Raw genomic sequence first — 57,671 nt, forward strand, 5'->3', positions numbered from 1 at the left:
TAAGCTAAAGGAATATGGGTAGTCACAAGCGCTACTCGTAATCCTTCAGTCGCCAGCATCATCACCACTAATGGGGTATTTGAACGCTCGGCAAAGAACTCGGTATGGCCGCTAAATGCAACGCCAGCACGGTTGATCACACCTTTATGAACAGGGCCTGTGACAATGGCATCAAATTCACCTGTCATACTACCTTGGCAAGCACGTTCTAAGGTTTGTAGAACATAATGCCCATTGGCTTCGTTGAGCTGGCCTGCTACAACCGGTTGAGAAATCGCAATATGCTCAACGTATAATTGGCCTTTTTGTTGCACTTGAGCGGGAAGGGCTGCGTCGTAGTCTAGGAGTTGTACTTCAACGCCAAGTTGCTCTGCACGCTCAGCGAGCATTTGTTTATCCGCGCAAACCACCAATTGATGTGGCCAATCATATTGAGATAGCGCTAAGACGAGATCAGGGCCAATACCGGCAGGCTCACCTGCAGTGATCGCAAGACGACGAATATTTACCATTTGTTCAATGCTCATTGGTCATCTTGCTCGTCTTGTTGGTCTAACATTTCAACATAGGCACTGGCGCGAATTTCTTGTAGCCATGCGCCAGCTTCTTCGTTGAATTTACGTTTGAATAAAATTTGATAAGCGCGGTTTTTCATCGCAGATTCCGTGCGATCAACCGTACGGCGATCAAGTACTTTAACGATATGCCAACCATGAACCGTTTTGAATGGTTCACTGATTTGATTGACCGGTAGAGTTTCGACTTGATGTTTAAACTCAGGCACGTAAGTATCTGGCGTTTGGTAACCTAAGATGCCGTCAGCTACCGCCGAACCGGTATCTTGGCTGTATTGTTGAGCGAGTTCACCAAAAGTACGTTTGCCAGTGTTGATTTCGTCAATTAAGCGATTGAGTTCTTCTTTTGCGCCTTCATCACTTAAAATGATCGACGGTTTAATCAATATGTGTTGTGCATTAACTTCGGTAACAGCCACCGTTTTTAAGCCTTTCACATCGTCAATTTTCATAATGTGAAAGCCAACACCACTGCGGAATGGGCCAATGATGGCGCCTTTACCTTGAGTGCTAATTTCATCGGCAAAGATGGTCGGCATTTCTTCTTTGCGCATCCATCCCCAATCGCCACCTTGTAGAGCTTTTGGGCCTTTTGAATAGGTGTAGGCGAGAGTAGAAAATTCTTCACCTTGATTTAATCGTTCAATTAATTCATGAGCTTGTTGTTCTGTTGCTTCTTTATCATCACCAAAGCGCAGTTGAATTTGAGAAACTTTATATTCAACATTTTGCGTGGTTTGTTCAGCCATCATCGATGCCAGAGTATCGACTTCAGATGGCGAAATATTCACTCGACGACGAACTTGAGCATTACGAGCTTCGCTGATTGCTATTTCTTTACGAATTTGCTCACGAAATACTGGGTAAGTGAGGCCTTGTTGTTGCAGCGAGGCTCTTAATTGTTCCAAGCTCTGATTGTTATCTTGAGCGATACCTTCAATTGCTTGATCTAGACGTTGGTCATCAATTTGAATGCCCATGCGTTTAGCTTCTTGTAATTGAATTTCGTCTAAAACCAATTTTTCAAGCACTTGCTCTTGTAGAGTGTCGCTATCAGGAAGCGATTGGCTTTTGTCTTGTGCGTTGGCTTGTACTGTTTTTATCGCGGTATCTACATCCGTTTGTAAAATAACGCCATCATTAACTATTGCCACCACATGGTTGAGAGGTTGAGGGGCAGACAGTGCTGTTGAGGCCGTAAACAGACTCATTATTCCAAGTAATGCGGGAATCCATGTCTTCATTTTTGATATCCAATAAGTACAACAAATTAAGTACAGTAAATGAGTAAGCCTGCCATATTATCATGGCAGGCTTACCGGTTCATTAGTCAGCAAGGCTAAATGGTCGGCCATAGCCCAATGCGTTGCCGCCATCGCTGTAGGTTAGGCCAGCACTTTGTCCTAAGCCTTTGATGCCAATATTTAGGCTAACTTTTGATTCGTATTCTGGGCCTGGTTCTGGGTAAACATTTCTAACATCACCTGAGTTCATGATATGACGAGAATAGGTTAAGCCTAAGAACCAGCAATCATCATTATAAGTCACACCCACTAAGCTTTCTAACATGGTCTGTTCAGTCAGATCATGGTAGTAGTTTGCTTGTACACTCCAACGTTGAGCGATAGTAAAACTATTTAATATACCGGCTTGAGATATACCATCACGAGTGTATTGGTCGACATTACTTAGGTTACTGGCGTTATCTTCGATATAACTCTTAGCGATATAACGATAATTTAATTGAGTGTAACCACCACCGGGTAATTTGTACTCAAGGGTGCTGTTTGCCAGTTGTAACTCCGACACATCACCATCGTATTGCACGCCACCTTTAAAGAGCCATTCATCGTTGATGTTCCACTCATTTTCTAGTGCCCAAGCGGATAAATTGGCTTCACCACTTTCAGGGTTGATGTAATAGATTTGCCCTAAAGAGACATTGAAGCGCTCTTTATAGTTTTCATCGTAGAAACGAGAAGTTGCACCATAGCTAAGTTGGTTGGCTGGTGCGATGTAATCGACACTGCTGTATTTCATATCACGGAATAAACCGTAATAATCCAATTGCATAAGAGTTGTATCATAACCTTGATAGATATCGTCTTGATCAACTTCAGGGATGTACAGGTATTGCAATCGAGGTTCTAGGGTTTGGGTATAGCCGCCGAGCCATTTTTGGCTGTTATCTAAAAATAGCGTGCCGGTCATGCGGTATTCAGGCACGGTGCGGCTGGCAGTTTCTTTTATATCTGAGTTATAAGTACTGACACTGCCATTTTTTAGATCTTGGTCATAATAGGTATACATCAACTTCGCTTCAGAAGTTAACTGTCCCCACGGTGCATAGAAAGGTACCACGACACCAGGCTCTAAATGGACACGGGTTGCATCTGGTAAGTCATCATCATCGGTTTCAAAGCGACTAATATGGCTATTCCATTCCATATCAATATGCGGCAGCACATCTGGTCGATTGTACTCATATTGCAGTTGTGGCATTAATCGATAAGGTTGCGAACTTGATAGAACTTGGAAGTCACGTACTTTTAATGTGGTATCTGAATAGTCGGTACGGTATGACACTTCACCCGCTTGCAATAATTGACCATCTTCACGGTTACCAATATTGGAATCAAGATCGGCAAAGTAATCATTATCACTGACGCGAGAGTAATCGACGGAGAACTTCCAATGGCGATCGTAAATACCATCGTGAGAGAAGTTTACCCCCCAACGAGAGCCTTTATCGCTGTATAAATCATCATCGTGCAAATATTCAAAATCGAGTGAACCAGCACCAAATCCATCAGTTAGGTATCTAAATTCATTCTCAAACTGTACCCCACGTCTTTGCATATAATTGACGGTAGTGGTCAAATCATATTGTGGTGCAATGTTGAAGTAGATTGGAACATTAATTTCCAAGCCATTTTTTGAATCATAGCCACCCGATGGATAAAGAAAACCGGTTTTACGTTTGTCACCAATCGGTACAGTAATGTACGGCCAGTAAAAGACTGGGAAATCTAAGATCTCAAAGCGAGTATTGTAAAAGGTGGCTTCTTCTTCTTCGTTATCGATATCAATATCGGTGGCTTTAACACGCCATGATTTATTGCCCTCAGGACAAGTGGTTAATGAACCATCTTCCATGGTGTAGATGCTTTGGCCATCTTTTAATATGTAGGTGGCTTCACCGCGGGCAGGTTGGCAAAGTAATTGATATTTGGTGTCATGTAGCTCAATGCGTTCGCCTTTAAAATCAGATTTGGCTTTGTTAGATGTAGACTTAATTTGCCCATCATTCATCGTCACATTACCATCAGCAACGACAGAACTTTCGCTCTGATTGAGTGTCACTTTATCAGCCGTGATTTTTTTATGACCTTGAGTAACAATAACGTCGCCTTGATATACCGCTTTATCTTTTCCTTCGGCATGAATACTATCGGCTTCGATATTAACGGTCTCTTGAGCTGGATCCGCTGAGTTTTCTTCTGGCGCAATACATTGATCTACTGGGACGATTTCCGGCACACTGTCGCTACTACTTTCATCAGCGAAAGCAGTAGGTAGGAAGGCTGCACTTATGAGCGTGGCAAGAAAAGTGCGAGAAATTGGTAGCATGAAATAAAGTTGTCCTGTGAAACTTAGTTGTGAATGTCGTTTTTGATAATACTTATGTATACACAAAGGTTATTTACAGAAATAAGACGAAATATACACAGATTTCTATATCATATAAGAAACTTGCAAGAATCGACACTATACAGACAATAGTTAACAATAAAAATTCATAGTTTGGGATTTGGAATCAACATATGTTAGGTAAATTACTGGGTATTTTGTTTGGCTCAATGATCGGGAATATTCCTGGTGCGATCATTGGCTGCTTAATTGGTCATCAATTTGATAAGGCACGTCGTCGCCAACAAGGATTCCAATCAGCGTTTGGATCTGGCCCTTCTCAAGCGGAAAGACAAACCGAATTTTTCCAAGCTGCTTATGCCGTCATGGGGCATGTCGCGAAAGCTAAAGGTCAAGTGACCAAAGAAGAAATTCAATTAGCTTCTGTGATGATGGATCGCATGAGCCTTACTGGCGAGCAGAAAAAAATTGCCCAAGAAGCATTTCGCCAAGGAAAAGAATCGAACTTTCCATTGGAAGAGACACTACGTAAAGTGCGCTTTTCTGCGGGACGTCGACGTGATTTGTTACAGTTCTTTTTAGAATTACAAATATCTGCCGCCTTTGCTGATGGATCTCTGCATCCAAGTGAAATTAATGTCCTGCAAATTGTGGCATCAGAATTAGGTTTTACTGCTCAATATTTGCAACAGCGTTTGCGTATGCAAGAAGCCGCATTCCGTTTTCAACAAGGTGGCGGCTTTGGTGGCTATCAACAACAAGGTCAGCAATCTGGTGGTCAGTGGCAACAAGGTCCAACCGCCTCGCAATTGGATGATGCCTATGAGTTATTAGGGGTAGATAAAAGTGCTGATGCTAAGACAATTAAGCGTGCTCACCGTAAATTAATGAATGAGCACCACCCTGATAAGTTAGTTGCTAAAGGCTTACCACCAGAGATGATGGAAGTAGCCAAGCAAAAAGCGCAAGAAATTCAATCTGCTTATGATTTGGTTAAGAAGAATAAAGGTTTTTAATCCAGCCTAGTTTCAATCTACTTTTCGTTGAGAGCCCAGTTATATTGATAGCTGGGCTTTTTGTTGGTCTGTCGTATCTCCGGCTTAAAGCGAGATAAATACTCCAACACGCCTTGCTCGCCGCCAAAATCTACCGCATACCAATCATAAATAGAAGAAAGCTCAAGTTTGCCATCCGTTATGTTGACGCCTTTCGAGCTGTTGATGAAATCTAATTCAGCTTGCTTGAGTAAGCTTTGAGTATTGTTTGCAGTGAAAGCTGTTGCTGATAAGTTAGGGCAGCCTAAACTGGCACAATTGACTGCGTAGTGGATGCGTTTGTCTTGCCAAATCGGGCGCAGAATTCGATGCTCAATATCGTTTAAACTCAATTCTTGGTCATTAACTGTGAGGATATCTTGATCCCAAGGGCCAAACGAAAATAATCCGCCGAGTTTAGTAATCGAGCTGATCGGGTAGTTATCCAAAATAAGTTGAACGGTTGCTGCATTGTATAAGTTAACCCAATAAGCAAATTGCTCATTTTTATTGAATTGGCGCGGATCGAGCTTGGTAAGTGTGTTGAGATAATGAAGCAAAGCTTGATGGTCCGTTGGGCTAATATGTGCGTAGTCAAATAAAGTATTAGTGCCTTGCTGATCGAGATTGTTATCTAATACCCGCTGCCATTCACTGTGATCAATGACTTGTGAGTTAGCGGTATTGCTTTGATTCCAATAAGGCCACAGATCGGCTTTGGGAGCCGCATGGGAAAAGAAACTTAAGCTGGCGAGCAGTATTAACCAAACGTATTTCATATTCATTTTTCAATCTCGTCATTACTATCAATAAAGAATTAGACCTGTAGATATACTTAGAACTTTCACTTTAGGTTTTAGCTATAAAAAAGCCCAAATACTTCTTGAGCATTTGGGCTAGTTTGCTTGCGTTTTTATCTAGTTCAAAGGAGGACTAGACAAAAAACTGACTACTTCAAAAAGCTAGGAATGTTATTTTCAAACTCAGTGATTTTATCAGCATGTTGTAGTGTTAAGCCGATATTATCTAAGCCATTAAGTAAACAATGGCGACGGAACTCGTCAATCTCAAAGCTATATTGCTTGCCGTTAGCCGACACTGTCATGGCTTCTAGGTCTACCGTGATTTGTGCGCCTTCGTTGCTATGAACAAATTCGAATAACTCATCGACTTCACTTTCGGTTAAACGTACCGGAACCATTTGGTTGTTGATGGAGTTGCCGTAGAAAATGTCAGCAAAGCTAGGTGCGATCATCACTTGAATGCCGTAGTCGGCAAGCGCCCAAGGAGCATGTTCACGAGACGAACCACAACCGAAGTTTTCACGGGCCAGTAAAATACTTGCGCCTTGATAACGTGGTGCATTCATTACAAACTCAGGATTAGGCTGCTTACCCGCGTCATCTAAAAAGCGCCAATCATGAAATAAATGCTGCCCAAAGCCTAAGCGAGTGACTTTTTGTAGAAACTGTTTAGGAATGATTGCATCCGTATCAATGTTAGCAATATCCAGTGGCACGACTAGGCCAGTATGTTGTTTAAAACCTGTCTGTTTGGCTTGAGACATAGCGTGCTCCTTATGCTTGTTCTAGTGAGCGGATATCGACAAAGTGACCGGCAATCGCTGCTGCCGCTGCCATTGCTGGACTAACGAGATGGGTACGACCATCACGCCCTTGGCGACCTTCAAAGTTACGGTTACTGGTAGATGCGCAGCGCTCTTGTGGACCTAGGCGATCGTTGTTCATCGCAAGACACATTGAGCAGCCCGGTAGACGCCATTCAAAACCGGCTTCAATAAAGATCTTGTCTAAGCCTTCTTGTTCCGCTTGAGCTTTGACTTGCTCAGAACCTGGAACGATCAACGCTTGAACATTGGCGGCCACTTTACGGCCTTTGGCAACGGCTGCTGCAGCGCGCATATCTTCAATGCGTGAGTTAGTACAAGAGCCAACAAACACTTTATCTACCGTGTAGTCAGACAGCTTTTTACCCGCTTCTAAGCCCATGTAAGCCAGAGCTTTTTGTGCCGATGCTTTTTCAACGGGATCAGTGAAGTCTTGTGGGTTAGGAATAATGCCATCTACTGACATTACTTGGCCTGGGTTGGTGCCCCAAGTAACTTGTGGTGTGATGTCTGCTGCATCTAGAGTAACCACCGCATCAAACTGAGCATCATCATCTGATTTAAGCGTTTTCCAGTATTCTACTGCCGCATCAAAATCGGCGCCTTTCGGAGCAAACTTTTTATCTTTGATGTAATCGAAGGTAGTTTGATCTGGTGCGATTAGACCCGCTTTTGCACCTAGTTCAATCGCCATGTTACAAACCGTCATGCGGCCTTCCATTGACAGGTCGGTAATGGCTTCACCGCAAAACTCTACCACATAACCGGTTCCGCCAGCCGCCGTGGTTTTACCGATGATTGCTAATACGATGTCTTTGGCGGTAATGCCTTCGGCGACTTTGCCTTTGACTTCGATTTTCATGGTCTTAGCTTTGGCTTGTTTTAGTGTTTGAGTCGCTAAAACATGCTCTACCTCAGAGGTACCAATACCAAAGGCAAGAGAGCCAAATGCGCCGTGAGTGGCAGTATGTGAGTCACCACAAACAATGGTCATTCCTGGTAAGGTAATGCCTAGCTCGGGGCCCATTACATGCACGATACCTTGATATTTGTGGTTTAGATCGTACAGCGTGACGCCGAAATCTAAGCAGTTTTTCATCAAGGTTTGCATTTGAATGCGCGCCATTTCACCAGAGGCATTAATATCTTTGGTGGTCGTTGAAACGTTGTGATCCATAGTGGCAAAGGTTTTGCTGACTTGGCGTACCTTACGGCCTTTTTCGCGTAAGCCATCAAACGCTTGCGGTGAAGTCACTTCGTGTACCAAATGACGGTCGATATATAAAATCGGGTTTTCACCTTGGGCGGCTACGACTACGTGAGCATCGTAGACTTTCTCATATAATGTTTTTGATGTTGAGTTTGACATTGCTAGCTACCTGCTCAAATTAATTATAATGACTGAATGTATTGCGCAATCTTGTCACCCATTTCTGAAGTCGAAAGGGCGGGGTTTTTACCAGCAAGATCGGCAGTCAGCTCTCCGGCTGCTAGTGCTTTTGATACCGCTTGTTCGATATCTTGCGCCGCTTGCTCTTCATTTAAGCTGTAACGAAGCATCAATGCCGCTGATAGAATTTGTGCCACTGGGTTGGCAATATACTTACCTGCGATATCTGGTGCACTTCCACCTGCTGGTTCGTATAGACCAAACTTGCTTTCATTTAAGCTAGCGGATGGCAACATGCCCATTGAGCCGGTGATCATGGCGCATTCATCAGAAATAATATCACCGAAAATATTCGAACAAAGCATCACGTCAAATTGAGAGGGATCTTTGATTAGCTGCATGGTCGCGTTATCAATGTAGATGTGCGATAGCTCGACATCAGGGTAGTCTTTGGCGATATCTTCAACCACTTCACGCCATAAAATCGAGCTTTGTAGTACGTTAGCTTTGTCTACTGAGCAGACTTTTTTGTTGCGTAGACGAGCAGATTCAAAAGCGATTTTGGCAATGCGCTCAATCTCATAACGATGATAAACTTCAGTATCAAAGGCTTTTTCTTGTGGGCCTTCACCTTCGCGACCTTTCGGCTGACCGAAGTAAATACCGCCAGTTAATTCACGAACCACCACAATATCAAAGCCGCGATCAGAAATATCCGCACGCAATGGTGAGAAGCTTTCTAAGCCAGTATGAATTTGCGCAGGACGCAGGTTACAGAAAAGTTGGAAGTGCTTACGTAGCGGAAGGAGCGCACCACGCTCAGGTTGGTCATTTGGTGGAAGATGCTCCCATTTCGGGCCGCCTACCGAGCCAAATAATACGGCATCGGCATCTTCACAGCCTTTGATGGTTGCTTCTGGTAGAGGCGTGCCGTGGTTATCAATCGCAATCCCGCCGACATCAAATTCTTGGCGCTCAAATGAAATGTCATGCTTTTGTTCAATTGCATCTAGCACTTTTTGCGCTTGTTGCATGACTTCTGGGCCAATGCCATCTCCGGGTAAAACAGCAATTTTATATGTACCTGCCATGGTTCTCTTTTCCTTAAATATTATCTAAATCATTTTATAAGTAGCTGAGCCAAGGCTTTCAATAAATTTGGTCAGCTACTTTTTGTTTTTCTCTTGAAAATCTACACAGTTTCAATTCGTTTTGATTGCTTGATCTCGGCAATTTGGTCAGCGCGCTGAATGCTATTAATAACATGTAATAGCGCTTGGCCTGAAGCTTCAACGATATCGGTCGCAAGTCCGGTGCCATGATATTTACGCCCTTTGTAGTTGGCGATGATATCCGCTTGACCTAGGCCATCTTCACCTTCACCTTTCGCGGTTAGGTCGAATTTATCTAACACGATTTCATAACCGGTTAGTTTATAGATGCATTGGTAAAGTGCATCTACTGGGCCATTACCGACTGCTGCTTCACATTTTTCTTCTTCGCCACATTGCAATTTAATGCTGGTGGTTGCCATTACGCTACCTGACTGCACGCTTAGGTAATTTAACTTAAAGAAATCATCTTCTTCGCGCAAGTTAGCAAAGTGCATTAATGACTCTAAATCGTAATCAAATACTTGGCCTTTACGGTCAGCTAGCTTCAAAAAGTCTTCATATAGAGTATCTAGGTTGTAGTCATCATCACTGTAACCCATGGTTTCCATGTGGCTCTTAACCGCTGCACGGCCTGAGCGACTGGTTAGGTTTAGCGCTTGATTTTTAAGGCCAATTGACTCTGGTGTCATAATTTCGTAGGTATTCTTATTCTTCAACATGCCGTCTTGATGAATACCTGATGAGTGACTAAACGCGTTAGCACCAACAATTGCTTTGTTCGATTGAATTGGCATGTTGCACAATTGGCTGACAAGTTTACTGGTGCGGTGAATTTCGTCGTATTTAAGACCAGTATGAACACCTAGCAATTCTGCACGGGTGCGGATAATCATGGCGATTTCTTCTAGCGCACAGTTACCAGCTCGTTCACCAATCCCATTAATGGTGCCTTCTACTTGACGAGCACCGGCTTGTACTGCGGCCATAGAAGTGGCAACCGACATACCTAGGTCATCATGACAGTGCACCGAAATGACTGCTTTATCAATGTTTGGTACGCGATTAAATAGCGTTTCGATGATGCCACCAAATTCACTTGGTAAGGTATAACCAACGGTGTCTGGAATATTGACGGTGGTTGCACCAGCATCGATAGCAGCTTCAACAATGCGGCATAGGTTGTCTATTGGCGTACGGCCAGCATCTTCACAAGAAAATTCTACGTCATCGGTATACTTACGTGCACGTTTAACCGCATTAACACCCATTTCTACGACGTCATCATAACTGCGGCGAAGTTTATCTTGTACATGGATAGTGGAAGTGGAGATAAAGGTATGAATACGAAAGGCTTCTGCGACTTTTAACGCTTCTGCGGCAACATCAATATCTTTTTCTACTGCGCGGGATAGGGCACAAATGCGGCTGTTTTTGATTTGTTTAGCGATGGTTTGAACGGATTCAAAATCACCGGGTGAGGAAACCGGAAAGCCAGCTTCGATAACATCAACGCCTAAACGTTCTAGGGCATAAGCGATCTGTAGTTTCTCTTTTACGGTTAGGCTGGCTGAAAGTGCTTGTTCGCCATCGCGTAGTGTGGTGTCGAATATAATGACTTGATCGTTCATGTTACCTTCCTTGTGATTAATGCTTTGCTATCCAATGCGGTTTATTCGGCTACTTATTTTTGAGTATTTGCGAATAAAAAAGCCCGCATCGGGATGCGGGCTTGTTTGAAATCGTATGTGGTTTTTCGTCCACTGCCTACCCGCGCGATTGAGTCACGATGAGGAGGAGGTTCAGTAGAGTTGAAAATTGTTGAGTCATGCTTGTTACCTTAGCAATGTCTGCGACCACGTAAAAACTGATTCAATTAGTACCGCACTCAAGGGGGATGCGTCAACCTTTTGGATGAAAAAATATCCAAATAACTTAGTGGTCTCTCATTTGCCAATTTATATCTGGAAATCACCTTTCATCATAAGAACAAAATATCGTCACTTTTTTGTCATTTATCTCCCTTAACTTAGCCAGTGTAGTGCTGATTAAGCATCGAACAAGGAGCATACGATGAAAACTATACAGCCGATAGCACGCTTTGATTTAGCGTTTTCTTTATTTTGCTTACAACACCGTTTTAATTTGCCAGTTGCTCGTATTAGCAAAGCCATCTCTCACACTGGTGATGGACATTTATATGCAGTCATGGGGCTATTAGCTTGGTGGTTTGAGCCTAGAACGGGTCAATATTTTTTACTGGCAGGATTGTTAGCATTTTTATTGGAACTGCCGATTTATTGGCTAGCAAAAAATTGTTTTAAACGTCGCAGGCCCGCACAAATATCTCATTTGTTAACTTCTTTTATTACTCCGTCAGATCAATATAGCTTGCCTTCCGGCCACACGGCTGCCGCTTTCTTAATGGCGGTACTACTACAAAACTACTACCCAGAATTTGGTTTATTGCCTTTTGTTTGGGCTGGGTTGATAGGGTTTTCTCGCATTTTGTTAGGGGTGCATTTTTTAACGGATATTGTACTAGGTGCAGCGTTGGGAATCAGTTGTGCTCTCGCGGCAATTAATATGTTGGCTGGTGGATAAAAAATGAAGATCTTATATGGTGTGCAAGGCACAGGAAATGGCCATATCGCTCGAGCACGGGCAATGGCGTCGGCTTTATCTAAACAATCGGATGTCTCGGTTGATTTCTTATTTTCAGGTCGAGATGACAAAGCCTATTTTTCGATGGAAGATTTTGGGGATTACCAAACTCGACGAGGACTGACGTTTACCACTGAAAAGGGCAAAGTCAGCCATATGAAAACCGCCTTGAATACCAACCCTAGTCAATTATGGAAAGAAGTCTCAGATATGGACTTAGAAGGCTATGATGTGGTGCTCAATGATTTTGAACCGATCACTGCCTGGGCGGCAAAAAAACAAAATGTGCCGAGTATTGGGATTAGCCATCAAAATGCCTTTCGTTATTCGGTACCAAAGAAGGGGGCGAGTTGGCTTGATCAAACCTTGATCCAACATTTTGCGCCGACTCAACATCATTTAGGCTTGCACTGGTATCATTTTCAGCAGCCCATTTTGCCGCCGATAGTTCATACACCCACGCAAATTGATAACCAGAAGCATGACTTCATTCTGGTTTATTTACCTTTCGAGGCACTACCGGCTATTAGTGATCTTTTGCAGCGCTTCTCCAATCGCCATTTCATTTGTTATCACCCTGAAGTAAAAGAAATGAGCCAACAAGAACATCTCACTTTTATGCCCCTGTCATATCAAAACTTCCAACGAGATTTGCATGCTTGTCATGGCGTAATTGCCAATGGCGGTTTTGAGTTGCCTTCAGAAGCGTTAACGCTGGGTAAGAAGTTACTATTAAAACCATTAGATGGACAATTTGAACAAATGAGTAATGTGGCGACACTTGAATCATTAGGACTCGCCAGTTCAATGCAATGGCTTGATCCTAGTATCGTGCGTACTTGGTTAGATGATGAGCCTGCGGAGCGAGTGATCTACCCCAATGTTGCTGAGTCAATTGCTGATTGGGTCGTGCAAGGTGAATGGGGGAATATCGCGCCCTTGTGGAGTCACTTATGGGAGCAAGTCGATTTCCCTCACTATGCTTTGATTAATGAGTGAACAACTTTTTAGTCATCAATTTAGTAGCTAAATACTTTTTAGATTAATTTATATATTTAGTTAACTTGTTGAAATTTTGGTTTTTTTAGTAATTATTAGTAAATAAAAATGATTTAATATCAATACAGTTGCTTCTGATATTTGCTTGGTGAATAGTAAGTGCAACCCGACATATTGGCGGGGCAAATACAATCATTATTCGATATCTTTTTGTAGTCGATAATCACGGTCGTTATGTGTGATTGAACTACAATTAAAAGAGGCGCAACACAACATGACACTTTCTACTGAACCAAAAAACATTGCCCTTAACTTAAGAACGGAATCAACTTTACGTGGCGTAGATCTTAACTTATTGACCGTTTTTGATGCAGTAATGCAAGAGCAAAATATTACTCGTGCGGCACAGTATTTAGGTATGTCACAACCTGCAGTAAGTAATGCGGTTGCTCGTTTAAAAGTAATGTTTAATGACGAATTGTTCATGCGTCATGGTCGTGGTATCCAACCGACTCAACGCGCTCGTCAATTATTTGGCCCGCTTCGTCAAGCACTACAATTAGTACGCAATGAATTACCGAACTCTATCTTTGTTCCTGAAACATCAGAGCGAGTATTTAAATTAGCAGTTTGTAGTCCTTCAGATTTACGTTTTGCACCAAGAATCATGCGTGGCATTGCTGAAAAATCGCCAAGCATTCAATTAAGCCTTGATGCTGATTTTGACCGTCATTTACCTGAAAAACTTCGTTACCAAGAAGTGGATTTCGTGATTGATTATGCGCGTTTTGAGCAACCAGGATACTCAAGTACTGAAATCTTTAGTGATGAGTTAGTGGTTGTAACTGCTGCAAATCACCCACGCATTGGCTCTCAAATTAGCCAAGCAGAATTCATGGCAGAAAAACATGCAACGTTATCGAAAGTAAACGGCGTGCGTAGTTTCTATGAGCGTGTTTATACTGGCGATTTTGAATTCCAAGCGTCTTACCAAGGTACAAGTTTAAGCAATATCTTGTACGTAGTCGGTCAATCTGAATTAGTAACAGTCGTTCCTCGTTGGTTGATTGATTCAGTGCCTAACCGTGCAAACTATAAAGTCATGGCTTACCCATACGCAGACAATAAAGTGTCGGGTTACTTAAGCTGGCATGAATCGAGTGAGAAAGATAAAGGTCACATCTGGATGAGAGATCAACTGATGCTAATTTGTGGCGAAACACTTGCTGCAAGCTTGTAACGGTAAACTCTTCTAGAAAGCGCAGTCTCTATTTGATTAGAGGCTGCGTTTTTTTATGCCTATTCCCAGCTACTTAAGAGCAAGTAAAAATGAGATTAATCTCTCATTGTTAGTTTTATTATCTACTGAATTTGTTCGGGATATTGGTTGGTATATTTAGGTTGATATTAGATATGTAGTCTTTATCACTGATTCTGTAGGTTATTTGTTAATTTTTATGATTTAAATGACTTTAGAGTAATAGACAAGTTTCTGCTAATGGCGGTAAAGTGTTCAAGTTCGAATGTGATTTTGAACTTATGCACCCTAGTTGCTTGTTATGACAACGCAAATAGGTACATAGCAAGGCTGCAGTGCTTTTATTGAAATCTAAAGCATAAGCAGCCTGAAGTTTCTTAGGCTAAAAATAAGCCCTAACTATGTAGCACTGAACTATCGCACTTTATAAAAGCCGGTGAGATTCAGTTAACAGGAGGCAACATGGAAATGTTATCTGGCGCGGATATGATCGTCCGTTCCCTAATAGATGAAGGTGTAGAGCACATCTTCGGTTATCCAGGCGGTTCGGTTTTGGATATTTACGATGCTCTGCATGAAAAGAGTGATATTGAACACGTACTGGTTCGCCATGAACAAGCTGCGGTTCACATGGCTGATGGCTATGCTCGCGGAACCGGTAAAGTTGGTGTCGTTCTCGTGACTTCCGGCCCTGGTGCCACCAATGCGATTACCGGCATTGCGACCGCTTATATGGACTCTGCGCCAATGGTCGTGTTGTCGGGCCAAGTACCAAGTAGCCTAATTGGTAACGATGCTTTCCAAGAATGTGACATGGTGGGGATCTCCCGCCCAGTGGTTAAACACAGTTTCCTCGTCACTAAAGCAGAAGATATTCCTGAAACCATCAAAAAAGCGTTTTACCTTGCATCTACTGGTCGCCCGGGCCCTGTAGTGGTTGATCTGCCGAAAAACGTGCTAAATCCATTAGAAAAATTCCCTTATCAGTACCCTGATGAAATTAAAATGCGCTCTTATAATCCGACAACTTCGGGTCATAAAGGGCAAATTAAGAAAGGGTTGAAAGCCTTACTAGCAGCGAAGAAACCAGTGCTTTATGTTGGCGGTGGAGCGATTATTGCCGAAGCTAGTGAGCAATTAATCAAACTTGCTGAAGCGCTTAACTTGCCAGTAGTGAGTACCTTAATGGGGCTTGGTGCCTTCCCTGCTACTCACCATAATTCGCTGGGCATGTTAGGTATGCACGGCACTTATGAAGCCAATATGGCGATGCATAATGCTGATCTTATTTTTGGTGTCGGGGTACGCTTTGATGATCGTACTACCAACAATGTCGAAAAATACTGTCCGAACGCCAAGATCATGCACATTGATATCGATCCATCTTCGATCTCTAAGACTATTCAAGCGGATTTACCTATCGTTGGTTCTGCCGATGAAGTATTAAATAGCATGTTAAAGCTGCTTGAAGATCAAGGCGCAGACCAAGATAGTGAAGCGATTGAAACCTGGTGGCAAGAACTGCAAAGCTGGCGCAATCGTAAGTGTTTAGAGTTTGATCGTACTTCGGATCGCATTAAACCTCAGCAGGTAGTCGAAACGCTTTACAAGCTAACTAAAGGTGAGGCTTACGTCGCATCTGATGTTGGTCAGCACCAAATGTTTGCTGCGTTATATTACCCATTTGATAAGCCACGTCGTTGGATTAACTCTGGCGGTTTAGGCACCATGGGCTTTGGCTTACCGGCGGCAATGGGGGTTAAGTTTGCTATGCCAAAAGAAGAAGTCGTGTGCATTACGGGTGATGGCAGTATTCAAATGAATATCCAAGAGCTATCAACTTGTATGCAGTATGATATTCCGGTGAAGATCATTAACTTGAATAACCGTTTCTTAGGCATGGTGAAGCAGTGGCAAGATATGATTTATCAAGGTCGCCATTCTCATTCTTATATGGATTCTGTGCCTGATTTCGCCGCAATTGCTGAAGCTTATGGCCACGTTGGTATTCGTATTAACAAGCCTGAAGAGCTAGAAGCGGGCCTACAAAAAGCCTTGGATATGAAAGATCGTTTAGTATTCGTTGATATTAATGTTGATGAAACTGAGCATGTTTATCCAATGCAAATTAAAGGCGAAGCGATGGATAAAATGTGGTTAAGCAAGACGGAGAGAACCTAATATGAGACATATCATTTCATTACTATTAGAAAACCAACCGGGTTCTTTATCACGTGTTGTTGGCCTGTTTTCACAGCGTGGTTATAACATTGAGTCATTAACGGTTTCTCCGACGGATGATGAAACCTTATCGCGTATCAATATCACTACCGCAACCGATGCGCTACAGCTTGAGCAGATTGAAAAAAACCTACATAAACTTGTCGATGTGCTTAAAGTTCAAGAGGTTACTGAGTACGACTATGTTGAACGTGAGTTGATGTTAGTCAAAGTGAAAGCCAGTGGTTTTTCTCGCGCCGAAGTGCATCGTTTATCCGATGTGTTCCGTGGGCAGATTGTCGATGTCACAGCGTCGTTGTTTACCATTCAATTGGCCGGCGATAGTGCGAAGTTAGATGCCTTTATCAAAGCGGTATCTGAAATGACTGATGTCATTGAAGTTGCACGTAGTGGGGTGGTGGGTATTGCCCGTGGAGAGCGTGCTTTAAAAGCATAGTATCTGCTATTTGATACATCATAACGCAATAATTGATAACGCAGCCTACGGGTTGCGTTTTTTTATGTTCCAATCTTTTATAAAGAAAAGATCTAAGACTTTAGTCTAATAAATCGGAAAAACTTCACTAAACTTATTGAATGGATATTTATCAATTTCGGTGAGTGGCTTATGTCTAATGTCGTGGTTGTGAGGGTAACGATTGCTAGTTTGTTAGTACTTGCTATCAATATTAGTGCTTTATATTTCTTATTGTTGGTGGTGTTGCTGAACACTCATCATCAAGAGTTCTTTGGTTGGTAATGGCGCAGGAAAGGTCGTATCTAATATAGGGAAGATTGTGATAGGGAAAATAACGCAGTGAGTTGTACAACTAAAGGTGGATGGTGTTTTGCAGGTGTAAGAAAAGTATAAAAAAGGAGGCCAATTGGCCTCCTTTTGGTATTTCTATCGGTTCGTTTTAATTAAAGAACGTGAACAGAAGAAGTGTTAGTTGTGCCTGATGGTACTAGAGCACCAGAAACCATAACAGTTACATCGCCTTTCTCGCCGTAGCCTGTTTCTAGCGCTAGAGCCATACCTTGACGGTAGAAGTCTTCAGTATCATTAATAGACTCAACAACGATTGGCGTTACACCTTTAGACAAGCAAAGTTGTGCTGCAGTCTTAGTGTTAGTCGTAACGGCAATGATTTTCGCTGTTGGGAAGTATTTACGAACTGAACGAGCAGATTTACCGGCTTCAGTTGCTACAACGATAACTGGAGCGGCAAGTTTCTCGGCAGTTTCTACTGCTGATTTACATACTGCTTCAGTGATACGTAGACGAGGGCTGTCTAAGCGAGAACCTAGTTCTGCTTTTAGAGCACGGTCTGTACGAGCACAGATTTGCGCCATGATAGTTACCGCTTCAACAGGGTATTTACCTTTCGCAGACTCACCAGAAAGCATTACTGCATCAGTACCATCCATGATTGCGTTCGCAACGTCACCCGCTTCTGCGCGAGTTGGACGTGGGTTTTTGATCATAGAATCAAGCATTTGAGTTGCAGTGATAACCACTTTACGTGCACGGTTACATTTCTCGATCATCATTTTCTGAGCGAAGATTACTTCTTCAACTGGGATTTCAACACCTAGGTCACCACGAGCAACCATGATGCCGTCAGACGCTTCTAAAATCTCATCGAAGTTATCAACACCTTCTTGGTTTTCGATTTTAGAGATGATTTGGATGTTTTCGCCGCCGTTTGCACATAGCAATTCACGGATTTCTTTTACGTCGTCTGCTTTACGGATGAAAGAAGCAGCAACGAAATCAACGCCTTGCTCACAACCAAATTTAAGGTCAGCTTTATCTTTTTCAGCTAGTGCTGGAAGTTTTACAGAAACGCCAGGAAGGTTAACACCTTTGTTTTCGCCTAAGTCACCGTTGTTTAATACTTTACATTTAACTTCTGTATCAGTAGTTGCAACAACTTCCATTTCGATAAGACCGTCGTCTACTAGGATGGTATCACCAGCGTTAAGGTCTTGAGCGAAACCAGGGTAAGTTACCGCTACTGTGTTTTTGTTACCCACAACAGAAGTGTCAGTTGTGAATGTGAAATCTTGACCAGCAACTAGAGCAACGTCATCGCCGTTTTCTAGTTTAATAGTGCGGATTTCAGGACCTTTAGTATCTAAAAGGATCGCAAGTTGTTTACCTGTGTTCTTCATTACTTGGCGAAGGTTAGCAATACGATTGCCATGTTCTTCGAAATCACCGTGTGAGAAGTTCAAACGCATTACGTTCATACCAGCGTTTGCTAGTTCAGTTAGTTTCTCAACAGATTCAGTTTTCGGGCCAATCGTACATACGATTTTGGTCTTTTTCATGAGTAGATACTCTCCGGTAAGTAATATTACATTTTTCAATTTTTATACGTTTTAACCGCAAGCAACGAGAAAGGTTGGATGCGCTAAAACAGAAATTCTTTACTGCATTTTTGTTGTCTGACCTACATTGTAGTCATTATTCCCATTCTCGCACGGCCACACTTCACTTTCGTTGCAGCCACCATTTCATTTTGCAGTCTGCGAGGGGCTGCGTTGTAATTTTGTTTCTTACATGGGGTAATAATTTTACCAGTCTTTGTGGGGAAGATCACGATACTTACTTGTCTTAGAACAAGGTTTCTTCAAAAAACATTTATTTTTTATAGTGAAAAAAATAGACAATTAAGTTTCGATTGTGTTTAATGTGTTTCGTTTCGAAACTTAATCGGTTTTATTTTATGTCAAAACGAAATACTCAACAGCGACGTCACCTGATTGTTCAACAAGTAAATGAATTGGGTGAAGTCAGTGTTGAAGCGCTGAATAAGCAATTTAATATCTCTGAAGTCACCATAAGGAAAGACTTATCAGCATTGGAATCCAGTGGTTTGCTATTGCGCCGTTACGGTGGAGCGATTGCGTTACCTAAAGAAATCATCAATGAAGCATTTTCGGAAGAAGTTTCGAAGCGAAAGATTGAGTTGGCGAAAGCCGCAGCATCACTGATTAAAGATCACCATAGAATCATTATTGATAGCGGCAGCACTACCGGTGCTTTGATTGAGCAACTCATTCATAAGCGTGGGTTAGTGGTAATGACTAACTCACTGAATGTCGCCAATGCACTGAATGCACTAGAAAGCGAACCAACCTTGTTAATGACCGGCGGCACTTGGGATACCCATTCGGAATCCTTCCAAGGCCAAGTTGCAGAACAAGTGCTTCGCTCTTACGATTTCGATCAGCTATTTATCGGCGCAGATGGCATCGACTTAGCCCGCGGAACCACCACATTTAATGAACTTTTAGGTTTAAGCCAGGTGATGTCCGAAGTGGCGCGCCGTGTGGTAGTGATGGTGGAATCTGACAAGATTGGTAGAAAAATTCCAAATCTAGAACTGGCATGGGACAAGGTCGATGTGCTGGTAACCGATAATGGCATCACTGATGAACAACAAGCACAAATACAAAAACATAACGTGCAAGTTCTGATTGCCTAATATCGAAAAACTTAAAATTTAAACTTAATCAATTTATTAAATTACGCTTTACCACCTTTTGCTTGCTGCTGGTAAAGGAATAAAAAAGGATAACAATATGTGTGGAATCGTTGGTGCTGTTGCGCAGCGTGATGTAGCTGAAATTCTGGTTGAAGGTTTACGTCGTTTGGAATATCGCGGCTATGACTCAGCGGGTGTCGCGGTGGTCGATGCTGATTCAAACATGACGCGCGTGCGCCGCTTAGGCAAAGTACAAGAATTAGCTGATGCGGTTGACGCTGCTGATGTGTTTGGTGGAACCGGTATTGCTCATACTCGTTGGGCAACTCATGGTGAACCTTCTGAAATCAATGCTCATCCACACGTTTCTAATGATATTTCTGTAGTACACAACGGCATTATTGAAAACCATCAAGCATTGCGTGAAACCTTGCGTGAACGTGGTTATGTGTTTGAATCTCAAACGGATACCGAAGTGATCGCTCATTTAGTTGAATGGGAACGTCGTACTTCTGCAACATTAATCGAAGCATTGCAAAAAGCGGTTAAGCAACTTGATGGTGCTTACGGCACGGTAGTGTTTGATCGTAAAGATCCAAGCCGTGTAGTGGTTGCGCGCTCAGGTAGCCCGATTGTGATTGGCTTAGGGGTAGGTGAAAACTTTATCGCCTCGGATCAATTGGCTCTATTAAATGTCACTCGTCGTTTTATGTACCTTGAAGAAGGGGATGTTGCTGAAGTGACTCGTCGTGAAGCGACCGTTTTTGCTGAAAATGGTGAGCGAGTAGAGCGTACGGTTTCTGAGTCAAGCGCAGAGAATGATGCGGGTGATAAAGGACAATATCGCCACTTTATGCAAAAAGAAATCTTTGAGCAGCCAACCGCATTAATTAATACCATGGAAGCGCGACTCACCAAAGATACTGTGGTTACCGAAAGCATTGGTGTGAATGCTGCCGAGATCCTATCTAAAGTTGAGCATGTGCAAATCATCGCTTGTGGTACGTCTTACAACGCTGGCATGACTGCACGTTACTGGTTTGAGTCTTTGGCTGGCGTAAGTTGTGATGTGGAAATTGCATCAGAATTCCGCTACCGCAAATTTGTGACTCGTCCAAATAGCTTGCTGATCACTCTATCTCAATCAGGAGAGACCGCAGATACTTTAGCCGCATTACGTTTAGCTAAAGAAAAAGGCTATATGTCAGCAATGACCATTTGTAATGTCGCCGGTTCATCTCTTGTTCGAGAATCCGACTTTGCCTTTATGACACGCGCCGGCACTGAAATCGGCGTGGCATCAACCAAAGCTTTTACGACTCAACTTGCGGCGTTATTAATGTTAGTTACCGCTATGGGTAAACAGCAACAACGTATCGATAGCGCAAAAGAAGCAGAAATTGTGGAAGCCTTGCACCTACTACCTTCTCAAATTGAAAAAGCACTCGCTTACGATAAAGAGATTGAAGCCTTAGCCGAAGATTTTGCCGATAAACATCACACGCTATTCTTAGGCCGTGGTGAGTATTACCCTATCGCATTAGAAGCCTCTTTAAAGCTAAAAGAAATCTCTTATATTCACGCAGAAGCTTATGCTGCCGGTGAGCTAAAACATGGCCCGTTAGCGTTAATTGATGCCGATATGCCAGTGGTAGTCGTTGCGCCAAATAATGACTTACTAGAAAAGCTGAAATCAAACATTGAAGAAGTCCGCGCCCGTGGTGGTTTACTGTATGTATTTGCTGATGCAGGCGCAGGGTTTGAAGCAGATGAAAGCATGAAGATCATTAATCTTCCACATGTCAGCGAGATCACCGCCCCAATCTACTACACTATTCCAATGCAATTGTTGTCGTATCATGTTGCTTTGATTAAAGGCACCGATGTCGACCAGCCAAGGAACTTAGCCAAGGCTGTGACGGTTGAGTGATTTCAATTTAAATTAATGGTTTACATGCAATTCTAGCAACTAAATATTGGTTGTGACTAAATGGCTGTGTTCAGATTTGGACTCAGCCATTTTTATATCACCTATATTAGGCAATCTTTCAAAAATTGTTTATTATTCTGAGACTTTCATTAGGTGAGTCAGCTATGAACTTGTCACAAATCGAAGCATTCTGCACCGTTGCTAATACCGGTTCTGTTTCTGAAGCGGCCCGACAGCTAGAATGTAATCGCACCAAACTTAGTATGGCAATTAAAGCGCTTGAAACGGATCTCAATGTTAAGTTGTTTATCCGCACTGGCAATAACCTCACCTTGTCTGAGATTGGTAAGGCGGTTTATAAGGATTTTGAAAGTATTCTTATTACCACTTCTCGTGTTCGTCGTATTTGTTCTCAAGTTTCTAATGAGTTTGCCGCTGAAATATGGATAGCGCGTGATGATGCCTTGCCGGATATGTTATGGCAGGAATTTGCTCATTCGCTCAGTAAGCAGTTTCCTAGTACTTCATTTAATATCATTCTGGCTTCTAGTGGCGACTTGGCCAATTTAGTGGCCACACAGCAAGTTGATTTTGCATTTGGAGTGGATTACGAGCATATCGATGACGCTCGTATTGTTCGCCAGCCTTTAGGCAAAATTCGCATGATGTCGGTGTGCAGTTCAACTCATCCATTAAGCAAAATTCAACGAGTGACAGATGAAGAATTACGTAAGTCTATGCAAGCGGTCATGGCTTACTTGAATGAGCAAGATAATGCCAGCTTAGAGCCTTTTTCTCGCCGCTATATTGGCTTCTCTAGTTTTGAATATATGCTTAATACCATATTGACTGAATCAGCATGGGGAGTACTTCCTGAACCCTTGATTCGTCATCACTTGCGCGAACAGCGCCTTTCGGTGATTCGCCATACTTATGGGTTAACCCAAGAAGATTTTTGTATGTTCAGTGGTGCCGAAGGGGCTGATAGTCCGGCCATTGATTGGTTAGTCGATAAGGTGAGTGATTATCTGTTCGACTTCTAAAGTATTTTTAGTCTTCTTTAATTTGCTAGGTCAGCCAGTGTCATATAATTTGACAGTTAATCTTAATGGTTAGTTGTTGAATTATAATGAGTAAATTTTTATCGGTGCTTTTCCATTTCTAATCGCTGTAAATCTTCATTGTAAAGCGCCTCTATTTCGCCAAAATACCTTTAGTTATCTAAAGGTATTAATCAAATGTCTGTTCATTCCAGGTTTAACGAAAATCGTGTTTTAGCTTTCTCGGCTGTTTTTGCATCTATGTTTGCAGGGGGAGGCTTAATTGTTGGCTTACTTGTTGGCTCGCTAGTCATCATGTTTGATGGGGTTTATTCCCTTGTTAGCCTGCTGTTAACATTATTGTCGCTCGTTGCCGCTCGTTATATTAAAAAACCATCCGATGCCCAATTTCCTTTTGGCCGCGCGCTATTCGAACCCGCTGTTATCGCGGTCAAAGGTGCGGTGATCTTATTAATCGTCAGCTATTCATTGTATTCAGCGATTGGTGCCATGTTTACTGGAGGCCGTGCTGTTGATGTTTCGATTGCAACCGCCTTTGGTGTTATCAATGTTATTGGTTGTGGTCTGGCTTGGTGGTGCATGGTTTCATTACGAAACAAGCATTTTTCTGGTTTGATTGATGCGGAAGTGAAGCAATGGCAAATGGATACATTACTGAGCGTTGCCGTAACCGCGGGGTTTGTGGTGGCTTGGCTGATGACATTAACACCGTTGGCAAAATACGCGGTATATGCAGACCCAATGATGATGCTACTGATGTCATTTTATTTTATTAAAGTGCCATTTGAGATGCTGCGTTCTGCATTAAGAGAAATCTTTTTGATGGCACCAAGTAAAGAGATTTACCAAACTGTTGATCAAAGCATTATTGTGACGAATAAAGACTCTCAACAAGAAATTGAATTAGCGGGTGTGGTGAAGGTTGGCCATGAATTGTGGGTCGATGTGGATCTTCATGTTGATGATTCTAGTGAGCTGATCTCACGTGATGATATTGAACAAGCGAGGCATGGTATTGAAACTCGTTTGTCTTCTCTACCATTGAAATTACAGCTCACGATTAATATTGCCAGCTAATGTTTCTGACAGCTTGCGGAGTGGTGATGTTTTTCTACTTTTACTTGCTCAGTATTGGTTTCCAAGGCTTGTAAGATGGTGCATTCTTCGGCACTACCTTTACCACCACAACAAGCGGAAGATAAGGTTTTTAATGAGCGCTGAAAGTGTTGCAGTTCAGAGAGTTTTTGTTCGACATCAACAAGCTTAGCATCAACCACTTGCTTAACATCAAAGCAGGAATTACTGGCTTTATCGACTTCAATTTCCAGCAACTCTTTAATATCTGAAAGGTTGAATCCTACCTTTTTGGCTCGAATAATAAATTGCAGCGCTTGCTTATCTTGCTCGTTATACAGGCGGTAGCCAGATTCAGAGCGAGCAGATGGGCTCAATAAGCCAGATTTTTCATAAAAGCGCAGAGTGTCATTATTAATGCCACACAATTTTGCCAGTTCACCTATCTTGTACATCCGCCACTCCTTAATACTTCTATTCTTAATAGTATAAACCCTAGAGCTAAGTCTAGGATCAATAGTTTTGCATCAAAGGGATTTTGCTGTTGAAAGCTAGTGAGAATGGCGTTTAAAAATAATCGAAGTATTAATGCCGCCAAACGCGAAGTTGTTGCTCATGATGTATTGGCAATCCATTTCACGGCCATCGCCACGAATATAGTCTAAATCCCCACATTCAGGATCGATGTTCACTAAGTTGAGGGTAGGGCTAAACCAGCCTGCATGCATCATTTCTAAGCTCAGCCAAGCTTCAATCGAACCACAAGCGCCTAGGGTATGACCAAAGTAGCTTTTCAGTGAGCTGATTGGCGTTTGGCTGCCAAAGACATTAAAGGTTGCTTGGCTTTCTGCGATATCACCACGATCAGTTGCGGTGCCATGAGCGGAAACATAATCAATCACGCTTGGTTCTAATTGAGCATTCTCTAACGCCAATTCCATACAACGTTGCATGTTTTCCATTTGTGGTTGAGTGACATGGGCAGCGTCGCAATTGCTAGCAAAGCCGACGATCTCGGCATAAATTTTAGCGCCACGGGCAACCGCATGTTCATAGTCTTCAAGTACTAAAGTACCTGCACCTTCACCGATCACTAAGCCATCTCGATCTTTATCATAAGGGCGAGGGGTGGTTTTTGGAGCATCATTTTTTAAACTGGTCGCGAAAAGGGTATCAAAAACCGCTGATTCAGTTGGGCATAGTTCTTCACCACCGCCAGCTACCATCACAGTTTGGTAACCATGTTTGATTGCTTCATAAGCATAACCAATAGCTTGGCTACCCGAAGTACATGCACTGCTAGTTGGGATAACGCGACCACGTAGTCCAAAGAAGAGTCCGACATTGACCGCGGAAGTGTGCGGCATCATTTGTACATAAGTGGTGGCAGTGATGGCGCGGGTTGATTTTTCATTCAGCATGACACCAAATGCACCGATAGCCGGAGTACTGCCGGTTGAAGAGCCGTAAGCGACACCAGTTTGGCCATTTGTCAGTACTTCATGCTTTTCGCCATCAGGGGTTAATAAGCCACTTTGCAGTAGGGCATTTTCTGATGCAAGAGTTGCCATTTGAGAGACACGACCCATGCCGCGAATCTTTTTACGGGTGTAGTGCTTTGGTAGTTCAAAATCCAATACTGGCGCGGCAAGTTTGGTGTTTAAGCCATCGTATTGCACATAGCTTTCCATAAACTGCACGGCGTTTTCACAGGCTTTCAATTTAGGCTCAATCGCTTGCCAATCATTGCCAAAAGCGGTGACGCCAGACATCCCTGTTACTACAACACGACGACTCATACTAAACCTCCATTTACTGAAATCACTTGGCGCGTAATATAAGCCGCATTGTCCGACATTAAATAGCTTACCAATCCTGCTACTTCCTCAGGTTTGCCCATGCGGCGTAGTGGCACTTGTGGTAGCGCGTGTTCTTGAACGTGTTCATCAACCATACCGGTATCAATCAAACCCGGAGCGACACAGTTGACGGTGATTTTGCGTTTAGCCAACTCTAAGGCGAGTGATTTAGTCGCACCAATCACGCCAGCTTTTGCAGCGCTGTAGTTGGTTTGTCCACGGTTGCCCATAATGCCTGACACTGATGCCATAGTGACAATACGACCACCTTTGCGTAGCTGTACCATTGGCATGACACAAGGATGTAGAACGTTATAGAAACTGTCTAAATTGGTATGAATCACGCTATCCCATTCGTCACTCATCATGGCGGGAAAGGCAGTGTCTCGAGTAATGCCAGCATTGCTGACTACGCCATAGTAGGCACCATGCTCAGCTATATCGGCTTCAATTTTTTCACGGCACTGCTCGCGGTCGCTAATATCAAATTGCAGTAGGCGGGCGTTTCCACCGGCTTGCTGAATGCTAGCTTGAGTTTGTTCGGCACCGGCTTGATCACTCATATAGTGAACTACAACTTCAAAGCCATCTTGAGCTAATTGAATCGCAACCGCTTGGCCTATGCCTTTACTTGCGCCAGTAACGAGAACCTGTCGGGACATTGTTTTTTCCTTTTTTCGCACGTTATGCAGTTTTATTGAGCCTAGATATTATTCAGACTGCATAGCTTTTAGTTGTTCGGGTGAAGGCACAAAAGCATTCAGTTGTGCGCTAGCAAGTGTTTTCGCTTGGGCTTCGATACGGCATTGAAACACCGCCATACCATTGTTTTCCATAACTTGTTCGGCATAGATATCTAAGGTTTCACCAAGTGGAAATTCCGAGCACTCACTTTGATAGCGTCGACTACCTAGTAAAAAACCGATTGCTGGTGGTTCGCCTTGTTTCCACGCTTGAAAACCCGACCAAGCGGCGATCGATTGTGCCATGTATTCGATGCCAACATAGCCGGGCACGCTTTGAGACTCTTGGTTAAAAAACAGCTCATCGGCTTTAATCATCACTTGAGTGTGAATGCTTTGTTGATCGACGGCAATCAGCTTATCCACCAAGATCATTGGTGCTTGATGGGGGACTAAGTCCGCAATGTTTGGCAATGAAGCGTTATTTGTTTCAGTCATTCGGGTATCCAAAAATCAGGCTGACATTATTGCCACCAAAAGCGAAAGAGTTGCTTAAAATAATCGGCTGTTTTAAAGCTTGGTTTGGTGCAGCCAAGGTAATGCTAAATTCAGCGCTTTCGCCATCATTAATTTGCTGCGGTATCGGCAGTTGATAGTGTAAGACATGCCAGCAAATCGCCGCTTCAATCGCACTGGCTGCGCCTAATGTGTGTCCGGTAAGGGGCTTGGTTGAACTGACCGGAACTTGATTGCCAAATACCCGTTCGATGGCTTTGGCTTCCATTTGATCATTGAGTTTAGTGGCAGTGCCATGAGCATTGATATAGCCAACATCACTCGCTTGGAGACCTGCGTTATCTAATGCTTTACGCATCGCTTGTTCTGCGCCATTGCCTTCTGGGTGTGGCGCTGAAATATGATGGGCATCAGAGCTATCGCCAGCGCCGAGTAAAGCTAAACAAGGCTGATTAGCATTCGGTTTTTCTAAACTTAGCAGCATAAAAGCCGCCGCTTCACCAATATTGATACCATCACGATTGCTGCTAAAAGGGTTGCAACGTTGATGCGACAGCGCTTCTAAACCATAAAAACCATTTAAGGTCAGCTTGCATAGGGTATCCGTTCCGCCAACAATCACTGCATCTACCAGGCCGGCTTTAAGTAAACGCTGGGCGGAAATATAGACTCGACCACTAGAAGAACAAGCGGTCGAGATCGTGTAGTTTGGGCCAGTGATGCCGTAGTAATCGGCAATAAAGCGGCTGGTATTCGCCATTTCCTGTTGGTGATAATCAAAGCCTGCGGGTAATTCGCCACTTTGCTGCCACTGGGTAAGTGCCTGTTCACCATCAGAAATACCCGAGGTACTGGTGCCAATAATGACCGCAATTCTATCTACGCCATATTTCTCAATCGCTTGTTTGATGCTGTGATCGATTTGCAGTAATGCCGATAGGGCAAGGCGGTTGTTATGAGTATTTTGATGAGCAAATTTCGCATCTATGGTCGGCAATGGACCATTGGCAACACCTACCACAGTTTCACTGCCATCATTAAGCCAATCGGTGCTGACTTGCATATTCGGCGTGTCGGCTTGCTGTAAATGCTGGTGGATCATTTCCGTTGTCCAGCCTAATGCGGAGTGAGAGCCACACGCATGAATATACAGAGGTGGATTAGGCTGTGTAGGCATGTCAGTAATTGTCCTTATTACATCGCAGTAGGATAGAAGCCAAAGTGCGAAAATATTAATCTTGTTGGTATTGTAAGGTTTTTATCACAATGGTGAAGTCTAGAGCGTGATTAATAAAAGTAATGTCACCTTTGAGTGGGTCAATTGACGCATAATTAATCTCTGCGATCAGCTTGCCATGATTATCGAACAGGGTTCTTTGTTTGATATTTTGAGATTGGCGATTGCCAGTTTGCTGCTCGGTTAACTTCCAACCCACTTGCTGTAGTCTAGGTTGCCAAACCTCTAATGGGTATAAGGTGATCATCAGATTAAACACAACTTGCTCCGGCTTAGGGAGAGTGTTGCCAAGCCCTACCATCACATAAGTATCTAACTGATTATCTTGATAGGTTAAGCTGAGTAAACGGGTTCCCCAAGAAGAAAAACCAGCTAGCACGAGTTTATCTTGAGTGATTTGTAATTGGATTGGTAGTTGATTGCTTTGGGCTTTTTTCGCTTGATCAATATAGCGCACGCTAAGTAACTGGCTGGCGCTTAGGCTATAGCCGAGTTCAGAAGGTTGAGGTAGTGCTACCCAAGTATCATCCGCAATCTGGATTCGATTATTTTCTTCCGAGCTATTGGAGGGAGTCGATTGTGTTGAACAAGCGGTCAGGCTTACCAGTAATATCCATCCTATAAATCTTGTTAGAATCTTCATTTCAGCTTTCCTTACTGAGAGTCGCGGGTGGCTTCATGGCCAAGGGCGCTAATAGCCAACTGATGATAATGCCAAATAACACGGTAATACCAAAGCTATGAATGGCTTGGGTTTCGCTCAGTGCTAATAAACCAAAAGACAAAATAGTGGTAAGCGCAGATAAGCTAATCGCGAGCAGTGTAGAATTACGTTTTAATGCTAGATGGGCATCAGAGCTTGCTTGTGATCTAGATTGTTCGGCGAAAAATAAGGTGTAATCAATGCCAATTCCGAGTACTAAAATCAGTGCCAGTAAGTTAAATAAATTGAGTGAACTGCCAGTGAGTACAGTCACCGCTATCCCTACGGCACCCGCAATTACTGGAGGAAGGACGATTCGTATCCCTTGAGTGAATCCATAACGCAGTGATACCACCAATAAAATCACTAGGCTTGCTAGTGCGAGTAATTGCGTCACATGCTGGCGATATAAACCAAACAGCTGTGAGATTTCTTGGGTTTTATTAAGGTAACTAACATCTGATTGTTGCTCTGCCAATGCTTCCAATGCTTGAGCATTTTGTACGCCATTGAGGGTAATGACGGCAGAAGATTGGCCATCTATTTCACCTAGCCACATAAAGCGCACGGGCTTGGAAATCGGCGAATCAAGAAATTGCTCAATAGTGAGCGTTTTAAAATCTGAATCCAGTTCTGGGGTTTGCTTTAACTTCAATGCTTGAGACAAAGGCTGGCTTTGCGATTGATATAAAGCTTGGCTTAATTCGAAGTTGTGCTTTTGCTTCTGCTGGCTGGCAATAAACTGACTGATACTTTGGTAGCCACTTAAATTACCGGCTTGAATTTGTTGTTCGAGTAGATCGGAGACGCTCTGTAATTTATCTAGTAGTTGATCATTATTTGGCGCGCGCACTAGCAACATTTTCTGATCGTTTTGAATGCCTGAAATAGTCTTTATGGTTTGTTCTTGTTGCTTGAGGTTTGCCGGCATGGCTTGCAGTTGACGGATATCGTCATTGTAGTGGGCATGATACAAACCGATTCCTGCCGCTATTATTAACGCTGACGGAATGATGAAACGTATTTTTGGTTGTTGCCACTCCAATAACCATAGCGTGAGTATTTTATTGAAAGGCAAGGCGCGATCGACACTTGGCGCCGCTGCTAAAATCGGATACCAACATACGACGGTGGCGTAGGCAGCAAACAAGCCAATGGCAGAAAATAGCGCTAACTGTTGCAAGCCTGGGAACGGGGCAATCAACATACCTAGGTAGCCAATTAAGCTAGTGACTAACCCTAATGTAATGGCAATCAGGATATGTTTCAGTCCTTGCGAGGCATTCCAGCGAGAGCCGGCAGCTAAACGGTCGGTGAGGTAGTGAAAGGCATAATCAATCGACACGCCAATTAAGCTTGCGCCGAACACTAGGCTAAATAAATGTACTTTGCCAAAAATCAGCACCGTGATAACAAATGCCGCCACTAGACCACAACTGATGGAAAGCAGCGCCAAGGTTAATGGCATCATGCTGCGATAGACCAATAGAATCAATAAGATCACACCGACTAACGAACCCACGCCAATCGTGCTGATTTCACTTTTCGCACTTTGAGTACCGTGCGCGGCGTAAAAGATCACACCAGTGTGCATGACATCAACCTGATCGTGTTTAAATTCTTGTTTAAGATCTTGCTCCAATTGAGAAAGCTCAGGAAGTTGATCTTGCAGTGCCATACTGTAGGCCGATCCGTTGAGATCGGCGCTGATCAAAACGTAATGCTGCTCTTGGTAGTCAGTGGTTAAGTAACCGTTGGATAAACGAAAATTGCCTGAGTGAGCAGTTAATTGCTTGAGATAATCTCTAAATAATAAAAATGGGTCGCTGTTGAGCTCATTGCCACTGACGCCAGAAAATGGGCTGTAGACAGATTGAATCACATATTGAGTTTGTGACTGTGGTGAATTGGCGAGCCTTTGTTGCTGAGTTGGAGTGAGAAGCTGAAAGCGATAAGGGAAGAAAAATTGCCCCCATGCTTGTTGGGCATCTTGCGCCAGTTTTCCATCCACTTGTTTGAATAAAGGCAGCTGTTTTAAGCGAGCTTCAAATCGTTGGGCAGCTTGTTGTGCTTTATCTTGATCTGGGCTTGAAACTAAAAAGATTACTTTGTCGCTCATGCTTGAAGCGACCCGATCAAAGGCAACTTGCGCACTAGGATCTTGTTGGTTTTTTGGTAACAACGCCATGATGTTAGTTTCGATCGGCAAGGTTCGGCCAAGCAATTGCGTGAACAATACCGCGATTAAGATCAACATGACCGCAAGCCATATTAGAGCCAGTGGTTTTTGTTGGTCATGTTGAATTAAACGTTTGATCATCAAGATGTCTATTGTCCAAAGATGGCTTGTTCGGCCGCAGATAAATCACTAGGTTGATGAGTTTGCTGACTAAACTCGATATCGGTGCGATCGCCACGAATTTCTACTAGTTCAATACGGTTAATATACTCATTCGCTTCAATGTTGATCTGGCTGAACACTTTATTGAGTGGTGCCGATTTTGGCGTTAAGGATAACACCCATTGATTGTTTTGGTTTGAGCTTAATTTCAGATCAAATTGTTGCTGTAAGGTTTGAGTATCGCCTTGGAATAACGACAAAAACACATGGCTAAAATAAAACACCATAGGGTTATCTGCGACCTTCACCACTTGCGCAGGTTCCGAGCCAACTTGCTGGCTAAGGGTATCTTGGGTTAACACTAAGGACGTTGGAAATGGCGAGGTTTGTTGCCACCACAATCCATATTGGCTAGAAAGCAGGAATTGACCTTGAGATTCTAAAGGCGCATCAAACATCTGCATATGGCGAGTTTGAGTAAAATTCCCACGTACTACTTGATGGCTGGCTAATTGCTGTTGCAGCTGTGCTAGCTTGTCATTATCGCTGGTGGCCGCTTGACTAGTCTGAGTTAAAAACAACAAAGCACACATCAAGAGCACTAGGCCATAGGCTGCTTTCCACGTTATTTTAGGCATGAGGTTCATTAGTACTCCAAGCAGCAAGTTTATCGGTGAAAGCTTTAGGGGATACAAAACACATCTCTTCGCTTTCAATACTAACCGCCACTTGCATAGTGTAGCCTTTGGTTAAGCGTTGATTAGTTTCTGCATTGTAAATTATGTAATCGACTTTTAAGCGGTTTTCCCACTCGCTCAGTTTGGCTTCTACCCGCACGGTTAAATCAAACGGGATAGGTTTGATGTATTTGACGCGAGTATCGATAATCGGCCACATATAACCCGAATCCTGCATTTCACGGTAGTTATAACCAATCTTATCCAACATCACGCGACGCGCTTCTTCAAAGAAACGGAAATAATTGCCGTGATAGACCACCCCCATAGGATCGGCATCCTGGAAAGAGGGGGTCATGATGACTTGGGAGGATAGGGCTTTATATTCCATGCTTTCTACCATAAGTGTTTTACGTGTCTAGGACGCTACGCTGCTTGAGTCTTGAGCGCTTCGCTTCTCGAGCAACAAGAGCGAAGCGTACGAGTTCTCGAGTCTCGTCTATCAATACAACATCCACTCTTGCTGTTGGATCTTACCAACAAACTTACGTAAATCTGCTTCTAACGGACGATCTTCGACTACAAATTCAAAATCGGTTTGTACAGACTCAAGCATGTCTTTTAATGCCGGGCTTAAGTGTTGCTGATCCAGTTCGTTATTGCGTTTACGTAGTTCAATCGCTTGAGTCGCGGCCAATAACGATGCAGAAGCAACCTGTTCGGTTAACTGCAATACACGTAGACAGTCGCGAGAAGCAATGGTGCCCATGCTGACTTTATCTTGGTTATGACATTCTGTAGAGCGTGAAAATACACTGGCTGGCATGGTGTTTTTCAGTGCTTCGGCGGTCCATGCGGAAATGCCGATTTGTACAGCTTTAAAGCCGTGGTTAATTGGTTTACGTTCGCCGGTCGCGCCGGTTAAGTTAAACGGTAGTCCATTGTTAAACTTATAATCCATCAACTGCGCCATTTGACGATCCAGTAGATCGGCAAGGTTGGCGACTGCGGTTTTTAGGGTATCCATCGCCATTGCAATATGACCGCCATAAAAATGTCCGCCATGCAGCACGCGTTCGTTGTCACCATCAATGATTGGATTGTCATTGGCACTGTTTAGTTCATTTTCAATCATTTGACGCAACCACGGTAGGGTGTCTTGCAACACGCCAATCACATGCGGTGCACAGCGTAATGAATAGCGGTCTTGTAGGCGATCACTATTGCTTGGTGGGCGTTCAGCTTGTAGATCTGCACGTAACCAAGCGGCAATTTGTTGTTGGCCTTGATGAGGTTTGACGGCAAACAGCGCTTCATCAAAGTGGAAGTCATTTCCTTGCATACCGAGTGACACCATAGCGGTTATACGAGTTGAAAGCTGAGCCAGATATTCCGCGCGTTTGAAAGCAATACAAGCGAGTGCCGTCATCACTGAGGTGCCATTCATTAATGCTAAGCCTTCTTTGGGCTTAAGTTTAATCGGTTGAATATTTAGCTCAGAAAACACTTCAGAGGTTGGACGCACTTGGCCTTTGTATAGCACTTCACGCTCACCAATTAATACCGCCGCAAGGTAAGAAAGTGGCGTTAAGTCTCCGCTTGCGCCCACTGAACCTTCTTGTGGAATTAATGGCGTGATGCCTTGATTGATTAAGGTTACGATCTGGTTAAGTAAGTCATGAGTAACCCCTGAAACCCCTTGCGATAACGAACATAAACGCGTCGCCAATACCGCGCGAGCTTGTTGTTCATCCAAATGCTCACCTAAACCACAACCATGAAAGCGGGTTAAATGTAGTGGTAGTTCATCGACTAAATTCATTGGAATGGCAACGGTACAAGAATCGCCATAGCCAGTAGTCACACCATAAATTACGCCTTCTTGTTGCAACAAGCGTTCTAAAAAAGCCACGCCACGATCAATTTTACTCGTGAAGGCTTTACTGTTGTTCATTTGTGCCTGACTACCTTGTGCGATAGCCATAACATCTTCGATCGTCAGACGTTGTGCACCAAAGGTAATGTTGCTGTTATTACTATTTTGATTGGTCATTGTGTTCACTTTGTCCTGAATTCGGATCTTGTTGAGTCGTATTGGCACTGTCACTTGGCGCTGGATTGGTCAACTGCCAAAAATTAAAAAAATTATACCATTGTAATGGTGCTTTTAAGGTGAAGTGCTCTAAGCGTGTTGCGTATTGTTGGACTACCTTTTGCAAGGCTTGCATACGTTGTTTTCTTGGCAGACTGATTTTTTCTGCAAAGGGTTCGAAATAAACATGGTAGCGTGGGCGAGACTGAGGGTTGTGTTCATCACGTAGTCCAAACAGTAAATAGACTGGCGCAGCTAACACACTGGCGAGCATAAAAGGCCCTTGGGGAAACGGTGCTGGTTTACCGAGAAAATCCGCCCAAATTACACGTTGTTCTTTGGTGACCGAAGTGCGATCGCCGACAATCACAATCCATTCCCCTTGTTCTAGCTTTTGTTGCAATAAAATTGCAGTGTCTGGCCCTAGGGTAGTCACTTGAATCAAGTTGATTGATGAGTCAGGGTTGACCGCTTCCATCACTTTATTAAATCGCTCAGCATGTTCGGTAAACACTAACGCATTGATAGTAACGCCACGACGTAGACTACCCATCGCACGGCAAAGCTCTAAGTTACCTAGGTGCGATCCTAAAATTACAATACCTTGTTTATCGCTAATCACTTGTTCAAACTGCTGTTGACCATGAATCGTCAGATCATCGCGAGTAATATCACCGCGCCATCCAGCTAGCTTATCCAGCATGGTTTGGCCAAACGATAGTAAGTGTTGGTAGCTCGACAATGGCGTGGCTAACGTGAGTTCTTGCGCGCGATGGTAATCTTCGAGTTGTTGCAGATATTGCTCTGAGGCGAGTCGGGTTTGCTTGCCGGTTTTGTGATAATACCCAATCACCAGTTTTAGAATGGCATTGAATACAGAACGACCCAGTAGCGAATAAACCGCCATCAGAAGTTTGATACCAAATACCGTTCCTTTCTCTTTGCTTTTTGCCCAGTGAGTGTCATGGGCTGGAGTTTGTTTTACTTGCTGTGATGGCTTGAAATGTCGAGCGATCAGCTTAGGAATACGCGGTAACATGCCAAAAAATAGTTTAGTGTGCATTTTGCTGATGCGAATATTGTCATGTAGGGCATCAAAGTGAGAAATGCCATTTTCTGGATAAATGACATGAGTTTCAATGAATTGACAGTCGACACCTTGCCAGTACATTTTGACCATGATCTCGGTATCAAAATCCATTCTTAGGCCCATTGTATATCGGTCGAGCGTGGCAATGGTTGCATTCAGTGGATAAGAACGAAAGCCACACATGCTGTCTTTGATAGCCAGAGAAAGCGTTTCAATCCAGACCCAAATATGAGTGGCATAACGTCCATAAAGTCGCGCTTTGGGCACTGAGTCGTCATAGATAGGACGACCTGAGATTAACTGCTCTGGATTAGTTTGCGAGGCTTCAATTAAACGAGGAATGGCGGCTGGATCGTGCTGCCCATCGGCATCAATTTGGATTGCATGGCTAAACCCTAGTCGGTGCGCTTCCCGTAATCCCAAAATCATTGCCCCACCTTTACCTTGATTAACTGGATTAGCAAGCAAGGTCAGGTTTGGTATGTCGATTAAGTTATTTAAAGCCGCTTTGGTGTCGCTGTCACTACCATCATCCACTACCAAGATCGGATAGCCAAAAGGCTGCAAAGAGGCGATAACGCTTGCCATGGTCGAGCCGTGGTTATAGCAAGGAATGACAAAGCAGGGTGAAAATGAGGCCATATTAAGACATGCTTCCTTTAACCTAATAAGATTCGACCCGATGAATGAGTACGAACGTCATCATCTTGCCCAGAGGTATAACTAAAGTGCAGCTTTTGTTTGTCAGCATGCCAAGTTAAGGTCAGTTTGACTAGTGCGTCTTTTAAAATCGGCTCTTGAAATTTGATCACTTCCATTGATTGAAAGGATTTTGGCGAATCGAAAAGTTGCTGAGCATAATGGACCGCCCAATCAATTTGAGTGACGCCGGGCAATAAAGCAAATTGAGGAAAGTGGCCTTTAAAGTCTTCAATTTCAGCATCAATTTGTAGCCACAAAGTGAGAGTGTTTTCGTCATTTTGTTGTTTTATCACGCTGGGTTTTCTAATCACTGTCATCTTATTTACTTCTCGATTCAGAGTGGAAGAGTTGTTCAATATCACTGATTAATCGCTTACCTTGAGTGTTGAGAGGAATCTCATCAACCACTCGAAAACGACGTGGAATACCTACTGGTTCAACCCATTGATGCAAAGATTGGCGTAACATCAATACAAATTTTCCCTTACCGAGTTGGTTGAGTTTCGCTTGTCCAATTGGTGAGAGAGTAATGGCGGCAGCAGTAATCAAACGTTTTGGCTCTTGATATGGAATGACCGCAGCTTCATTAATTTCATCAAGTTGATTTAAACGACGCTCAATCTCACTTAATGATATGCGTTTTTCTTCTATTTTGATCACCCGATCAGCTCGACCTTTCAAAATAAAATGCTGTTCATCTAATAATTCACATTGATCGGCGGTTTGATACCAATTTTCGATATCCACCAAAGGGGATTTGATTTTCAAACACTGCTCGGCATTGACATCAATTTGGGTGCCGACAAAGGCTTGCCAGGGCGTATTGTTTGAGTGTTGCTGACGATGGGCAATACCACCGGTTTCAGTACTGCCGAGCACTTCATGTGGATAATGGCTAAATAAATGATTACAGGTTTTTGCTGCATCCAGAGGTAGTGGACCACCGGATGAAAAAATAGCGCGATAACGGTTTTCAGGCTCGGCTGGTGTTAAGCGCTTTAGTAAAGCCGGGCTACTGATTAACACTAAATCTTCAGTAGCATGCTCGATAATTTGCTCAGGGTATTGCCAGTCTTGGGCGAGGAATGCTCTGCCAGCTGAAAGTGGCCATAGAATACGAAATAGCAGACCATAAATATGTTGGTGAGAAACCGTGCTGGCTGTGATTGCATCCGTTAAGGATTCACCCCAAGTAGTTTGTAACTGTGCCACTTCTTTTTCGAGAATCGATAATGGTTTTTCGATAGCTTTAGGTTGACCACTAGTGCCTGAAGTAAACAAGGTGATAGCGACATCGGCTAAATCTTCAAATTGAGGTAAGCCCATCTCAGGTTTCTTAGCTAATATTTGGGGAGCTTCAAAGGCAAAGTGTGGCGCGAGCGTAGCGGAATTGATCGCCTCATCATGCAAAACCGCATCAAAGTGTTGAGAAAGCTCGGCTAGGGCTGCCGGTTGTAAATTACCCGGTATGATAAGTTGTTTTTGACTATGACAAGCCGCCATAAATGCCACGGCAAACCAGTAGCTATTATCAAAACAAAGCGCCCAACGAGATTCACTACGAGCACGCAATAGTTGGCTGAGTTGATAAGTATCTTGTTGAAATTGTTGCCAGTTAACTGCTTGGCCTTGTTGGTTGAAACCATCGAATGCAACAGGAAAATCGACAGAGCGTTGAGTGGCTCTATCGGTATTCATCAATTGAGAAATAGGAACAAAAGAAGCAGGCATCATGCTGGTGGCAATTTCCATATTGGGAGTTTTTTAAAACTAGCAGTAATAGTAACGAGTCGATTATTGCTCGTTAGATTTACGAATATAACCTCTTACTAGCCATTCAATCGTGAATAAACTTCCGGCAAACAAGTAACTGAGTAAGCCATTGTATAAGGTCCAGATCTCAAGTGGCAAAAAGCAGGTATAAAGTGCGATCGAGCCATTAATCACAAAGTAGCCACACCATACTTTGGTGACATTGCGAGTGTAGCGCACGCCACTTTCCGGTAGTTCAGGTTCTTGTAGGCGAGCCAATCGTTCCACTAAGGTTTGCGACTGCCATAAGCTACTGAAGAATAATAGAAACATCAGAAGATTCACCACCACTGGGTAGTAGGTAAACCAACCGTGTTCACGAAATAATGTCGCACATAAAGTGAGAATAATTCCCGCGCCACCACTTAACCAAGCAATGTATTTAAGCTCTTTTAACTTAGTTTGATGGCCGGCGGCAATGCGAATGACAAACAGGGCGGCAAAGATAATACCTATCACGCCAATGCCCCAACGGCTCAATCCATAATAAACCGCTAAAGGATAAGCCAATAGCAGTAGGGCAGATAAAGCCGTTAATGCGCGCATTATTATTCCTTGAGTAGCTCAACTACAGCATCAACGACGTCGTTGACGGTACGTACAGCTTTAAACTCATCGGGTTGGATCTTTTTGCCAGTTAATTTTTGTAGATGAACCACAAGATCAACCGCATCAATGCTATCGAGATCCAGCTCTTGGTAAAGTTTTGATTCAGGCTTGATGTCATCAGCATCAATTTCAAATAGCTCAACAAAGGCATCTTGTACTTTGCTGAATACTTCGTCTCTGTTTATTTCCGTCATAATATTCTTGTTCTGTCTGAGTTAGTTTTGTTGAGCACTAATGTAGTTAGCTAGGTTCGCTACCGAAGCAAAGTGCTCACGAGTTTGGCTATCGTCAGCATCAATCACAATATGATACTTTTTCTTGATGGCAAGACCGAGTTCTAGTGCATCAATGGAATCCAGCCCTAAGCCGTCTCCAAATAAAGCCGCGTCAGTTTCGATATCTTCCACTTGAATATCTTCAAGGTTTAACGCTTCAATAATTAATGCTTTTAATTCGTTGTGTAGTTGTTCCACAGTGACCTACCTAAATTGCTAAAAATATGTTCAGAGCTTGGTTTTATTTTATTGGGCGTTTTCAGGGAAAATCGCGCTCGATAAATGTCGATTCAGTTGACGCGCGGCAGTGGTTGGTGAATCACTGCTTTGGATAAAGTCATCGACCTTGATTTTGTTTTTCACTTCAACATGAAAAAAGGGTTTAGTGTCGGGTACTTGATACCATTTCATTTGTTTGGTCAAAAAGCTTGGATTCACACTAATATGAATCACCCGTAAATCGGTTTGAGTGCGAACGGCAATTTGTGCTGCTCCGCGTTGTAACTTGGATTGTTGCCCAGGTGTTGTCCGTGTTCCTTCTGGAAAAATCAGCAGAACATTACCATGATTTAGCCGTTGGCTACAGTCATCCAACAAGCTTTCTGGATCGCGATTAGGAATATAACCAGCCGCTTTAACGATCCCTTTCATAAATGGGTTATTCCAAATTGCGGCTTTCACCAAACAATCACATTGTGGCAAACATGATGCAATCAACACATAGTCAATTAAGCTTGGGTGATTGGCGACAATTAGGCAATTTCTATCTTGTTGCAGCTGTTCTACATTATCGAATCGGTAATCAATTGTGCCAGTAAATTTCATGGTGCGACAAAATAAGCGAAAAGCTCGCTGGATAATTGATTGTACTCGCATTTCACGTTGGGTTTGATTACGAGCCGTCCACGTCATCAATGGAAAGACGATAAAGGTTAGGCACAGTGCGCCGATACCAAAAATTGCAAAGCAGCTGCCAGTGGCCATTACTCGCCAGTATTTATTACAACGTTGGGCAACGCTAAGTGAATGGTTTGCCATTATTCAGCGTCACCTCGTTGCCATTGCCATTGATTTCGAGAGTCTTCAATCGTCCAGTGACGGCTTTGATGAGCTAACTGTTGAATGATATCTATGGTTTGTGAGCGATTTTTGGATTCGAAACTAGAAGGCTTTTTGGTTTGCCAGTTAATTTGAGTTTGTGAACCAGAGCCCAGCACTAGTCCTAATGCATAAAGTGGTGGGGTAGGCGTTGCGTCAAATTGGTCATAAGGTTTTGGTAGTGGCGCATCGAAGTCGATCAGTAATATCTTATGCTGTGGATTTTCTGCTAAGTAAGCACTAGCCTCAATTAAAGCGTGATGTAGGCTAGATTCGCAGCCGGCAAGTGAGGTTGCTGGAATCGGACTTTTGGTAGCAATGGTAAATAAACCTGCGCTGGTGTTATGTACCGATTGAGAAAATGCCATCGGTGAGGCTTCTTCACCTTGTAGCACTTGTTGCAGTAATTCAACGGTACGCGGTAGTTCACCATGACGACTTGAAAAAATTAGGTAGTCAAACTCAGATGTAGTCGATTGCTGTAAATGAATGGCGGTTTGTAAGGCGACTTTGCTTAATGGGCTCATGCGGCGGCGCATCATGGCCGGAATTAAATTTACTTCGAGTGATGGTTTTTCATTGTCAAAGGCATGATCGGTGTAATGCTGCCATTCTTCAGGTGTGGTTAACCCCGGAGAAAGTGCGTGCCAGTGTTCAATATTAAATGAAATAGTGTTCATTAATGCCCATTCATACCATTTATAGAAGCAAAATGTAAAAATAGCATTTTTATTGATGCAAACGCTATATTGTTCAGTCATTAATTGATACAAAAATATAACCTTTAATGGGGTATTATGAGCAATATCCAATTAAGTCATCACTTTCAAACTGAGATGACTTTGTTTTCCTTGTCGACAGATTTGTTATTTGGACTTTAATTTTGAAGCAATTTCAACACGATCCATACAATGCATTAGAAGCAAAAACTGAAGCTCAAAAATTAGCTTTCTCTCCTATTGTGTTTCATACCGCTCGAACGTTACGAGATCTTGGTATTTTAGCCGCACTAGAAAAGCAGCCAGAACAAGGTATGACGGCCGCATATATTGCCGATGCCACTCAAGTGTCTGAGTACGGCGTTAAAGTGCTATTAGACATGGCATTAAGTGCGCATATCGTGACATGGCGTGATGAGCATTACGTTCTTGCTAAGTTAGGGCACTCTTTATTAAGCGATGGCATGACTATCGCCAATATGGATTTTACGGCAGACGTTTGTTATGCCGGCATGATGCATTTAACCGAAGCGATTCAAGAAGGCACGCCAGCGGGTTTGAAAGAGTTAGGCGATTGGTCGACGATTTATGAAGGCTTATCGAGCTTGCCGAAGAAGGCGCAAGATAGCTGGTTTAAGTTTGATCATTTTTATTCGGATAATACTTTTCCTGTTTTACTCAAGCAGATTTTTGCGAATCAACCTAAGCGCATTTTTGATATTGGCGGCAATACGGGTAAGTGGACACTGCAATGTTGTCAGCATGATGAGAGTGTCAATGTCACGATTATCGATCTGCCGCAGCAAATTGCCTTAGCCAAAGAAAATATTGCTCAGCATGGTTTTTCTGAACGGGTTGATTTCTTCCCGGCCAATATGCTCGATAAGCAACAAGCCTTACCTGAAGGTGCTGACGTGTGGTGGATGAGTCAATTTTTAGATTGTTTCTCACCGATGGAAATTCTCAGTATTTTACGTCGCGTTCGTGCTGCCATGAAGCCTCAAGCCGATGTGTATATTCTGGAGTTATTTTGGGATGCTCAGCGTTATGAAGCCGCGTCATACAGCTTAAATGCCACTTCGCTTTATTTTACTTGTTTGGCCAATGGTAATAGTCGCTTTTATCGTAGCGATGATTTTTTAGAGATCGTCAAAGAAGCTGGTTTTGTGGTGAACAATCGCATCGATAATATCGGACTTGGGCATACGCTTTTACATCTTAAAGCTGATTAACATTGAAGGTAGATAGGGATTTAGAATGAGCACAATACAGAAAACATCGGTTGTGATTATTGGCGCTGGCCCTTCTGGTTCAGTAGCTGCGGCTATTCTCAAACAGCATGATATTGACTGTGTTGTGTTAGAGCGCAGTACCTTTCCTCGTTTTTCTATCGGCGAAAGCTTACTGCCCGCTTGTATGGAAAGTTTGAAAAAAGCCAAACTGTTTGATGCGGTAAATAAAGCCGAGTTTCAGTTTAAAAATGGCGCCGCATTTCGTTATCAAGATAAATATACTTATTTTGACTTTACCGATAAGTATACCCCAGGTGAGGGAACGACTTTTCAAGTTCAGCGTGGGCCATTCGATAAACTACTTGCGGATGAAGCGCAAAAGCAAGGTGTTGAGATCCATTATCAACATACCGTAACCGCGGTAGATGTTGAGCCTAAACAGCCAGTGCTATCCGTTATTGATGAGGCGGGTGAACCCTATCAAATTCAAGCTGACTTCATTTTAGATGCTAGCGGTTATGGACGAGTATTACCTCGGCTACTTGACTTAGAGTTGCCTTCAGATCTCCCACAACGAAAGGCATTATTTACTCATGTTACTGATAACATTACGGACAGCTTAGCCATTGAGCTAAATTATGATCGCGACAAGATCACCATCTATGTGCATCCTGATAATCAAAGTGTTTGGTATTGGCTAATTCCATTTAGTAATGGTGTTTGTTCAGTTGGGGTAGTCTCAACGCCTGATTTTTTTGACGCTTATCCTGATGATGAAATTGCCGCGTTAAAGCAATTAACTTCAGAAGAACCGCACTTAAAGCTGCTATTTAGGGATGCGGATTTTTGTCACATGAGCGGCACGATTGGTGGTTATTCCGCTAATGTGAAGCATCTTGCCAGCAATAACTATGCGATGTTGGGTAATGCTGGTGAGTTTTTAGATCCGGTATTTTCATCTGGTGTGACAATTGCAATGAAATCTGCTGAACTGGCAACCGATACGTTAATCCGTCAATTAAATGGTGAAGCGGTGGATTGGCAAAAAGATTACGCAGAGCCGTTAATGGTTGGGGTCGATACCTTCCGCGCTTATGTCGAAGGTTGGTATGACGGACGTTTTCAAAATGTGGTGTTTTTTGAAAATGCTCATCCAGATATAAAGAAAAAAATCAGCTCTATTTTAGCTGGTTATGCATGGGATACCTCTAATCCTTATGTGGCTAACCCGCAAAAACGCTTAAGTACTTTGGCGGAAATCTGCTCAGAATAATTTAATAGAGAGTCAAACGTTAGACAATAAAAAGCCCCGAATGAACGGGGCTTTTGTGTATCTGAAGCATTACTGCCGAGTACGTCGATATTAGTGATCGAAGTACACGTAGTTTTGCCAGCTCTTCATTCGAATTAGGATTTTACGAATGATAGCAACGTGTTCTAACTTGCCTGAGTAGACTGCAATTTCAACATTGGCACCCATAGGTAAGTTATATTGTTCGACATCGTCAATTAACTTGAACTTCACCATGATACGGCCTTGAGTTTGCAGCATGTTCGTACCTAATAAAGCGCCGGCTGCTTGGATTTGGCTTTCTGCAATTGCAGGCAGTACTTCAGCTACTTCTGCTTTAAAGGACTTACCTGGTAGCGCTCTGAAGATCACATCCGCTTCATCACCGGCTTTAATATTCAGTGTTGAGTTTTGACGGAAGGCACCAACGAAGTAATGGTCTTGGGTACTCACGAAAGTTAAAATTGGTTTAAATGGTAGTGGAACCGCCATAACACCTGGTTTTAACGCTAGTTGAGAAACATAACCATCGGTTGGAGCACGAATAATCGTTTGGTCTAGATTAAATTGAGCTCTATCTAGTGCAGCTTGAGCTTCTGCAACTGAGGTATTAACCCCATCAATTTGCGACTCGAACGCTGCTTTAGCGGCATTTTCATTAGAAAGGGCTGCTTGGTAGGCGGCTTCTGCACCTTTAGCAATTTGTTGTTTGTCATCCACTTGTTGCAAAGTAAATGCGCCACGTTTGTAACCTTTTTGGTAACGCGCTGCTTCACGTTGTGAACGATCTCTTTCTGCTAAGGCTTGCACGCTAGTTGCGGCAGCTTGTTTGTAAGCCGCTTCAAGCACTAAGACGTTTTGTTTCGCGGCAGCCAGTGCGGCTTGTTGTTGTACAACCGCTGCTTTAAACGGGGTATCGTCCAAGCGTACTAATACATCGCCTTGTTTTACTAGTTTGTTTGGTTCAACGTCGACAGAAACCACACGGGCACGGACATTAGAAACCATTGGTGTGGTGCTATAGATTTGGCCACCAAGCTGAGTGAATGGCTGGAAGTAGTTCATGGCTAAGAAGATAGAACCAAGTAAAACCACACCACCTAAAACAGCAGTTGGAACCGTCCACTTATTGAGTGGGATACGGAAGATTTTAAATATCGCAATACAAAAAGCGGTATAGGTTAGAATCAATATTGTTTCCATTAGTTTGATTCTCCCTTGGTGCTTTCTTGTGTGTTCTCAGTTGGTTTTGCTTGAGGTGATAATTCAGCCATTTGTTTTTGTAGCTGAGAGATTTGCTTATTCAATTCATCCACTTTATGGTGCATATCATCTTGTTCGGCTTGTAGTTTATTAAAGCCCCAACCACGGTCTTCACGCCATAAGGTCGCCCAGATCCACAAGAATGGCCAAAGTACATGCAAAGTAAATAGACTTACCCAGCCCGCAACATGAATGGCATCTTGGTGAGGATGATTGCGTTTTTTGGAAATTTCATAGGGGATATCGTGAATAACAATGATGCCGTAAAACAGCACCAGTACGACGAAAATAAGTATGCCCAGGGCTACATAATCTAATGTCATTATTTTTCCTTTACCTGTTCGCTTAATGTAATGCGCTGACAGTTACTAATAAAAATATCGTGATTTTATCAATGCTAGTTAATATTCTATGTCAAACAAGGCTTTGTTTAAAACATAGTGTTTTGCACTCTTAGGGCAGCATCTCAGAATATAGATGCGTTTTTTTTAATTATATGCCACCTTAGTTTATACGATGCCAATGAAGTTCCAAAGTTTTTATCCAATTTAATTTATTAAGAGATATTAGTCATATGCGTTTAAATCTAGTCGCTGCATTAAAGAAAGAATGGTTTTTAGTCGCGATGGTCATCTGCATGTTACTCGCTACGATTATTCCTGATGTTGGGCGTAGTCAAGGTAGTTTGCATTTAGATCAAGTGACCGCTTTCGGCATTGCGATTGTTTTCTTTTTGCATGGTATCGGCCTTTCTCCGCAATCGTTAAAAGCGGGGATGAGTAATTGGCGACTTCATCTATTTATTCAGTCGGCGACGTTTATTCTCTACCCTTTACTTTGGGTAGTGTTCGGTCAGGGCTTACTGGCTGTGATGCCTAGCGCATTGGCATTTGGTTTCTGCTTTCTATTTGTATTGCCGAGCACCATATCTTCATCGGTTGCGATGACTGCGATTGGTCGAGGCAATATGCCGGGAGCGATATTTAACGCATCACTTTCTAGTATTCTTGGGATCTTAATTACCCCACTCTTGGTTCAAGTGTTTATGGGCTTAGAGGGCGCGAAAATTGATGTTATGAAATCAGTCACTTCCATTTCGACGATGCTGTTATTGCCTATGGTGCTTGGCCAACTGTTGAGACCTTTTTTGCTGGCTAGTTTTGAAAAGCATAAAAGCATTATTGGTAAACTGGATAAATACGTCATCTTATTGATTGTTTTTAATGCTTTTAGTGATTCAGTTGCAGAGGGCATTTGGCATAGCTTTTCGATTGAGTATGTCATTATGTCGGTTGTGATTTGTGGGCTGGTGCTGTTTTTTGTTGTGAACTTGATGGTTAAAAGCGCTCGTTGGTTGGGCTTTGATCATGCTGATGAAGTGGCGGCGGTGTTTTGTGGTAGTAAAAAAACCTTGGCAGCAGGCGTGCCAATGGCGAAAGTGATTTTTAGTGCTGATCCTAGGTTAGGGATGATATTGTTGCCGATAATGATTTATCACCCATTACAAATATTTTATTGCGCAGTTCTGGCTAACCGTTATCAAAAGAAAGCCATCGCTCGTGAACAGCAAATAGAGGCAAATAATTAATGTCGACAATACCTCAAGAATGGTTGGTGTTTACTCAAGACTATTACAAATGGTTTATCACCGTATTAGTGCTGGTGTTTTATCCTATGTTGCGCCGTATTCCTGCCAAGATCTTTTTGCGTGGAATGAAGTCAGGCATTAGTCCTCACCGTAAGCAACGCGCTAGGTTATTACTCAATACCATTACTTCTATCATTCTAATCTGTTTGCTATTGATGCTATGGGGGATTGAACTAAGAGGTTTATTGGTTGTTGGTTCCTCCATGTTTGCTTTATTGGGTGTGGCGCTCTTTGCCGGTTGGTCATTACTGAGTAACTTAACCAGCTTCTTAATTTTGTTTACCCAAAATGATTGCCGAGTGGGGCGCTGGGTGAGAGTGGTGGATGGTGCTAACTTTTTAGAGGGTGAAATCACGGAAATGGGCTTTATGAATGTTCAGTTACGTAGTCTTGATGGAGATTTGATTTTGTACCCGAATAACTTATTTATGACACGCCCGGTGATTGTATTAAAAGAAAAGCCACAGCCAAAAGAGACGGATGCCTCTGAAGTCGCGCTAGAGCAGAATGTGAGTGCTGGTGAAGCGAAAGTTAGCGAACAAACTGTAAAATCATAATAACCATCCCCTAGCTTATTAATCCTGAATGCGATCTTGTTGGCGTTGTATTCAGGATTTTTCATGACTTTAAATAGTTTTTTGTGACTTATGCTACAAAGTGTTTTACAAAATCTCGGTCATCGACAATAATACGCCGCTTTTAAAATTCCGTTCATATTTTAATCAGGTAATACTATGTCAACCGCGACTACTACAAAACCAGCAAATCCAGCACCATTAGGCTTAATGGCGTTTGGTATGACAACGATTCTTTTAAATCTACATAACGTAGGTTTATTTCCACTAACTAGCGTAATTCTTGCTATGGGTATTTTTTACGGCGGTATTGCACAAGTTATCGCTGGTATTATGGAATACAAAAACGGTAATACGTTTGGTACCACAGCTTTCACTTCTTACGGTATGTTTTGGTTATCACTTGTTGGTCTAATTTTAATGCCAGGCATGGGCTTAGGTGAAGCAACGCCAGCGCATTTTCTAGCCTCTTACCTACTCATCTGGGGTATCTTCACTGGCTTCATGTTTATCGCAACATTGGCTCGTTACCCAGTAGCGAAACAAGTGGTATTTGGTAGCTTGACTCTACTATTCTTCTTGCTTGCGGCTGGTGATTTCACTGGTAATGCAACTATCGGCCATATCGCTGGTGTTGTTGGTATCTTCTGTGGTTCAAGCGCGGTTTACCTAGCAGTTGCTACAGTAATCAACTTAGAGTTTGGCCGCACTGTTCTTCCTATCGGTGAGAAGAAAATTGCAGCGCCTGTTGAGTCAATTAAAGCCGCTGCTTAATTTGCTCTAACAAAAACGTTATCTCGAAAGCCTCAGCTTAGTCTGAGGCTTTTTTGATCTTGGCTACTTTTTAGAATTTCTCTCTAACAGGAAATAGATTTTATCTTGTCGCTGTAATAGTATGTCTCCACCACATTAAGTGGCACAATTTTTTAACTTATTCTCAGGGCGGGGCGAAATTCCCCACCGGCGGTATATAGCACTTGATGTTATCAGCCCGCGAGCGCCTAGTTCATTATCGTTTTGAAGTAGGGTCAGCAGATCTGGTGAGATGCCAGAGCCGACAGTTATAGTCTGGATGGGAGAGGATAAATGACACTGAACTACCTTAATTTCTAAGGTGGTTCAGTGGCTTTGACGTTGGTAATGCGTGGCTTTTGGCTATCTGTCTTACTGACCCCTTCTTAAAGAGCCCTGATTCTGGTATCCACAGGAGATATTGCCATGAATCAGAACCAACCTTCTTTATTAGCCGAATTTGGAAATCCTATTGAGCGCGTTGAAGCCGCTTTAGTTGCATTGCAACAAGGGCAAGGTGTACTCGTACTTGATGATGAGGATCGTGAAAATGAAGGCGATCTTATTTATTCTGCTGAAACACTAACCGATGCACAAATGGCGTTAATGATTCGCGAGTGTAGCGGTATCGTGTGCTTGTGCTTAACCGATGAACAAGCCAACCAACTTGATTTACCGCCAATGGTGGTTAATAACAATAGCCAGAACCAGACGGCATTTACGGTTTCAATCGAAGCGAAGCAAGGTGTGACGACTGGTGTATCCGCAGCAGATCGTGTGACCACAATTAAAACCGCCATTTTTGCCGATGCTAAGCCAGATGATTTGGCGCGTCCAGGTCATGTATTCCCATTACGCGCTCGTACCGGTGGGGTATTAACACGTCGTGGGCATACCGAAGGTACAACGGATTTAATGCAGTTAGCCGGTTTAAATCCAGCGGGTGTGTTATGTGAAGTGACTAACCCAGATGGAACAATGGCGCGCGCAGAAGAGATCGTGGCATTCGGTAAACTGCATAACATGCCAGTATTAACCATTGATGATATCGTTCAATATCGCGAGTCGTTAATGAAGAAACAAGCATAGATTGCTCGTTCAAATGTAGAAATAGGGTAAATGTAAGAATAACGCATAGAGGTTAGGTTCGACTTAACCTCTATTTTTTTGCTGATTAGAAATAACAGATTTGGTCTCGACCTTGATCTTTGGCTCGATAAAGCGCTTCATCTGCTTCAGTTAATAGATTCTTCAGCGCATTGGCATGAGTACTGGTCGAACTGGCGACACCAAAACTCGCGGTAACCGATAAGGTTCCACCTTGCTCGTTATCAACCTTTAACTGACGAATTTTCGTTTGTAGTATTGCTAGTTGCTGAGCTAAATCCAATTCAATATTGGGTGGAAAAATGATGGCGAACTCTTCACCACCGAGTCGTGTCGCTAAGCTTTCTGGGTGAGAATATTCACGTAAAACATCGGCAATACCAACCAATACATGATCGCCAACCACATGACCCCATCCATCATTCACTTTCTTAAAATAATCCAAATCGATCAAAACTAAATGAGTAGGGTTTTCGCTGCTCATTGCCAGCATTGATAATGCCTCTCTAGTAAAGCGTCGGCGGTTGGCTAGCTTAGTGAGAGGATCTTCTTCTGAGTCTTTAATTAATTTTTCATGGATAGATTGCTGCATTTTCATTTGCTGATCTAACACGCTTAGGGTGTTAAATAAGCTTTGAATTTCACTGATATTCTCTCCCGAAGTATTTTCTTTCGAGTTAGCCAGTAGGCTCGCTGCCTTATTGAGATCCGATAAAGGCTTAAGAAGGTGCCTTTGAATATAAGTCATAATACCGGCAAGCAATGTGATATTAGCGATCAGTATGAGTAGTACGGTGACAAATTTAGCAAGCGCTTGTCGCTCTTCTTGTTTGTATAGACGGAATAATTCATTGATATAGTTATTCTGTAATACCTCAATGGCCCCTAAGCCTTTGCGATATTGCATAGAGAATTCATAAGCATTGATATTTAAGCGATGGGTCACTTTTGCCTGTTCTGAGAGGTCGCGAATGAACATTTCGCTTTGCTCATAGTAATTTGCTTTCGTGGTTTCAATTTGCTCTTGTAAATCTTTATTCTTGGGCAGATTATCTTGTAAGTATTCGACCAATGACCAACTAACGCGAATTTCTTCCATGCGACGTATGGTATCTGAGAATTCAGCAGGAGAGAGCGTGCTTTGATAATATAAAGCGTTTACAAATGGAGCAGCTAAACGGCCTGCGTTATCTCGGATCATTGAGATAGATACTAAGCGATTAACAGCACTACTAATTGTGATTGAATTTGTTAATTTGTTAGAAACCGCATCAATCATAATGAGTCGATATATGCGAGTCGATTTTAATAATTCATCGACCGCTTCTCTGCTTTGTTGAATATCAGTAGCGGTATTTATCTTGTAGTAATCAATTTTTTCGCGAGCAATTTGCTTACTGGTATTGATCTGCTCCCATTGCTCAGAAGTAATAAATTCTTTGGGTAACTTGCTTAAGGCTTGATCACTTTCTAAACGGCCTTTAACTAAAGCTTGCCATGCGGCGGGTTTACTTTTTTGATCAGCAAAGATGAGTTCATGAGCAAAACCACGCTCACGACCGTAAATATTTAAAGCTAAAACAAATTGATTAACCACGTGGAAGAACTTTGTTCGTTCTCTCGCGTTATCAAAATCATGATATGAATTAACAAGTAACCAGCAAGCGAGTGAAGCAGAAAAGAAAACGGTTACAAGGATACTGCCCCACAAGTAGCGGGAAATGGCAAAGCGGGAAATAGAGTGGATATGAGTTTTCATGGGCTCCAGTATGACTACCGTATGAACACGTACCGATTAAGCCATTCAGTATAAAGCAAAGGGGGCTTTTATTCTCTAAAATGAGGATAAAAAAAAGACGCCCTTGAGCGTCTTCTTTGAAATGGTGGCCCCACACAGACTTGAACTGTGGACCTAACGATTATGAGTCGTGCGCTCTAACCAACTGAGCTATGGGGCCAAATTGTTGGACGATTATAGGGGAATGAACTAAAGGTGTCTAGATGTGAGCATATAGATTGCGCTTAGTTTTTATCCACTTAAACGACTTATATCTTCAAGTGTAAATTTCAGACACAAAAAAGGTGAGTATAGAACTCACCTTTTAAATCAGAAATGTATCCGGCTTGGTTTATTCGTCCAAGAAGCTGCGCAGTGTTTCTGAGCGGCTTGGGTGACGAAGTTTACGCAATGCTTTGGCTTCAATCTGACGAATACGTTCACGAGTTACGTCGAACTGCTTACCCACTTCTTCCAAAGTGTGGTCAGTGTTCATATCGATACCGAAACGCATACGAAGTACTTTTGCTTCACGAGGCGTTAGACCCGCTAATACATCTTTAGTGGCGAACTTCAAGCTAGTTGAAGTAGCAGAATCTAAAGGTAGCTCAAGGGTAGTATCTTCAATGAAATCACCTAGGTGCGAATCTTCATCATCACCGATAGGGGTTTCCATTGAAATTGGCTCTTTAGCAATTTTCAGTACTTTACGAATCTTGTCTTCAGGCATTTGCATGCGTTCAGCCAATTCTTCTGGTAACGGCTCACGACCCATTTCTTGAAGCATCTGACGAGAGATACGGTTCAATTTGTTAATGGTTTCGATCATGTGTACCGGAATACGAATCGTACGTGCTTGGTCAGCAATTGAACGAGTGATCGCCTGACGAATCCACCATGTTGCATAAGTCGAGAACTTATAACCACGACGGTATTCGAACTTATCAACCGCTTTCATTAGGCCAATGTTACCTTCTTGAATAAGATCCAAGAATTGTAGGCCACGGTTGGTGTATTTTTTCGCAATCGAGATAACCAAACGTAAATTGGCTTCAACCATTTCTTTCTTCGCACGACGAGCTTTTGCTTCACCGATTGACATGCGACGGCTGATATCTTTGATAGTTTGCACATTCAAAGAGGTTTCTTCTTCGATTGATTTTAGCTTGAAGATACTACGACGCAGCTCTTCTTCGCTTTGTTTGATTTTATCTGCATAAGGCTTACCAGATGCTAAAACTTCATCTAGCCATGCATCTGATGATTCATTACCCGTAAAGGCTTGCACGAATGCTTTTTTCGGCATTTTTCCGTATTCAACACAAGTACGAATAATTAAACGTTCTTGAGTACGTACGCGGTCCATTGAGTTTTTCAGATTATTAACTAAATAATCAAACTGTTTTGGAATCAGACGGAATTGACGGAAAACATCAAGGAACTCTTGCTTGCTATCAGCAATTGCTTTGCTTTCACGACCGTGTTCATTGATCGCAAGTTGCAAGTTCTGATAGGTATTGCGAAGTTCAGTAAAACGTTCTAGAGCAAGCTCAGGATCGATGCCTGTATCTTCCTCTTCTTCGTCCTCATCTGAATCCGCATCGTCATCATCGTCATCCAGATCGTCATCAGTAACAGCAAGCTCTGAACCAACGTGTGTTGCAGTTGGTGCGGCATTGCCATCATCATCAGGATCAACGAAACCTGAAATAATATCAGTTAAACGAAGTTCTTCAGCTTGAACTTTATCAAATTGCTCAAGAATGTAAGAAATGGTGCCAGGGTATTCAGCGACTGAACATTGTACTTGATTGATGCCATCTTCAATGCGTTTAGCAATGTCGATCTCACCTTCACGAGTTAATAGTTCAACCGTACCCATTTCACGCATGTACATGCGCACTGGGTCAGTAGTTCGGCCAATTTCACTTTCTACGCTTGAAAGTGCGGCTGCTGCGGCTTCGGCAGCGTCTTCATCTGCTACTGCCTCATTCAACATAAGATCGTCCGCATCAGGTGCGGTTTCAACGACTTGGATACCCATGTCGTTAATCATTTGAATGATGTCTTCTACCTGTTCTGAATCTACGATTTCTTCAGGTAGGTGGTCATTTACTTCGGCGTAGGTCAGATAGCCTTGTTCCTTACCTTTTGCGACAAGTAACTTTAGCTGTGACTGCGGATTTTGATCCATCGACGATATCCAACTTGAGGTCTGAGTGAAGAATATTAGTATGCGAAATGCAAACCGCCAATTATAACAAATTTAATCATTGCTCGCCACTTAAGAACATTTTCTTAGGGCGTTGCTGAACTAAGGACGTTGAAGAATAAGATCTTGCAACTCCCGTTTTTCCTCGACTGATAAGCCGGAGCTTCTTTCTTTCGCTTGCAAAGCTTCAATTTGTTTTTCAATACATTGGGCAAGTATTTTATCCAATGTATCTAAAAATACATCTTGTTCATTATCATCATTGAGGGGGATATCCCAATTCATTAAGCGCGATAATAATGCTTCATTTTGTTGATCTCGCCAGTATTCCATTAACTGGGCAGACTTGATATGGGGATTTTCTCGACAAATATCAAGTACATTTAATAATAAACTTAAACCTGGTAAGTCTATATGGCGAATTGTGTCTAAATTTGGTGCCAATTCAGCATAGCTGGGTTTTTGCAAAAGTAATGCGATAACCACTCGCATCGGGGTGCGTTTTATTTCTTTATGAGGTTGGGGAGTCGTTGTTGGTTGACTGTCTTTAGCAATTAATTGCTGTAGTTGACGTTCATCCAATAACCCGAGCTTCTTACCTAATAAGTCCCTCAAGTATAGACGCAATGTCCCACCTGGCACTTTTTCTATTAATGGCACCACCAATGAGGTTAATTTTGCTTTACCTTCATTGCTGCTGGTATCCACTTGTTGCATCAAGGTCGAGAATAAAAACTCAGACAAAGAGGTCGCATGGAATACCTGTTGCTCAAATTGCTCTTTACCATATTCACGAATGTAAGAATCTGGATCTTCACCATCGGGTAAGAACATAAATTTTAATTGTCGACCATCCGTTAAGTACGGTAGAGCATTCTCCATAGCGCGCCACGCAGCTTCTCGGCCGGCGCGGTCGCCATCATAACAACAGACCACCGTACCGGTTTGGCGAAATAGCATTTGCATGTGATCGCCAGAGGTTGAAGTCCCTAGTGCAGCAACCGAGTAATCCACGCCATATTGCGCTAAGGCCACCACATCCATATAGCCTTCGACCACTAAAATTTGTGCAGGTTCACGATGGCTTTGCAGGACATCGTATAAGCCGTATAGCTCTTTACCTTTATGGAAAACTGGGGTTTCTGGTGAGTTTAAATATTTAGGCTTTTCATCACCGAGTACACGGCCACCAAAACCAATCACTCGTCCACGACGATCGCGAATCGGGAACATGATACGACCACGAAAACGGTCATAGCGATTGCCTTTATCGTTTTCAATCAGCATACCGCCTTCAACCAACATATCCTGTACGGCTTTTTGTTGGCCAAAGTTTTTACGCACATTATCCCATTCGTCTGGGACATAACCGATGCCAAACTTCTGTACTATCTCGCCGGATAATCCGCGATTTTTAAGGTATTCAATCGCCGGTTTATTGGCGGCAACTTTTAACTGAGACCGATAATATTGACTAATACTTCCCAGTAAATCGTATAAATTACGTTTTTGCTCCGCGTTAGCGCGTGGGGCATTATTTTGGAAGTTGCCACCGCCGCGTTGCTCACGAGGAACATCAAGGCCCAGCATTCCAGCTAATTCTTCAATCGCTTCTACGAACTCAAGACGTTCGTACTCCATCATGAAATCAATCGCATTGCCGTGTACACCACAGCCAAAGCAGTGATAGGTCTGACGATCAGGGGTAACGATAAAAGAAGGGGATTTTTCATTATGAAACGGGCAACATGCGCCGTAGTTCTTACCTTGTTTCTTGAGTTTGACGCGTGGATCAACAAGATCGACAATATCAACTCGAGCAAGAAGGTCATCAATAAAACTACGTGGGATGTGTCCTGCCATAAAGAATAAAATCCGATTTACGAGTCTAGGGCGCTACGCTGATCGGGTTTCGATAGAGCTATCGAGATACGAGTCACGAGCTTTCGATTGTCGTGTTTATAAATACAAACAAGCCGTGCAACTCCAAAGAAGTGCACGGCTTGATTTAATTTAAGCTGGGGAAATTAAGCTAACTTAGAACGAACTAAGCCACTTACTTTACCCATGTCTGCACGGCCTTGAAGTAGAGGTTTTAATACCCCCATTACGTTCCCCATGTCTTGCATGCCCGCGGCACCTGATTCAGTAATTGCTTTATCAATTAAGGCAGCTACTTCTTCATCGGTAAGCGGTTGAGGCATAAATTCCTCTAGAACGGTAATTTCTGCTTTTTCAGCATCTGCAAGATCTTGACGATTTGCAGCTTCATATTGCGTAACAGAGTCGCGACGTTGTTTAACCATTTTAGTCAACACAGAAAGAATGTCATCATCCGAAAGTGTAATTCTTTCGTCGACTTCACGTTGCTTAATGGCTGATAAAGCTAAACGGATAGTGCCAAGGCGCAATTTGTCCTTGGCTTTCATCGCTAATTTTTGCTCTTCTTTGAGTTGTTCAATTAGAGCCATAACTTAAGTCCTTATGGAAGTTAAGTTATTAGTACAAGCGAACGCGACGTGCGTTTTCGCGAGCTAGCTTCTTAGCGTGACGCTTTTGAGCTGCTGCTTTAGCGCGTTTACGTACAGTTGTTGGTTTTTCGTAATGCTCACGACGACGCACTTCAGAAAGAACACCTGCTTTTTCGCAAGAGCGCTTGAAACGACGTAATGCAACGTCAAACGGTTCGTTATCACGTACTTTAACTACTGGCATATGCCTTTCACCTCAGGGGTTATTCATTAATGCTGATCTTTGAGTCTGTTCAATTGTTAGCCCAGACATTAATCAGCTAGATCAAAAATGGTGCGGAATTTTAATCCGATCGCTACCCATTTGTAAAGCATTATCAAGGGAAGATCTGGTTAAATTTTTTCCGAGGCGGTAAGATTACGCTCAATTCTAGAAAAATCAACCGATGTACCAAGAAGTACAGGGATAACTATGCGAATTTTAGGTATTGAAACCTCATGTGATGAAACCGGCATTGCGATTTATGATGAAGAGCAAGGGTTATTGTCTCATCAATTATACAGCCAAGTGAAATTACATGCCGACTATGGTGGTGTAGTGCCTGAACTGGCCTCTCGTGATCATGTAAAGAAAACCATTCCATTGATTAAAGCGGCTCTGAAAGAAGCGGGCTTAACATCAAAAGATATTGATGGAGTTGCTTATACTGCTGGTCCGGGCTTAGTCGGCGCATTATTGGTTGGCGCAACGATTGGCCGTAGCCTTGCTTATGCGTGGAATGTTCCTGCGGTGCCAGTGCATCATATGGAAGGGCATCTGTTAGCGCCGATGTTAGAAGATAATCCACCTGAGTTCCCGTTTGTCGCTTTGCTAGTTTCAGGCGGCCACACCATGATGGTGGAAGTCAAAGCGATTGGTGAGTACCAAATTTTAGGTGAATCGATTGATGACGCTGCAGGTGAAGCATTTGATAAAACCGCTAAGTTGATGGGCTTGGATTATCCTGGTGGTCCTTTGCTATCTCGTTTGGCTGAAAATGGCACCAAAGGTCGCTTTAAGTTTCCGCGTCCAATGACAGATCGCCCGGGGCTTGATTTTAGTTTCTCTGGTTTAAAAACTTTTGCGGCCAATACCATTGCAGCTAATGATAACGATGACCAAACTCGCGCGGATATTGCTTATGCTTTCCAAGAAGCGGTATGTGACACCTTAGTGATTAAGTGTCGTCGTGCACTAGAGCAAACCGGACTAAAGCGTATCGTGATTGCAGGCGGAGTAAGTGCTAACAAGCAGCTAAGAATTTCGTTAGAAGCACTGGCACAGAAAGTCGGTGGCGCGGTGTATTATCCTCGTACTGAATTTTGTACCGATAATGGTGCGATGATTGCTTATGCGGGGATGCAGCGTTTACGTAATGGTGAGATGACCGATCTTTCTGTTCAAGCTCAACCGCGTTGGCCTATTGATCAGCTAAAGCCGATTGAATAAATTTTGGTGAGAATACGATGAACAAACGGCAGCCTAGGTTGCCGTTTTTTATTTGGAAGATAATTTCTTTTTATCCATCTTAGGCTCACTACCATCAATCAAGCGTTTAATGTTTTGGTAGTGTCTAAAGATGATTAGGCAAGAGAGCATAGCCACTGGAATGGTGTATTGCGGCTTGACTAACCAAGTATAGAACGGTGCAAGTAGTGATGTGACAATAGCGGCAAGCGATGAATAGCGACTAAAGAAGAATGTGATAAGCCATGTCGCCATCACCATGCCGGTTAAATCAAAACCAATTGGTGCCATAGTCCCCACCGCGGTGGCAACGCCTTTACCACCTTTAAAGTGGAAGAAGATTGGATAGATATGGCCTAAACAGGCGGCAACCCCGATAAAACCAAGAATCAGTGGCTCGATACCTAGGTAGTAACTTCCCCAAACCGGAAGCATGCCCTTCAAAATATCACACAGCAGCACACCAAGCGCAGCCCATTTGCCGCCGACACGCAATACATTGGTTGCGCCCGGGTTTTTTGAACCTTGAAGACGTGGGTCTGGCAATTTGCACATTCGACAGATCAGCACCGCACTCGAAATTGACCCGAGTAAGTAGGCGAGAATGATCAATATAAGTGCCAGAATGCTCATAGTCTTCCTAGGCGGTAGTGTGCAGTTGGGAATTTGTAGTATATTTTGCGCATATTACGTGTTTTTATCTCACTTGGGTATCCGATGAGTCGTAATCTTAGAAATTCAATCATATTAATTTTTATAAAAAAGAATCTAATTTATTAAAAGGAAGCAGCATGGCCTTGGACAAAGTATTTATTGAGCAATTAGAAGTGATTACCACGATTGGCGCTTATGATTGGGAGCAAGATATTAAACAAAAATTGGTTCTCAATATCGAAATGGCTCATGACAACCGTCCGGCTGGCAAAAGTGATGATGTTAATGATGCATTAGATTACGCTCAAGTGAGCCAAGCGGTATTAAATCATATTGAGAATGGTCACTTTCAACTAGTTGAGCGAGTCGCTGAAGAAGTAGCAGAACTTATCATGACAACCTTTGCAGTGCCTTGGGTGAAAATTCATTTAATTAAACCCGGTGCCGTGCCACAAGCGAAAGGCGTAGGCGTGATTATTGAACGAGGCCAAATGTGACGCTCAGTTATATTGGAGTAGGCAGTAATCTCGAACCACAAAAGCATGTAAAGGCCGCTTTTGAAGAGCTTAGCTTGCTTGGAGAATTAAGAGCTTCTACGGTTTATCAATGTCAGCCAGTTGGTTTTGATAGTCATGCTTTT

General features: G+C 42.9%; 55 protein-coding genes, 1 tRNA gene and 1 riboswitch (2 of these 57 running past the window's edge). Of the genes, 20 read left to right on the forward strand and 36 right to left on the reverse strand.

The window, feature by feature from the left end; all coding sequences use genetic code 11:
• The 3 genes from pdxA to lptD form a co-directional block, all read right to left on the reverse strand.
• Nucleotides 1-512, reverse strand: the 5' end (the start) of a protein-coding gene (gene pdxA, locus L3V25_RS05930) for a 4-hydroxythreonine-4-phosphate dehydrogenase PdxA (RefSeq protein WP_237294970.1). Its footprint begins 514 nt before the window's first position; the window shows 512 of its 1,026 coding nt (coding positions 1-512); the start codon lies at nucleotides 510-512; its stop codon lies off the left edge, out of view.
• An 11-nt stretch (nucleotides 513-523) separates the two neighbouring features.
• The gene (gene surA / locus L3V25_RS05935; RefSeq protein WP_237294533.1) at nucleotides 524-1,819 is read right to left on the reverse strand and encodes a peptidylprolyl isomerase SurA; all 1,296 of its coding nucleotides are present in this window, start codon (nucleotides 1,817-1,819) and stop codon (nucleotides 524-526) included.
• Between the two features lie 82 nt (nucleotides 1,820-1,901).
• Entirely contained in the window at nucleotides 1,902-4,205 is a 2,304-nt protein-coding gene (gene lptD, locus L3V25_RS05940) for an LPS assembly protein LptD (RefSeq protein WP_237294534.1), read from the reverse strand.
• Between the two features lie 194 nt (nucleotides 4,206-4,399).
• On the opposite strand from lptD, the gene djlA reads away from it, so the two are divergent.
• Nucleotides 4,400-5,242 (forward strand): co-chaperone DjlA, encoded by an 843-nt coding sequence (djlA, locus tag L3V25_RS05945; protein ID WP_237294535.1) that lies wholly within the window; start codon nucleotides 4,400-4,402, stop codon nucleotides 5,240-5,242.
• 17 nt (nucleotides 5,243-5,259) lie between these two features.
• Here djlA and L3V25_RS05950 read toward each other — a convergent pair whose 3' ends face one another.
• The 5 genes from L3V25_RS05950 to leuA form a co-directional block, all read right to left on the reverse strand.
• Nucleotides 5,260-6,039 (reverse strand): DUF547 domain-containing protein, encoded by a 780-nt coding sequence (locus L3V25_RS05950; RefSeq protein WP_237294971.1) that lies wholly within the window; start codon nucleotides 6,037-6,039, stop codon nucleotides 5,260-5,262.
• 170 nt (nucleotides 6,040-6,209) lie between these two features.
• Entirely contained in the window at nucleotides 6,210-6,827 is a 618-nt protein-coding gene (gene leuD / locus L3V25_RS05955) for a 3-isopropylmalate dehydratase small subunit (protein WP_237294536.1), read from the reverse strand.
• Nucleotides 6,828-6,837: 10 nt separating this feature from the next.
• Nucleotides 6,838-8,256 (reverse strand): 3-isopropylmalate dehydratase large subunit, encoded by a 1,419-nt coding sequence (gene leuC, locus L3V25_RS05960; RefSeq protein WP_237294537.1) that lies wholly within the window; start codon nucleotides 8,254-8,256, stop codon nucleotides 6,838-6,840.
• A gap of 23 nt (nucleotides 8,257-8,279) precedes the next feature.
• Complete coding sequence (leuB, locus tag L3V25_RS05965) at nucleotides 8,280-9,368, reverse strand: 3-isopropylmalate dehydrogenase (RefSeq protein WP_237294538.1); 1,089 nt, start codon at nucleotides 9,366-9,368, stop codon at nucleotides 8,280-8,282.
• A 101-nt stretch (nucleotides 9,369-9,469) separates the two neighbouring features.
• The gene (leuA, locus tag L3V25_RS05970) at nucleotides 9,470-11,020 is read right to left on the reverse strand and encodes a 2-isopropylmalate synthase (protein WP_237294539.1); all 1,551 of its coding nucleotides are present in this window, start codon (nucleotides 11,018-11,020) and stop codon (nucleotides 9,470-9,472) included.
• Between the two features lie 442 nt (nucleotides 11,021-11,462).
• On the opposite strand from leuA, the gene L3V25_RS05975 reads away from it, so the two are divergent.
• The 6 genes from L3V25_RS05975 (at nucleotide 11,463) to L3V25_RS16505 (ending at nucleotide 17,290) form a co-directional block, all read left to right on the forward strand.
• Nucleotides 11,463-11,993, forward strand: a complete 531-nt coding sequence (locus L3V25_RS05975; RefSeq protein ID WP_237294540.1) for a phosphatase PAP2 family protein — start codon at nucleotides 11,463-11,465, stop codon at nucleotides 11,991-11,993.
• Between the two features lie 3 nt (nucleotides 11,994-11,996).
• A complete protein-coding gene (locus L3V25_RS05980; protein WP_237294541.1) occupies nucleotides 11,997-13,052 on the forward strand; it encodes an MJ1255/VC2487 family glycosyltransferase in 1,056 nt (351 codons plus the stop codon).
• Between the two features lie 274 nt (nucleotides 13,053-13,326).
• Entirely contained in the window at nucleotides 13,327-14,292 is a 966-nt protein-coding gene (leuO, locus tag L3V25_RS05985; RefSeq protein ID WP_237294972.1) for a transcriptional regulator LeuO, read from the forward strand.
• A 480-nt stretch (nucleotides 14,293-14,772) separates the two neighbouring features.
• A complete protein-coding gene (locus L3V25_RS05990; protein ID WP_237294542.1) occupies nucleotides 14,773-16,491 on the forward strand; it encodes an acetolactate synthase 3 large subunit in 1,719 nt (572 codons plus the stop codon).
• A 1-nt stretch (nucleotide 16,492) separates the two neighbouring features.
• Nucleotides 16,493-16,987 carry an acetolactate synthase small subunit gene (gene ilvN, locus L3V25_RS05995; protein ID WP_089122190.1) on the forward strand — a complete coding sequence of 165 codons (495 nt, stop codon included), beginning with the start codon at nucleotides 16,493-16,495 and terminating at the stop codon, nucleotides 16,985-16,987.
• 171 nt (nucleotides 16,988-17,158) lie between these two features.
• Nucleotides 17,159-17,290, forward strand: coding sequence for a hypothetical protein (locus L3V25_RS16505; protein ID WP_086961987.1), 132 nt, complete (start codon nucleotides 17,159-17,161; stop codon nucleotides 17,288-17,290).
• A 161-nt stretch (nucleotides 17,291-17,451) separates the two neighbouring features.
• Here L3V25_RS16505 and pykF read toward each other — a convergent pair whose 3' ends face one another.
• On the reverse strand, nucleotides 17,452-18,864 hold the full coding sequence (gene pykF, locus L3V25_RS06000) for a pyruvate kinase PykF (RefSeq protein ID WP_237294543.1): 1,413 nt from the start codon (nucleotides 18,862-18,864) through the stop codon (nucleotides 17,452-17,454).
• Between the two features lie 398 nt (nucleotides 18,865-19,262).
• Here pykF and L3V25_RS06005 point away from each other — a divergent pair, with 398 nt between their 5' ends.
• The 4 genes from L3V25_RS06005 (at nucleotide 19,263) to L3V25_RS06020 (ending at nucleotide 24,092) form a co-directional block, all read left to right on the forward strand.
• Nucleotides 19,263-20,024: a DeoR family transcriptional regulator gene (locus L3V25_RS06005; protein WP_237294544.1), complete on the forward strand. Its 762-nt coding sequence runs from the start codon at nucleotides 19,263-19,265 to the stop codon at nucleotides 20,022-20,024.
• A gap of 97 nt (nucleotides 20,025-20,121) precedes the next feature.
• Nucleotides 20,122-21,954 carry a glutamine--fructose-6-phosphate transaminase (isomerizing) gene (gene glmS / locus L3V25_RS06010; RefSeq protein ID WP_237294545.1) on the forward strand — a complete coding sequence of 611 codons (1,833 nt, stop codon included), beginning with the start codon at nucleotides 20,122-20,124 and terminating at the stop codon, nucleotides 21,952-21,954.
• A gap of 164 nt (nucleotides 21,955-22,118) precedes the next feature.
• Nucleotides 22,119-22,997 carry a LysR family transcriptional regulator gene (locus L3V25_RS06015; protein ID WP_237294546.1) on the forward strand — a complete coding sequence of 293 codons (879 nt, stop codon included), beginning with the start codon at nucleotides 22,119-22,121 and terminating at the stop codon, nucleotides 22,995-22,997.
• 195 nt (nucleotides 22,998-23,192) lie between these two features.
• Entirely contained in the window at nucleotides 23,193-24,092 is a 900-nt protein-coding gene (locus L3V25_RS06020; protein WP_237294547.1) for a cation diffusion facilitator family transporter, read from the forward strand.
• Here the strand turns inward: L3V25_RS06020 and zntR are convergent.
• From zntR to L3V25_RS06110, 18 genes are all read right to left on the reverse strand, one after another.
• Nucleotides 24,089-24,544, reverse strand: coding sequence for a Zn(2+)-responsive transcriptional regulator (gene zntR / locus L3V25_RS06025; RefSeq protein WP_237294548.1), 456 nt, complete (start codon nucleotides 24,542-24,544; stop codon nucleotides 24,089-24,091). The genes L3V25_RS06020 and zntR overlap by 4 nt on opposite strands.
• Nucleotides 24,545-24,640: 96 nt before the next feature.
• Nucleotides 24,641-25,888, reverse strand: a complete 1,248-nt coding sequence (locus L3V25_RS06030) for a beta-ketoacyl-ACP synthase (RefSeq protein ID WP_237294549.1) — start codon at nucleotides 25,886-25,888, stop codon at nucleotides 24,641-24,643.
• On the reverse strand, nucleotides 25,885-26,610 hold the full coding sequence (locus L3V25_RS06035) for a 3-ketoacyl-ACP reductase FabG2 (RefSeq protein ID WP_237294550.1): 726 nt from the start codon (nucleotides 26,608-26,610) through the stop codon (nucleotides 25,885-25,887). Before L3V25_RS06035 ends, L3V25_RS06030 begins: the two co-directional genes overlap by 4 nt.
• 48 nt (nucleotides 26,611-26,658) lie before the next feature.
• The gene (locus L3V25_RS06040) at nucleotides 26,659-27,129 is read right to left on the reverse strand and encodes a hotdog family protein (RefSeq protein WP_237294551.1); all 471 of its coding nucleotides are present in this window, start codon (nucleotides 27,127-27,129) and stop codon (nucleotides 26,659-26,661) included.
• Complete coding sequence (locus L3V25_RS06045; RefSeq protein WP_237294552.1) at nucleotides 27,122-28,324, reverse strand: beta-ketoacyl-[acyl-carrier-protein] synthase family protein; 1,203 nt, start codon at nucleotides 28,322-28,324, stop codon at nucleotides 27,122-27,124. Before L3V25_RS06045 ends, L3V25_RS06040 begins: the two co-directional genes overlap by 8 nt.
• 55 nt (nucleotides 28,325-28,379) lie before the next feature.
• On the reverse strand, nucleotides 28,380-29,027 hold the full coding sequence (locus L3V25_RS06050; protein WP_237294553.1) for a DUF3261 domain-containing protein: 648 nt from the start codon (nucleotides 29,025-29,027) through the stop codon (nucleotides 28,380-28,382).
• 1 nt (nucleotide 29,028) lies between these two features.
• On the reverse strand, nucleotides 29,029-31,407 hold the full coding sequence (locus L3V25_RS06055) for an MMPL family transporter (RefSeq protein ID WP_237294554.1): 2,379 nt from the start codon (nucleotides 31,405-31,407) through the stop codon (nucleotides 29,029-29,031).
• A gap of 8 nt (nucleotides 31,408-31,415) precedes the next feature.
• Complete coding sequence (locus L3V25_RS06060) at nucleotides 31,416-32,066, reverse strand: outer membrane lipoprotein carrier protein LolA (protein ID WP_237294555.1); 651 nt, start codon at nucleotides 32,064-32,066, stop codon at nucleotides 31,416-31,418.
• Complete coding sequence (locus L3V25_RS06065) at nucleotides 32,059-32,496, reverse strand: acyl-CoA thioesterase (protein WP_237294556.1); 438 nt, start codon at nucleotides 32,494-32,496, stop codon at nucleotides 32,059-32,061. The genes L3V25_RS06060 and L3V25_RS06065 overlap by 8 nt, the downstream gene beginning before the upstream one ends.
• Nucleotides 32,497-32,607: 111 nt before the next feature.
• Nucleotides 32,608-34,158: an aromatic amino acid ammonia-lyase gene (locus L3V25_RS06070; protein ID WP_237294557.1), complete on the reverse strand. Its 1,551-nt coding sequence runs from the start codon at nucleotides 34,156-34,158 to the stop codon at nucleotides 32,608-32,610.
• A complete protein-coding gene (locus tag L3V25_RS06075) occupies nucleotides 34,142-35,929 on the reverse strand; it encodes a glycosyltransferase family 2 protein (protein WP_237294558.1) in 1,788 nt (595 codons plus the stop codon). Before L3V25_RS06075 ends, L3V25_RS06070 begins: the two co-directional genes overlap by 17 nt.
• A gap of 17 nt (nucleotides 35,930-35,946) precedes the next feature.
• Nucleotides 35,947-36,306 carry a 3-hydroxyacyl-ACP dehydratase gene (locus tag L3V25_RS06080; RefSeq protein WP_237294559.1) on the reverse strand — a complete coding sequence of 120 codons (360 nt, stop codon included), beginning with the start codon at nucleotides 36,304-36,306 and terminating at the stop codon, nucleotides 35,947-35,949.
• Nucleotide 36,307: 1 nt separating this feature from the next.
• Nucleotides 36,308-37,741 (reverse strand): AMP-binding protein, encoded by a 1,434-nt coding sequence (locus L3V25_RS06085; protein ID WP_237294560.1) that lies wholly within the window; start codon nucleotides 37,739-37,741, stop codon nucleotides 36,308-36,310.
• Nucleotides 37,742-37,783: 42 nt separating this feature from the next.
• Nucleotides 37,784-38,347, reverse strand: a complete 564-nt coding sequence (locus L3V25_RS06090; protein ID WP_237294561.1) for a hypothetical protein — start codon at nucleotides 38,345-38,347, stop codon at nucleotides 37,784-37,786.
• Between the two features lie 2 nt (nucleotides 38,348-38,349).
• Nucleotides 38,350-38,604 carry an acyl carrier protein gene (locus tag L3V25_RS06095; RefSeq protein ID WP_237294562.1) on the reverse strand — a complete coding sequence of 85 codons (255 nt, stop codon included), beginning with the start codon at nucleotides 38,602-38,604 and terminating at the stop codon, nucleotides 38,350-38,352.
• Between the two features lie 21 nt (nucleotides 38,605-38,625).
• Nucleotides 38,626-38,883 carry a phosphopantetheine-binding protein gene (locus L3V25_RS06100; RefSeq protein WP_237294563.1) on the reverse strand — a complete coding sequence of 86 codons (258 nt, stop codon included), beginning with the start codon at nucleotides 38,881-38,883 and terminating at the stop codon, nucleotides 38,626-38,628.
• Between the two features lie 48 nt (nucleotides 38,884-38,931).
• Entirely contained in the window at nucleotides 38,932-39,723 is a 792-nt protein-coding gene (locus L3V25_RS06105) for a lysophospholipid acyltransferase family protein (RefSeq protein ID WP_237294564.1), read from the reverse strand.
• Nucleotides 39,723-40,463, reverse strand: a complete 741-nt coding sequence (locus tag L3V25_RS06110; protein ID WP_237294565.1) for a beta-ketoacyl synthase chain length factor — start codon at nucleotides 40,461-40,463, stop codon at nucleotides 39,723-39,725. The genes L3V25_RS06105 and L3V25_RS06110 overlap by 1 nt, the downstream gene beginning before the upstream one ends.
• Before the next feature lie 203 nt (nucleotides 40,464-40,666).
• Between L3V25_RS06110 and L3V25_RS06115 the strand changes: the two genes are divergently transcribed.
• The gene (locus L3V25_RS06115; RefSeq protein WP_237294566.1) at nucleotides 40,667-41,734 is read left to right on the forward strand and encodes a class I SAM-dependent methyltransferase; all 1,068 of its coding nucleotides are present in this window, start codon (nucleotides 40,667-40,669) and stop codon (nucleotides 41,732-41,734) included.
• A 25-nt stretch (nucleotides 41,735-41,759) separates the two neighbouring features.
• Nucleotides 41,760-43,007, forward strand: a complete 1,248-nt coding sequence (locus L3V25_RS06120; RefSeq protein ID WP_237294567.1) for an NAD(P)/FAD-dependent oxidoreductase — start codon at nucleotides 41,760-41,762, stop codon at nucleotides 43,005-43,007.
• A 90-nt stretch (nucleotides 43,008-43,097) separates the two neighbouring features.
• On the opposite strand, the gene L3V25_RS06125 is transcribed toward L3V25_RS06120, so the two are convergent.
• On the reverse strand, nucleotides 43,098-44,228 hold the full coding sequence (locus L3V25_RS06125; protein WP_237294568.1) for an HlyD family secretion protein: 1,131 nt from the start codon (nucleotides 44,226-44,228) through the stop codon (nucleotides 43,098-43,100).
• Entirely contained in the window at nucleotides 44,228-44,611 is a 384-nt protein-coding gene (locus L3V25_RS06130; RefSeq protein WP_237294569.1) for a DUF3302 domain-containing protein, read from the reverse strand. Before L3V25_RS06130 ends, L3V25_RS06125 begins: the two co-directional genes overlap by 1 nt.
• Before the next feature lie 251 nt (nucleotides 44,612-44,862).
• Here L3V25_RS06130 and L3V25_RS06135 point away from each other — a divergent pair, with 251 nt between their 5' ends.
• From L3V25_RS06135 to ribB, 4 genes are all read left to right on the forward strand, one after another.
• Entirely contained in the window at nucleotides 44,863-45,876 is a 1,014-nt protein-coding gene (locus L3V25_RS06135; RefSeq protein WP_237294570.1) for a bile acid:sodium symporter family protein, read from the forward strand.
• A gap of 125 nt (nucleotides 45,877-46,001) precedes the next feature.
• Nucleotides 46,002-46,493, forward strand: coding sequence for a mechanosensitive ion channel domain-containing protein (locus L3V25_RS06140; protein WP_346656332.1), 492 nt, complete (start codon nucleotides 46,002-46,004; stop codon nucleotides 46,491-46,493).
• Between the two features lie 177 nt (nucleotides 46,494-46,670).
• Entirely contained in the window at nucleotides 46,671-47,285 is a 615-nt protein-coding gene (locus tag L3V25_RS06145) for an acetate uptake transporter (RefSeq protein WP_237294572.1), read from the forward strand.
• A gap of 155 nt (nucleotides 47,286-47,440) precedes the next feature.
• A riboswitch (FMN riboswitch) is annotated at nucleotides 47,441-47,599 on the forward strand.
• 130 nt (nucleotides 47,600-47,729) lie between these two features.
• On the forward strand, nucleotides 47,730-48,392 hold the full coding sequence (ribB, locus tag L3V25_RS06150; protein WP_027697816.1) for a 3,4-dihydroxy-2-butanone-4-phosphate synthase: 663 nt from the start codon (nucleotides 47,730-47,732) through the stop codon (nucleotides 48,390-48,392).
• A gap of 85 nt (nucleotides 48,393-48,477) precedes the next feature.
• Here the strand turns inward: ribB and L3V25_RS06155 are convergent, their stop codons facing one another.
• The 6 genes from L3V25_RS06155 to rpsU form a co-directional block, all read right to left on the reverse strand.
• Complete coding sequence (locus L3V25_RS06155; RefSeq protein ID WP_237294573.1) at nucleotides 48,478-50,169, reverse strand: GGDEF domain-containing protein; 1,692 nt, start codon at nucleotides 50,167-50,169, stop codon at nucleotides 48,478-48,480.
• 122 nt (nucleotides 50,170-50,291) lie between these two features.
• Nucleotides 50,292-50,368: transfer RNA gene (locus L3V25_RS06160), tRNA-Ile, on the reverse strand.
• Between the two features lie 171 nt (nucleotides 50,369-50,539).
• Nucleotides 50,540-52,381, reverse strand: coding sequence for an RNA polymerase sigma factor RpoD (rpoD, locus tag L3V25_RS06165; RefSeq protein ID WP_237294574.1), 1,842 nt, complete (start codon nucleotides 52,379-52,381; stop codon nucleotides 50,540-50,542).
• Between the two features lie 120 nt (nucleotides 52,382-52,501).
• Nucleotides 52,502-54,262: a DNA primase gene (dnaG, locus tag L3V25_RS06170; RefSeq protein ID WP_237294575.1), complete on the reverse strand. Its 1,761-nt coding sequence runs from the start codon at nucleotides 54,260-54,262 to the stop codon at nucleotides 52,502-52,504.
• Between the two features lie 164 nt (nucleotides 54,263-54,426).
• A complete protein-coding gene (locus L3V25_RS06175; protein ID WP_237294576.1) occupies nucleotides 54,427-54,870 on the reverse strand; it encodes a GatB/YqeY domain-containing protein in 444 nt (147 codons plus the stop codon).
• A 28-nt stretch (nucleotides 54,871-54,898) separates the two neighbouring features.
• The gene (gene rpsU / locus L3V25_RS06180) at nucleotides 54,899-55,114 is read right to left on the reverse strand and encodes a 30S ribosomal protein S21 (protein ID WP_017024921.1); all 216 of its coding nucleotides are present in this window, start codon (nucleotides 55,112-55,114) and stop codon (nucleotides 54,899-54,901) included.
• Between the two features lie 228 nt (nucleotides 55,115-55,342).
• On the opposite strand from rpsU, the gene tsaD reads away from it, so the two are divergent.
• Entirely contained in the window at nucleotides 55,343-56,359 is a 1,017-nt protein-coding gene (gene tsaD / locus L3V25_RS06185) for a tRNA (adenosine(37)-N6)-threonylcarbamoyltransferase complex transferase subunit TsaD (RefSeq protein WP_237294577.1), read from the forward strand.
• A 48-nt stretch (nucleotides 56,360-56,407) separates the two neighbouring features.
• Here tsaD and plsY read toward each other — a convergent pair whose 3' ends face one another.
• Nucleotides 56,408-57,010 carry a glycerol-3-phosphate 1-O-acyltransferase PlsY gene (plsY, locus tag L3V25_RS06190; RefSeq protein WP_027697811.1) on the reverse strand — a complete coding sequence of 201 codons (603 nt, stop codon included), beginning with the start codon at nucleotides 57,008-57,010 and terminating at the stop codon, nucleotides 56,408-56,410.
• 158 nt (nucleotides 57,011-57,168) lie between these two features.
• Between plsY and folB the strand changes: the two genes are divergently transcribed.
• Both folB and folK read left to right on the forward strand, forming a co-directional pair.
• A complete protein-coding gene (gene folB, locus L3V25_RS06195) occupies nucleotides 57,169-57,528 on the forward strand; it encodes a dihydroneopterin aldolase (protein WP_027697810.1) in 360 nt (119 codons plus the stop codon).
• Nucleotides 57,525-57,671: the start of a 2-amino-4-hydroxy-6-hydroxymethyldihydropteridine diphosphokinase gene (gene folK, locus L3V25_RS06200; RefSeq protein ID WP_237294578.1), read on the forward strand. Its footprint extends 336 nt past the window's final position; only the first 147 of its 483 coding nucleotides appear in the window; its start codon is at nucleotides 57,525-57,527; the stop codon falls past the right edge of the window. The genes folB and folK overlap by 4 nt, the downstream gene beginning before the upstream one ends.

Source organism: Vibrio sp. CK2-1 (genome assembly GCF_021726515.1).
Taxonomy (GTDB): Bacteria; Pseudomonadota; Gammaproteobacteria; order Enterobacterales; family Vibrionaceae; genus Vibrio.

Bases quoted from the DNA above. Each gene is read 5' to 3' on its own strand.
- surA (WP_237294533.1), bottom strand. From the start codon at position 1,819: ATGAAGACATGGATTCCCGCATTACTTGGAATAATGAGTCTGTTTACG.
- lptD (WP_237294534.1), bottom strand. From the start codon at position 4,205: ATGCTACCAATTTCTCGCACTTTTCTTGCCACGCTCATAAGTGCAGCC.
- djlA (WP_237294535.1), top strand. From the start codon at position 4,400: ATGTTAGGTAAATTACTGGGTATTTTGTTTGGCTCAATGATCGGGAAT.
- L3V25_RS05950 (WP_237294971.1), bottom strand. From the start codon at position 6,039: ATGAAATACGTTTGGTTAATACTGCTCGCCAGCTTAAGTTTCTTTTCC.
- leuD (WP_237294536.1), bottom strand. From the start codon at position 6,827: ATGTCTCAAGCCAAACAGACAGGTTTTAAACAACATACTGGCCTAGTC.
- leuC (WP_237294537.1), bottom strand. From the start codon at position 8,256: ATGTCAAACTCAACATCAAAAACATTATATGAGAAAGTCTACGATGCT.
- leuB (WP_237294538.1), bottom strand. From the start codon at position 9,368: ATGGCAGGTACATATAAAATTGCTGTTTTACCCGGAGATGGCATTGGC.
- leuA (WP_237294539.1), bottom strand. From the start codon at position 11,020: ATGAACGATCAAGTCATTATATTCGACACCACACTACGCGATGGCGAA.
- L3V25_RS05975 (WP_237294540.1), top strand. From the start codon at position 11,463: ATGAAAACTATACAGCCGATAGCACGCTTTGATTTAGCGTTTTCTTTA.
- L3V25_RS05980 (WP_237294541.1), top strand. From the start codon at position 11,997: ATGAAGATCTTATATGGTGTGCAAGGCACAGGAAATGGCCATATCGCT.
- leuO (WP_237294972.1), top strand. From the start codon at position 13,327: ATGACACTTTCTACTGAACCAAAAAACATTGCCCTTAACTTAAGAACG.
- L3V25_RS05990 (WP_237294542.1), top strand. From the start codon at position 14,773: ATGGAAATGTTATCTGGCGCGGATATGATCGTCCGTTCCCTAATAGAT.
- ilvN (WP_089122190.1), top strand. From the start codon at position 16,493: ATGAGACATATCATTTCATTACTATTAGAAAACCAACCGGGTTCTTTA.
- L3V25_RS16505 (WP_086961987.1), top strand. From the start codon at position 17,159: ATGTCTAATGTCGTGGTTGTGAGGGTAACGATTGCTAGTTTGTTAGTA.
- pykF (WP_237294543.1), bottom strand. From the start codon at position 18,864: ATGAAAAAGACCAAAATCGTATGTACGATTGGCCCGAAAACTGAATCT.
- L3V25_RS06005 (WP_237294544.1), top strand. From the start codon at position 19,263: ATGTCAAAACGAAATACTCAACAGCGACGTCACCTGATTGTTCAACAA.
- glmS (WP_237294545.1), top strand. From the start codon at position 20,122: ATGTGTGGAATCGTTGGTGCTGTTGCGCAGCGTGATGTAGCTGAAATT.
- L3V25_RS06015 (WP_237294546.1), top strand. From the start codon at position 22,119: ATGAACTTGTCACAAATCGAAGCATTCTGCACCGTTGCTAATACCGGT.
- L3V25_RS06020 (WP_237294547.1), top strand. From the start codon at position 23,193: ATGTCTGTTCATTCCAGGTTTAACGAAAATCGTGTTTTAGCTTTCTCG.
- zntR (WP_237294548.1), bottom strand. From the start codon at position 24,544: ATGTACAAGATAGGTGAACTGGCAAAATTGTGTGGCATTAATAATGAC.
- L3V25_RS06030 (WP_237294549.1), bottom strand. From the start codon at position 25,888: ATGAGTCGTCGTGTTGTAGTAACAGGGATGTCTGGCGTCACCGCTTTT.
- L3V25_RS06035 (WP_237294550.1), bottom strand. From the start codon at position 26,610: ATGTCCCGACAGGTTCTCGTTACTGGCGCAAGTAAAGGCATAGGCCAA.
- L3V25_RS06040 (WP_237294551.1), bottom strand. From the start codon at position 27,129: ATGACTGAAACAAATAACGCTTCATTGCCAAACATTGCGGACTTAGTC.
- L3V25_RS06045 (WP_237294552.1), bottom strand. From the start codon at position 28,324: ATGCCTACACAGCCTAATCCACCTCTGTATATTCATGCGTGTGGCTCT.
- L3V25_RS06050 (WP_237294553.1), bottom strand. From the start codon at position 29,027: ATGAAGATTCTAACAAGATTTATAGGATGGATATTACTGGTAAGCCTG.
- L3V25_RS06055 (WP_237294554.1), bottom strand. From the start codon at position 31,407: ATGATCAAACGTTTAATTCAACATGACCAACAAAAACCACTGGCTCTA.
- L3V25_RS06060 (WP_237294555.1), bottom strand. From the start codon at position 32,066: ATGCCTAAAATAACGTGGAAAGCAGCCTATGGCCTAGTGCTCTTGATG.
- L3V25_RS06065 (WP_237294556.1), bottom strand. From the start codon at position 32,496: ATGGAATATAAAGCCCTATCCTCCCAAGTCATCATGACCCCCTCTTTC.
- L3V25_RS06070 (WP_237294557.1), bottom strand. From the start codon at position 34,158: ATGACCAATCAAAATAGTAATAACAGCAACATTACCTTTGGTGCACAA.
- L3V25_RS06075 (WP_237294558.1), bottom strand. From the start codon at position 35,929: ATGGCCTCATTTTCACCCTGCTTTGTCATTCCTTGCTATAACCACGGC.
- L3V25_RS06080 (WP_237294559.1), bottom strand. From the start codon at position 36,306: ATGACAGTGATTAGAAAACCCAGCGTGATAAAACAACAAAATGACGAA.
- L3V25_RS06085 (WP_237294560.1), bottom strand. From the start codon at position 37,741: ATGGAAATTGCCACCAGCATGATGCCTGCTTCTTTTGTTCCTATTTCT.
- L3V25_RS06090 (WP_237294561.1), bottom strand. From the start codon at position 38,347: ATGCGCGCATTAACGGCTTTATCTGCCCTACTGCTATTGGCTTATCCT.
- L3V25_RS06095 (WP_237294562.1), bottom strand. From the start codon at position 38,604: ATGACGGAAATAAACAGAGACGAAGTATTCAGCAAAGTACAAGATGCC.
- L3V25_RS06105 (WP_237294564.1), bottom strand. From the start codon at position 39,723: ATGGCAAACCATTCACTTAGCGTTGCCCAACGTTGTAATAAATACTGG.
- L3V25_RS06110 (WP_237294565.1), bottom strand. From the start codon at position 40,463: ATGAACACTATTTCATTTAATATTGAACACTGGCACGCACTTTCTCCG.
- L3V25_RS06120 (WP_237294567.1), top strand. From the start codon at position 41,760: ATGAGCACAATACAGAAAACATCGGTTGTGATTATTGGCGCTGGCCCT.
- L3V25_RS06125 (WP_237294568.1), bottom strand. From the start codon at position 44,228: ATGGAAACAATATTGATTCTAACCTATACCGCTTTTTGTATTGCGATA.
- L3V25_RS06130 (WP_237294569.1), bottom strand. From the start codon at position 44,611: ATGACATTAGATTATGTAGCCCTGGGCATACTTATTTTCGTCGTACTG.
- L3V25_RS06135 (WP_237294570.1), top strand. From the start codon at position 44,863: ATGCGTTTAAATCTAGTCGCTGCATTAAAGAAAGAATGGTTTTTAGTC.
- L3V25_RS06140 (WP_346656332.1), top strand. From the start codon at position 46,002: ATGAAGTCAGGCATTAGTCCTCACCGTAAGCAACGCGCTAGGTTATTA.
- L3V25_RS06145 (WP_237294572.1), top strand. From the start codon at position 46,671: ATGTCAACCGCGACTACTACAAAACCAGCAAATCCAGCACCATTAGGC.
- ribB (WP_027697816.1), top strand. From the start codon at position 47,730: ATGAATCAGAACCAACCTTCTTTATTAGCCGAATTTGGAAATCCTATT.
- L3V25_RS06155 (WP_237294573.1), bottom strand. From the start codon at position 50,169: ATGAAAACTCATATCCACTCTATTTCCCGCTTTGCCATTTCCCGCTAC.
- rpoD (WP_237294574.1), bottom strand. From the start codon at position 52,381: ATGGATCAAAATCCGCAGTCACAGCTAAAGTTACTTGTCGCAAAAGGT.
- dnaG (WP_237294575.1), bottom strand. From the start codon at position 54,262: ATGGCAGGACACATCCCACGTAGTTTTATTGATGACCTTCTTGCTCGA.
- L3V25_RS06175 (WP_237294576.1), bottom strand. From the start codon at position 54,870: ATGGCTCTAATTGAACAACTCAAAGAAGAGCAAAAATTAGCGATGAAA.
- rpsU (WP_017024921.1), bottom strand. From the start codon at position 55,114: ATGCCAGTAGTTAAAGTACGTGATAACGAACCGTTTGACGTTGCATTA.
- tsaD (WP_237294577.1), top strand. From the start codon at position 55,343: ATGCGAATTTTAGGTATTGAAACCTCATGTGATGAAACCGGCATTGCG.
- plsY (WP_027697811.1), bottom strand. From the start codon at position 57,010: ATGAGCATTCTGGCACTTATATTGATCATTCTCGCCTACTTACTCGGG.
- folB (WP_027697810.1), top strand. From the start codon at position 57,169: ATGGCCTTGGACAAAGTATTTATTGAGCAATTAGAAGTGATTACCACG.